This is a genomic window from Candidatus Amarolinea dominans, from assembly GCA_016719785.1.
Lineage (GTDB): Bacteria > Chloroflexota > Anaerolineae > SSC4 > Amarolineaceae > Amarolinea > Amarolinea dominans.
This window is the reverse complement of record JADJYJ010000011.1, coordinates 113796-170508: the sequence shown is the minus strand read 5'-3', so window position 1 is coordinate 170508 and position 56713 is coordinate 113796. Positions and strand designations below refer to the sequence as shown.

Annotated in this window: 61 protein-coding genes and 1 pseudogene (2 of these 62 only partly in view); 20 read left to right on the top strand and 42 right to left on the bottom strand. The window is 61.1% G+C overall.

Annotation, left to right across the window (positions count from 1 at the left end; all coding sequences use genetic code 11):
* Window positions 1-204: the 3' end of a WYL domain-containing protein gene (locus IPM84_14880; GenBank protein MBK9094024.1), read on the top strand. 2043 nt of this gene lie to the left of the window's left edge; the window shows 204 of its 2247 coding nt (coding positions 2044-2247); its start codon lies beyond the left edge, outside the window; its stop codon occupies window positions 202-204.
* 148 nt (window positions 205-352) lie between these two features.
* Here the strand turns inward: IPM84_14880 and cas2 are convergent, their stop codons facing one another.
* The 37 genes from cas2 to IPM84_14695 all read right to left on the bottom strand — a co-directional run bounded on the left by cas2 (window position 353) and on the right by IPM84_14695 (window position 37790).
* Window positions 353-889 carry a CRISPR-associated endonuclease Cas2 gene (gene cas2 / locus IPM84_14875; GenBank protein MBK9094023.1) on the bottom strand — a complete coding sequence of 179 codons (537 nt, stop codon included), beginning with the start codon at window positions 887-889 and terminating at the stop codon, window positions 353-355.
* Window positions 890-917: 28 nt separating this feature from the next.
* Window positions 918-1928: a CRISPR-associated endonuclease Cas1 gene (cas1, locus tag IPM84_14870; GenBank protein ID MBK9094022.1), complete on the bottom strand. Its 1011-nt coding sequence runs from the start codon at window positions 1926-1928 to the stop codon at window positions 918-920.
* Between the two features lie 14 nt (window positions 1929-1942).
* Window positions 1943-2944, bottom strand: coding sequence for an RNA-directed DNA polymerase (locus IPM84_14865; protein ID MBK9094021.1), 1002 nt, complete (start codon window positions 2942-2944; stop codon window positions 1943-1945).
* Window positions 2926-3237 carry a hypothetical protein gene (locus IPM84_14860; protein MBK9094020.1) on the bottom strand — a complete coding sequence of 104 codons (312 nt, stop codon included), beginning with the start codon at window positions 3235-3237 and terminating at the stop codon, window positions 2926-2928. The genes IPM84_14865 and IPM84_14860 overlap by 19 nt, the downstream gene beginning before the upstream one ends.
* 2 nt (window positions 3238-3239) lie before the next feature.
* On the bottom strand, window positions 3240-5594 hold the full coding sequence (locus IPM84_14855) for a zinc-ribbon domain-containing protein (protein MBK9094019.1): 2355 nt from the start codon (window positions 5592-5594) through the stop codon (window positions 3240-3242).
* Between the two features lie 681 nt (window positions 5595-6275).
* Complete coding sequence (locus IPM84_14850) at window positions 6276-7571, bottom strand: hypothetical protein (GenBank protein ID MBK9094018.1); 1296 nt, start codon at window positions 7569-7571, stop codon at window positions 6276-6278.
* A 121-nt stretch (window positions 7572-7692) separates the two neighbouring features.
* On the bottom strand, window positions 7693-10095 hold the full coding sequence (locus tag IPM84_14845; GenBank protein MBK9094017.1) for a zinc ribbon domain-containing protein: 2403 nt from the start codon (window positions 10093-10095) through the stop codon (window positions 7693-7695).
* A gap of 276 nt (window positions 10096-10371) precedes the next feature.
* A complete protein-coding gene (cas6, locus tag IPM84_14840; GenBank protein MBK9094016.1) occupies window positions 10372-11193 on the bottom strand; it encodes a CRISPR system precrRNA processing endoribonuclease RAMP protein Cas6 in 822 nt (273 codons plus the stop codon).
* A 169-nt stretch (window positions 11194-11362) separates the two neighbouring features.
* The gene (locus IPM84_14835) at window positions 11363-12256 is read right to left on the bottom strand and encodes a hypothetical protein (GenBank protein ID MBK9094015.1); all 894 of its coding nucleotides are present in this window, start codon (window positions 12254-12256) and stop codon (window positions 11363-11365) included.
* 438 nt (window positions 12257-12694) lie between these two features.
* Window positions 12695-13114: a putative toxin-antitoxin system toxin component, PIN family gene (locus tag IPM84_14830; GenBank protein MBK9094014.1), complete on the bottom strand. Its 420-nt coding sequence runs from the start codon at window positions 13112-13114 to the stop codon at window positions 12695-12697.
* A complete protein-coding gene (locus tag IPM84_14825; GenBank protein ID MBK9094013.1) occupies window positions 13111-13407 on the bottom strand; it encodes a type II toxin-antitoxin system Phd/YefM family antitoxin in 297 nt (98 codons plus the stop codon). Before IPM84_14825 ends, IPM84_14830 begins: the two co-directional genes overlap by 4 nt.
* A gap of 175 nt (window positions 13408-13582) precedes the next feature.
* Window positions 13583-13966, bottom strand: a complete 384-nt coding sequence (locus IPM84_14820; protein ID MBK9094012.1) for a hypothetical protein — start codon at window positions 13964-13966, stop codon at window positions 13583-13585.
* A 211-nt stretch (window positions 13967-14177) separates the two neighbouring features.
* Entirely contained in the window at window positions 14178-14540 is a 363-nt protein-coding gene (locus IPM84_14815) for a DUF5615 family PIN-like protein (protein ID MBK9094011.1), read from the bottom strand.
* Entirely contained in the window at window positions 14533-14874 is a 342-nt protein-coding gene (locus tag IPM84_14810; protein MBK9094010.1) for a DUF433 domain-containing protein, read from the bottom strand. The genes IPM84_14815 and IPM84_14810 overlap by 8 nt, the downstream gene beginning before the upstream one ends.
* Before the next feature lie 354 nt (window positions 14875-15228).
* Window positions 15229-15792 (bottom strand): hypothetical protein, encoded by a 564-nt coding sequence (locus tag IPM84_14805; protein MBK9094009.1) that lies wholly within the window; start codon window positions 15790-15792, stop codon window positions 15229-15231.
* Between the two features lie 18 nt (window positions 15793-15810).
* A complete protein-coding gene (locus IPM84_14800) occupies window positions 15811-16242 on the bottom strand; it encodes a DUF433 domain-containing protein (GenBank protein ID MBK9094008.1) in 432 nt (143 codons plus the stop codon).
* Between the two features lie 257 nt (window positions 16243-16499).
* Window positions 16500-16934: a hypothetical protein gene (locus IPM84_14795; GenBank protein ID MBK9094007.1), complete on the bottom strand. Its 435-nt coding sequence runs from the start codon at window positions 16932-16934 to the stop codon at window positions 16500-16502.
* Between the two features lie 142 nt (window positions 16935-17076).
* Window positions 17077-17529, bottom strand: a complete 453-nt coding sequence (locus IPM84_14790) for a hypothetical protein (protein MBK9094006.1) — start codon at window positions 17527-17529, stop codon at window positions 17077-17079.
* A gap of 9 nt (window positions 17530-17538) precedes the next feature.
* Window positions 17539-19110 (bottom strand): AAA family ATPase, encoded by a 1572-nt coding sequence (locus IPM84_14785; protein MBK9094005.1) that lies wholly within the window; start codon window positions 19108-19110, stop codon window positions 17539-17541.
* Between the two features lie 62 nt (window positions 19111-19172).
* The gene (locus IPM84_14780; GenBank protein MBK9094004.1) at window positions 19173-21056 is read right to left on the bottom strand and encodes a TIGR03986 family CRISPR-associated RAMP protein; all 1884 of its coding nucleotides are present in this window, start codon (window positions 21054-21056) and stop codon (window positions 19173-19175) included.
* A 10-nt stretch (window positions 21057-21066) separates the two neighbouring features.
* The gene (locus tag IPM84_14775; GenBank protein ID MBK9094003.1) at window positions 21067-21525 is read right to left on the bottom strand and encodes a hypothetical protein; all 459 of its coding nucleotides are present in this window, start codon (window positions 21523-21525) and stop codon (window positions 21067-21069) included.
* Between the two features lie 2 nt (window positions 21526-21527).
* Complete coding sequence (locus IPM84_14770; protein ID MBK9094002.1) at window positions 21528-23555, bottom strand: TIGR03984 family CRISPR-associated protein; 2028 nt, start codon at window positions 23553-23555, stop codon at window positions 21528-21530.
* Entirely contained in the window at window positions 23552-25129 is a 1578-nt protein-coding gene (locus IPM84_14765; GenBank protein ID MBK9094001.1) for a hypothetical protein, read from the bottom strand. The genes IPM84_14770 and IPM84_14765 overlap by 4 nt, the downstream gene beginning before the upstream one ends.
* Window positions 25126-25794, bottom strand: a complete 669-nt coding sequence (locus IPM84_14760) for a hypothetical protein (GenBank protein MBK9094000.1) — start codon at window positions 25792-25794, stop codon at window positions 25126-25128. Before IPM84_14760 ends, IPM84_14765 begins: the two co-directional genes overlap by 4 nt.
* Before the next feature lie 4 nt (window positions 25795-25798).
* Entirely contained in the window at window positions 25799-27451 is a 1653-nt protein-coding gene (locus tag IPM84_14755) for a hypothetical protein (protein ID MBK9093999.1), read from the bottom strand.
* Complete coding sequence (locus IPM84_14750; protein ID MBK9093998.1) at window positions 27448-28644, bottom strand: hypothetical protein; 1197 nt, start codon at window positions 28642-28644, stop codon at window positions 27448-27450. The genes IPM84_14755 and IPM84_14750 overlap by 4 nt, the downstream gene beginning before the upstream one ends.
* 512 nt (window positions 28645-29156) lie before the next feature.
* Window positions 29157-29420, bottom strand: a complete 264-nt coding sequence (locus tag IPM84_14745) for a hypothetical protein (GenBank protein ID MBK9093997.1) — start codon at window positions 29418-29420, stop codon at window positions 29157-29159.
* The gene (locus tag IPM84_14740) at window positions 29384-29893 is read right to left on the bottom strand and encodes a flavodoxin domain-containing protein (GenBank protein MBK9093996.1); all 510 of its coding nucleotides are present in this window, start codon (window positions 29891-29893) and stop codon (window positions 29384-29386) included. Before IPM84_14740 ends, IPM84_14745 begins: the two co-directional genes overlap by 37 nt.
* Before the next feature lie 156 nt (window positions 29894-30049).
* Window positions 30050-30688 (bottom strand): sigma-70 family RNA polymerase sigma factor, encoded by a 639-nt coding sequence (locus IPM84_14735; GenBank protein ID MBK9093995.1) that lies wholly within the window; start codon window positions 30686-30688, stop codon window positions 30050-30052.
* A complete protein-coding gene (locus tag IPM84_14730; GenBank protein ID MBK9093994.1) occupies window positions 30642-30839 on the bottom strand; it encodes a hypothetical protein in 198 nt (65 codons plus the stop codon). Before IPM84_14730 ends, IPM84_14735 begins: the two co-directional genes overlap by 47 nt.
* Before the next feature lie 345 nt (window positions 30840-31184).
* A complete protein-coding gene (locus tag IPM84_14725) occupies window positions 31185-31472 on the bottom strand; it encodes a hypothetical protein (GenBank protein ID MBK9093993.1) in 288 nt (95 codons plus the stop codon).
* Window positions 31473-31756: 284 nt separating this feature from the next.
* The gene (locus tag IPM84_14720; protein MBK9093992.1) at window positions 31757-34003 is read right to left on the bottom strand and encodes a hypothetical protein; all 2247 of its coding nucleotides are present in this window, start codon (window positions 34001-34003) and stop codon (window positions 31757-31759) included.
* Window positions 34004-34135: 132 nt separating this feature from the next.
* A complete protein-coding gene (locus IPM84_14715) occupies window positions 34136-34828 on the bottom strand; it encodes a DUF1361 domain-containing protein (protein ID MBK9093991.1) in 693 nt (230 codons plus the stop codon).
* A gap of 161 nt (window positions 34829-34989) precedes the next feature.
* The gene (locus IPM84_14710; protein ID MBK9093990.1) at window positions 34990-35688 is read right to left on the bottom strand and encodes an isoprenylcysteine carboxylmethyltransferase family protein; all 699 of its coding nucleotides are present in this window, start codon (window positions 35686-35688) and stop codon (window positions 34990-34992) included.
* Entirely contained in the window at window positions 35685-36215 is a 531-nt protein-coding gene (locus IPM84_14705; protein ID MBK9093989.1) for an isoprenylcysteine carboxylmethyltransferase family protein, read from the bottom strand. Before IPM84_14705 ends, IPM84_14710 begins: the two co-directional genes overlap by 4 nt.
* A gap of 172 nt (window positions 36216-36387) precedes the next feature.
* Window positions 36388-37233 (bottom strand): EamA family transporter, encoded by an 846-nt coding sequence (locus IPM84_14700; GenBank protein MBK9093988.1) that lies wholly within the window; start codon window positions 37231-37233, stop codon window positions 36388-36390.
* A gap of 143 nt (window positions 37234-37376) precedes the next feature.
* Complete coding sequence (locus IPM84_14695) at window positions 37377-37790, bottom strand: restriction endonuclease (protein MBK9093987.1); 414 nt, start codon at window positions 37788-37790, stop codon at window positions 37377-37379.
* Window positions 37791-38246: 456 nt separating this feature from the next.
* Here IPM84_14695 and glk point away from each other — a divergent pair, with 456 nt between their 5' ends.
* From glk to IPM84_14680, 3 genes and pseudogenes are all read left to right on the top strand, one after another.
* Entirely contained in the window at window positions 38247-39236 is a 990-nt protein-coding gene (gene glk, locus IPM84_14690) for a glucokinase (GenBank protein ID MBK9093986.1), read from the top strand.
* A pseudogene (gene pgl, locus IPM84_14685) lies at window positions 39229-40268 on the top strand (6-phosphogluconolactonase). The gene glk and the pseudogene pgl overlap by 8 nt, the downstream one beginning before the upstream one ends.
* An 874-nt stretch (window positions 40269-41142) precedes the next feature.
* Window positions 41143-41526, top strand: a complete 384-nt coding sequence (locus IPM84_14680) for a hypothetical protein (protein ID MBK9093985.1) — start codon at window positions 41143-41145, stop codon at window positions 41524-41526.
* A 382-nt stretch (window positions 41527-41908) separates the two neighbouring features.
* Here the strand turns inward: IPM84_14680 and IPM84_14675 are convergent, their stop codons facing one another.
* Window positions 41909-42124, bottom strand: coding sequence for a hypothetical protein (locus tag IPM84_14675; protein ID MBK9093984.1), 216 nt, complete (start codon window positions 42122-42124; stop codon window positions 41909-41911).
* Here IPM84_14675 and IPM84_14670 point away from each other — a divergent pair.
* From IPM84_14670 to IPM84_14630, 9 genes are all read left to right on the top strand, one after another.
* A complete protein-coding gene (locus IPM84_14670) occupies window positions 42117-42557 on the top strand; it encodes a hypothetical protein (protein MBK9093983.1) in 441 nt (146 codons plus the stop codon). The two genes, IPM84_14675 and IPM84_14670, sit on opposite strands and share 8 nt — an antisense overlap.
* Window positions 42558-43195: 638 nt before the next feature.
* Window positions 43196-43765 (top strand): hypothetical protein, encoded by a 570-nt coding sequence (locus IPM84_14665; GenBank protein MBK9093982.1) that lies wholly within the window; start codon window positions 43196-43198, stop codon window positions 43763-43765.
* A gap of 171 nt (window positions 43766-43936) precedes the next feature.
* Window positions 43937-45436, top strand: coding sequence for a hypothetical protein (locus IPM84_14660; protein ID MBK9093981.1), 1500 nt, complete (start codon window positions 43937-43939; stop codon window positions 45434-45436).
* 439 nt (window positions 45437-45875) lie between these two features.
* The gene (locus IPM84_14655) at window positions 45876-46703 is read left to right on the top strand and encodes a hypothetical protein (protein MBK9093980.1); all 828 of its coding nucleotides are present in this window, start codon (window positions 45876-45878) and stop codon (window positions 46701-46703) included.
* Window positions 46704-46751: 48 nt separating this feature from the next.
* The gene (gene tcmP / locus IPM84_14650) at window positions 46752-47837 is read left to right on the top strand and encodes a three-Cys-motif partner protein TcmP (GenBank protein ID MBK9093979.1); all 1086 of its coding nucleotides are present in this window, start codon (window positions 46752-46754) and stop codon (window positions 47835-47837) included.
* Between the two features lie 68 nt (window positions 47838-47905).
* Window positions 47906-48625 (top strand): phage Gp37/Gp68 family protein, encoded by a 720-nt coding sequence (locus IPM84_14645; GenBank protein ID MBK9093978.1) that lies wholly within the window; start codon window positions 47906-47908, stop codon window positions 48623-48625.
* A 52-nt stretch (window positions 48626-48677) separates the two neighbouring features.
* Window positions 48678-48947 carry a hypothetical protein gene (locus IPM84_14640; protein MBK9093977.1) on the top strand — a complete coding sequence of 90 codons (270 nt, stop codon included), beginning with the start codon at window positions 48678-48680 and terminating at the stop codon, window positions 48945-48947.
* Complete coding sequence (locus IPM84_14635) at window positions 48937-49086, top strand: hypothetical protein (GenBank protein ID MBK9093976.1); 150 nt, start codon at window positions 48937-48939, stop codon at window positions 49084-49086. Before IPM84_14640 ends, IPM84_14635 begins: the two co-directional genes overlap by 11 nt.
* Window positions 49087-49641, top strand: a complete 555-nt coding sequence (locus IPM84_14630) for a hypothetical protein (GenBank protein ID MBK9093975.1) — start codon at window positions 49087-49089, stop codon at window positions 49639-49641.
* Window positions 49642-49729: 88 nt separating this feature from the next.
* Here IPM84_14630 and IPM84_14625 read toward each other — a convergent pair whose 3' ends face one another.
* Complete coding sequence (locus IPM84_14625; protein MBK9093974.1) at window positions 49730-50509, bottom strand: hypothetical protein; 780 nt, start codon at window positions 50507-50509, stop codon at window positions 49730-49732.
* Between the two features lie 16 nt (window positions 50510-50525).
* Here IPM84_14625 and IPM84_14620 point away from each other — a divergent pair, with 16 nt between their 5' ends.
* The 4 genes from IPM84_14620 (at window position 50526) to IPM84_14605 (ending at window position 51787) form a co-directional block, all read left to right on the top strand.
* Complete coding sequence (locus IPM84_14620; GenBank protein ID MBK9093973.1) at window positions 50526-50714, top strand: type II toxin-antitoxin system RelE/ParE family toxin; 189 nt, start codon at window positions 50526-50528, stop codon at window positions 50712-50714.
* A gap of 12 nt (window positions 50715-50726) precedes the next feature.
* A complete protein-coding gene (locus tag IPM84_14615) occupies window positions 50727-51023 on the top strand; it encodes a HigA family addiction module antidote protein (GenBank protein ID MBK9093972.1) in 297 nt (98 codons plus the stop codon).
* 208 nt (window positions 51024-51231) lie between these two features.
* Window positions 51232-51549: a hypothetical protein gene (locus IPM84_14610; protein ID MBK9093971.1), complete on the top strand. Its 318-nt coding sequence runs from the start codon at window positions 51232-51234 to the stop codon at window positions 51547-51549.
* Window positions 51550-51562: 13 nt separating this feature from the next.
* Complete coding sequence (locus tag IPM84_14605; GenBank protein ID MBK9093970.1) at window positions 51563-51787, top strand: hypothetical protein; 225 nt, start codon at window positions 51563-51565, stop codon at window positions 51785-51787.
* 7 nt (window positions 51788-51794) lie between these two features.
* Here IPM84_14605 and IPM84_14600 read toward each other — a convergent pair whose 3' ends face one another.
* Entirely contained in the window at window positions 51795-52181 is a 387-nt protein-coding gene (locus IPM84_14600; GenBank protein ID MBK9093969.1) for a response regulator transcription factor, read from the bottom strand.
* Window positions 52182-52505: 324 nt separating this feature from the next.
* Between IPM84_14600 and IPM84_14595 the strand changes: the two genes are divergently transcribed.
* Entirely contained in the window at window positions 52506-53747 is a 1242-nt protein-coding gene (locus IPM84_14595; protein ID MBK9093968.1) for an FAD-dependent oxidoreductase, read from the top strand.
* Window positions 53748-53874: 127 nt separating this feature from the next.
* On the opposite strand, the gene IPM84_14590 is transcribed toward IPM84_14595, so the two are convergent.
* Window positions 53875-54219: a redoxin domain-containing protein gene (locus IPM84_14590; protein MBK9093967.1), complete on the bottom strand. Its 345-nt coding sequence runs from the start codon at window positions 54217-54219 to the stop codon at window positions 53875-53877.
* Window positions 54220-54237: 18 nt separating this feature from the next.
* Entirely contained in the window at window positions 54238-54369 is a 132-nt protein-coding gene (locus IPM84_14585) for a redoxin domain-containing protein (GenBank protein MBK9093966.1), read from the bottom strand.
* Window positions 54370-54906: 537 nt separating this feature from the next.
* On the opposite strand from IPM84_14585, the gene IPM84_14580 reads away from it, so the two are divergent.
* On the top strand, window positions 54907-55890 hold the full coding sequence (locus tag IPM84_14580; protein MBK9093965.1) for a flippase-like domain-containing protein: 984 nt from the start codon (window positions 54907-54909) through the stop codon (window positions 55888-55890).
* 34 nt (window positions 55891-55924) lie between these two features.
* Window positions 55925-56713, top strand: partial view of a B12-binding domain-containing radical SAM protein gene (locus tag IPM84_14575; GenBank protein MBK9093964.1) — the 5' portion only. The gene runs 687 nt beyond the window's last position; 789 of the gene's 1476 nt are visible here — the first part of the coding sequence; the start codon lies at window positions 55925-55927; the stop codon falls past the right edge of the window.

Genomic DNA, 56713 nt, shown 5'->3' with positions numbered 1-56713 from the left:
TACCTCATCGCCTACTGCCACCTGCGTCGCGCCGAACGCGTCTTCCGCCTTGACCGCATCCTCGCCGTCGCCGAAAGCGAACCGCCCACCCCCGCGCCGCCGCCCGCCGTCGCCGACAGCCAGTCATCAGCCACGATCAGTCAACCGCCGCCCCAAATCGCAGCAACCACAGCAAACGACGACGACCTCATTGTACCCTTTTGACCAATGCTGAATGCTGACCTGAAAATGCTTCGACGCCAAGAGAAGACAGTTCTTTGCGCTCTTGGCGTCTTCGCGCTTCGCGTCTTCGCTCCCCTTCGTACCTTCGCGCTCCAAACACTCTGTACTCTGCACTCTGCGTTCAGCGTTGTCACAAAATCCTCGCCACCACCCGCGCATCCCCCATCTCCGCCTCCGCGCCCATCGCCAGTGCCTTCGGCAGGCATGACTCGCACAAAAAGTAGAAACGAACACTATCCTCCGTCTTGTCAACCAGCCGCCCCAACTTCTTCAGCAGCCGATCCAGATCCTTCGCCTTCAGATCGCACTCGAACACACTATACTGCACCCGCCGCCCAAAATCCAACAGCGTCTGCATCACCTTCGTCCGCCGCCGATCATCCGGAATGTCATAACACACCAACACAAACTGCGTCGTCTTCGCCATGATAAACCCCCGGACAGAAGTGCAAAATACAAAATACAAAGTACAAAGCGCTCTACCCTCTACATTCTGCCCTCTGCCCTCTGCCCTCTGCATTTTGCACTTTGCACTTTGCACTCTGCGCTCTGCACTCTGCGCTCTGCGCTCTGCACTCTGCGCTCTGCGCTCTGCACTCTGCGCTCTGCACTTTGCACTTTGCACTCTGCGCTCTGCACTTTGCACTCTGCGCTCTGCACTTTGCACTCTGCGCTCTGCACTTTGCACTTTGCACTTACGCTTCGTACCCCTGATAACTCCCCGCCTCCCCCAGCACCACATTCGCCAGGTGGCGCGCCTGCTCCTCGATGACGCGGCGCAGCGCGGTGGTCTCCTTCTTGCGTGGATAGGGAACCGGCGTCGCCATCTGCTTCTCGTGCGCCTCGATCAAACGCCGGCGGCCGTCCTCCACCAGGTACACCCCTGGCTTCGCGCCCGGCTCGCGGCGAAAATCCTGCGCCGTGAACTGATTCCGCAGGAACAGCGGCGCCACAATCGCATCCACCACCACCGGCCGGAACTCCTCCATCAGATCGAGCGCCAGCGACGGGCGGTTATAATCAATCGTATGGAAAAAGCCCAGGTACGGATCGAACCCCACCAGGTTGACCATGCCCAGCACCGCGCTCTGCAGCAGCGCATAGCCGAAGCTCAGCGCCGCGTTCACCGCATCGGGCGGCGGCCGGTACTGCCGGCCGTTGAACCCCCAGCCCGGCGGCAACAGATCCTTCAAACCGCCAAAGTAAGCCGCCGCGCCGCTCCCCTCATAACCGCGCAGACTGTCCAGGTCACGCGCCGCGCTCACCTGCCCCTCGATCCCCTGCATCGTCTGCGTGGCCCTGATCACCGTCGCCTGCACCTGGCTACCGGCCGTCGCGGCCAGGCGTCCCAGCGTCCGCCGCTGATTCGCCAGCTTGGCCTGAATCGCCTGCTTCGCAATCGGCAGCGCGGTCTGCGGATTCCCCAGCACCTGATACTGCCGATGGCGCAACTGCGCAAAACCGAGCGCCGGCGGCGTCAAGCGCCCGCGATACTTGCCATACGACGAGAAAAAGGCCACATCCACCTCCTGCAGCAGCAACTGCGTAATCAACGCGGCCGACAGTTGTACATTGCCCATCACCACCAACTGCTCCACATGGATCAGCGGCATGTCCAGAATCACATCCGACTTCTTCTCCACAATCAGGCGCTCGCCCTTCTTGTGCGCCATCGCGCCCTGATCGGTCAAATAGATAACCGGCATCGCTCCTCCTAAACTCAAAATCCCAGGTAATGATGCTTATTGCCGATGAAGAACACGCCCAAAAATTGGAACCCCTCGTCGAAGCTCACCAACCGCGTCTTCTTAGGATTCAACTCCAGGCGCAGCTCGCGCAGCCCATCTTCCACCTGCGCCAGCGCCGCCTCGGCATCCTGACGCCGCGGGCACAGCACCACCAGGTCATCGGCATAACGCACCAGGTTCAGCTTCGCCTGCGTCAGCTTCACATCCAGCGGGTGCAGATAGATATTCGCCAGCAGCGGCGAGATCGGCCCCCCCTGCGACGTGCCGGCCGTGGGACGCTGCCCCACCAGCGCGTTCATGATGCGCACCTGAATCCACCCCTCCAGCAGCCACAGCAGGCCGGGATCGTTCAACTCACTGCGCAAGCGCTGCTGCAGCAGGCCCGGGTCAATGTGCTCGAAGCACTTCTTGATATCCGCATCCACCACCCAGCGCAGCCCCTGATCGCGCAGCGTCAGAATACGCGCCGTGGCGTCTTGCACCCCGCGGCCGGGGCGAAAGCCAAAACTGCAATCGAGAAAGCGCTTCTCGAAGGTCGGTTCCAGGTACTCCACCAGCGCCCGCTGCGCCACACGGTCGCGAATCGTCCATTTCGCCAGCGGACGCTGCCCCTCCCCGCTGCGCTTCGGCACCCACACCGTCCGGATCGGCGTGGCGCGGTAGACGCCGCCGAGCACATCGCGGCGCAGCGCGGCCAGTTCCGCCTCGGCATGGGCCGTGAAATCATCCAGCGAAACCCCGTCCACGCCAGGGCCGCCGCCATTGGCCTTGATGTGCAGCCAGGCCCGACCCAGGCTCTCCGGCGTAAAGGCCGCCTCCAGCCCCGGCGTCTTGACCGCCGCGGGCGCAACCGCTCTTTCCCGGCCCGGCCTGCCAGCCCCCGTTGTGACCACGCCCGCCGGTTTTTGCGCCCGCGCCCCAGCCTGCCGCCCTTCCGCCTGCCGCCGTCGCGCGGTCACCAGGTCATCGAACACCGCGCCGGCGCTGCGCCCGCCCCGCCGCGGATGCGTAGGATGCGCCGCCGGCCTGGCCGCGCCCCCCAGCGGGCGTCGCGGCTGTGGTTGCGGCGGCCTGGCCGGCGGCGACGTTGGGCCGCCTGGTGGTCGTGAATCGGCCGGCGCCGCGCGCGCTGCAGCCGCCGGCTGGCGCCTGTCAGTGGCTCACTGGGCGCCGGCGCGGCCGGGTCAGCCTCCTCGCGCGCCTGCCGACGAGCATCGCGTGCGGCCAAGCGTCTGAAAACTCGTCTCATCCCGCGTGTCGCATCCATGGTTACAGATCCTCCCCGCAGTGCATGCAAAACCTGCGCCCGGTCGGCGTTTGCTGCTGACAGCGCGGGCAGGTCACCCGACCTTCAGCGCCGGCCGCATCATCCGCTGCGTCCTCATGATCAGCGCCATCCGCGGCTTCATCACCATTATCATCATCACCCGCCAGCGCCTCATCGTCAGCCTGCACGCGCGCGGCCGCCGGCCGACGGCGTCCGCGCCGCGCGGTCGCCGGCGGGATGGGCGCGGGCGGCAGAATCACCGGCGGCGCGGGCGGCTCCACGCGCCCGGCATTGGCCTGCGCCGTGCCCAGCGTCGTGTCCATGCCCTTGTCGTACATCCCCTGCATGCGCTCCGCGTAGCGTTCCTGCAGCGCGGCCTGCTCGGCGCCCATCGCCTTCATCTCGGTCAACAGGCGTTCGTACACCGGCTGCGCCTGGCCTGCCTGCGTGCTGACGGCCGCCTGCGCCTTGAACTTCTCAGCCAGCGCGCGCGCCAGGTCAGGCGAGAGCGCGGCCATCACCATTTCCAACTGCGCTGGCGACAGATCGCGCGCCTGCGCCAGCAAGGCCACATCCTTCAACAGCCGCGCCTGCTCCGGCGTCGTCGCCAGCGTCATCAGACCGGCCACCCCCTGCTCGGCCAGCGTGCGCGTGCGCGTCAGCTCGAACTCCTGGCGCTGGCGTTCCTGCTCCAGCTCATGCCGCTTGCGTTCCATTTCCAGGCGATGGCGCTCTGCTTCCTCACGCAGCCGCCGCTCCATCTCCGCCGCGGCGCGGCCCATCTCCTGTTGAATTTCGGCCGCCTTGCGCTCCAACTCCATGCGCATCCGCTCGGCATCCTCCTTGCGCCGCACCGCGTGCATGCGCTCCAGGCTCAGCGCGCCCAGTTCCATGTCCAGGCGGTCCTCCTCGCGTTCGATGCGATCAATCTCCGCCTGAGTCTTGGCCTTGGCCTTGGCCACCTCCAGTTCGTTCAAGGCATCCTGCAACGTGCGCTGGCGCTGCGCCATATCCGCCGCGGCCTGCTGTGCGCGCTGCGCCGCGGTCTCCTGCGTGCGGCGTTCCAGTTCAGCCTGCCAGCGCCGCGTCTCCAGCGCCATCATCCCTTCCAGGCGCCGGCTTTCGATCTCCTGATTGCGCGCCAGTTCCTCTTGCTCGACATCCTTACGCAGCGCCAATTCACCCAGGCGCACCTCGCGCTGGCGTTCCAGTTCCACCCGCGCCAGCAGATGCGCGCGCGTCGCCTGGCGGTCCGCACCCTGCTCGGCCAGCAACTGCTTCAGCGTGTCAACCTCGTGCTGGCGCAGCGCGTGCGTGCGATCCACCTCAGCCACCACCGCGGCCAGCGCCTCGGCGTTGTGAATCTCATCCATGCGGTCCGAAAGCAGCACCTCGCGCAACTGCGCCCACACCCGCACGCGCTCACGGTGCAGGGCCACCTTGCGCACCTCCTCGGCCACATCCTGCACCTCATGCGCCGAAAGCACATCGGCCAGGCGCTGGCGGCCGTGCAGCTTCGCCTCGGCCTCGCTGACCAGCAACCAGTATTCCCCCTGCAGTTGGCGCACCCCTTCCAACCGCTCACTGTGATAATCGGCCGTGCGCAGACTCACGAACGACAGTCCCCAGCGTGCCAGCGGCAGCGCCAACCGCGTGCCGATCTCACTCTCCAGGCGGTTGCGCGGATCATGCGCGCCGGTCAGATCGGCCGCGGCGCACGTCGCCAGCACCGCGCGGCCGGCCTCCGCCACCTCGCCCGTCAACAGATCACGCAGGCTGGCCGTCCCCATCTGCACCTGTCCCTTGAGAACATTGATCAGAAAAGCCTGGGCATCGGTCAACCGCAGCAGCACCGTCGCGGTCAACGCCACCGGGATTGGATCGCGAGTGTACAGACCGCTCAACTCGAAGGTCAGCGACACATCGCCGGCGTCCACCAAAATGGCCGTGAAACGGTTGGGCGCGCCCGGCCAATGCAGCGTGCCCAGGAACGTGTGCAGGGTATAGCGCCCGGCGCTCAGTTCCCCGCGCGCGGCCACGCCATCCTCCAGGATCAACGCACGCACCCCTGGCTCCACCACCAGCGACTTGCTGAAAAAGCCGGGCACGTCCTGCACATCCACCCGCGTCGCAAAATCATCCGCACCGCGTGCCCAGCGGTGTTCCTGGATCGGCGGTCGCCGGCCGGCCACCGGCGTACGGCAAAACGGGCAAAAATTCGCATCGGCCGGAATCGCCTTCTGGCACGACGCACACATCAACGACGCCGTCGCCAGGCTGGCGCGGCAATAGGGACAAAACTTCGCGTCGGCCGGAATGTTTCGCCGGCATGACGGACACACAATCGTAGTAGCCATAGTCAGATCCTTTCTTTCTCACATCAACAATTCGAGAGCGACCGAGGTCGCACCTCACGGGCGTTCCGCCGGGCGTCCACCTACGTGGACGCAATCCGGGTCGCGGCGCCGGTCGGCGATTGAAATCGCACCTCACGGGCGTTCCGCCGGGCGTCCACCTGCGTGGACGCAATCCAGGTCGGCGCAGGCCGACCTTGCGGCGGCACGCCCCTTCGCCCCGAATTCATTCGGCGGGCGGCCCCCCCGCGGCGGCACGCCCCTTCGCCCCGAATTCATTCGACCCCATTCATTCCCCCCACCCCGGGTCGGCGCCGGTCGGCGATTGAAATCGCACCTCACGGGCGGTCCGCCGGGCGTCCACCTGCGTGGACGCAATCCAGGTCGGCGCAGGCCGACCTTGCGGCGGCACGCCCCTTCGCCCCGAATTCATTCGGCGGGCGTCCCCCCGCGGCGGCACGCCCCTTCGCCCCGAATTCATTCGGCGGGCGTCCCCCCGCGGCGGCACGCCCCTTCGCCCCGAATTCATTCGGCGGGCGTCCCCCCGCGGCGGCACGCCCCTTCGCCCCGAATTCATTCGGCGGGCGGCCCGGCGGCACGCCCCTTCGCCCCGAATTCATTCGGCGGGCGTCCCCCCGCGGCGGCACGCCCCTTCGCCCCGAATTCATTCGGCGGGCGTCGAATTCATTCGGCCGGCGCCTCTGCGACGGCCCACTTCCCCTCGAGCACCTCCTCTCCCTGCATATGCTCTTCCTTCACCACGGCCGCCGGCCTCGGCCTCGGCTGCGACGCAACCGGCGCCTCCAACAGCCGACGACTACCCGCTCCGGGGTCTGGCCGCCCCTTGTCCAGCATTTCCACCAGGCGTTCCAGTTCATCCTGTTCGAGAATATCGCCCTTCTTCTTGAGATACTCCTGAATCAACTGCAGCCGCGCCTCGGCGTAGCGCAGTTCGATCTGCTTATCCTGATCCATCTGCTGCACCTGCACATCGGCCATGCGTCGAATCTTCTCCATCTCCTGGGTATGCACCATCTGCAAGTAGCTGCGGCGAAATTCCGCATCCTGCACCAGCAGCGAGGCCGGATTGTGGGGGTCCATGTGCTCCATCTGCATCGCCAGCAAGCGCAGCTCGTGCTCTTTGCGTCGCGTTTCTGCCTCCATGCGCCGGCTTTCGCGTGCCTTCTCCGCCTCAGCCTCCATCGCTTCACGCTCGATCTGGCTCTGCAGCTTCTTGCGGCCGGCATCCAGCGTGGCCTGCGCAATCTCGACGGCAATCTCCTCCTTGCGAATATCCTGACTCTTCTGCCGCTCCAGTTGCTCCAGATTATCCTGCAGGTCGCGCTGCTTTTGTCCCTCCAGATCGCGCTTGATCTGGATCGCCACAATCTCCTCCAACGATTTGCGCACGGTTTCCGGTAGCTCGAAATCAACGGACACCTTCTCCACCCCCAGCCCCAGGTGATGGCGGTCGCCCAGGGCTGTCGCCATCGCTTCGCCCTTGGCCAGGTTGGTATCAATGTCCTGGTAGCGCAGCAGCGTGCTGAAGAGCTTCTGCAGCTCGGCGCAAATCTCCTCACACAGACGCTTGAGCGGGTCCTGGTTGATGTTGCGCACGATCTTTTCAGGGTCCAGGATGTGAAAATAGAGCTTGATCGTCGCGTTCAACTCCGAAACGCGGTCGCCCAGGCGAAAATTGGCTTTGGCCTCGAACGGTCGCGCCTCCTCCAGGTTGACCAGGTAGCCGATGATGCGCTCGTCGTCGTTGCGCAGTTGCATCTGCAGCCGGCCACGGTCCACCAGTGTCAGCTTGTCGTTGGCGCGCAGGACCCGCTGCAGCACCGGCTGTTGGCCGATGCGCTTGCAGATAAACAGCATCATCCCGCTCAAATCCATCTGGCTGCGCACAAACTCGCGCAGTTCGCCCACCGCCAGCGCCTGCACGGCCTGGCTTTCCAACAGATAGTTTTCAGTTACCATCGTCATCTGCTCCTTTGCCTTCGTACAAATTCGTGCCATTCGTGGCGAAAGAATACTTGGTCTCTGTGCAAGAAATCGCCAGTCTTATTCGCGGACTTCGCGGACTTCGCGTCTTAGCGGTTCAGTCCTTGCTCACCTCACGCGCCAACAATGCAACCGCCAGCGCGGCCGCGCCAGGGTGACGGCGGCGATCGGCGCGCCAGCGCCTCAGGCCAGCCTCGAAAAAACGCGGCGCGTCGTGGATTGACCCCTGCGCCAGGCGTCGCCAGACCTGCGCGATCAACTGCTGGACGGCCGCACGCGCCGGTGTACTGCCGGCCGCATCCTCCGCCCACATCTGCAGGATGTCGAGCACCACGCGGTATTGCCGTTGATCCTGCTGCCAGATGTCGCACCAGCCCAAAAACGCCTGCGTCACGCTGTCCACCAACAGACTCGTTTCCTCGCCCGCCAGCGCCAGGCGCACCATCTCATGATACGGGCCGCCCGTGGCACGCTGGCGTTCGGCTTGCGCCAGGTCATTGTAAACGTCCATCACCTGCGCCCAGACCAGCGCCGCGGTCAGGCGCAGCGTGTGGCTGGGCAGTTGCGGCTCATGCATCCACGCGGTCAGTACACGCAACACCGGCCGCACATGCCCCTGCAGGCTGAGCACCACCAGCGTAAAGCTGAAGGCTGGCAGCACCTGGCCCACCGCCTGGCGGTCGTTGACCAGGTGAAAGGCCAGGCCCAGGCGCTTCATCTCCGCCAGCGCCAGGTCAATGCGCTGCTGGCCGATAATTTTGAGCGCAGCCGCCACAGTCCATTGCCGCTTCCAACGATCGCCGCCCGCGGGCCGCGTCTCCACCCAGGTGTGCAGCAATTGCAGCGCCTCAGCGCTCGCGCCCCCTTCCGCCAGCACGGCATCCAGGGTATAGCCCACCGTCGCGCGCACGAACGCGGCATCGCTGTCACGCCAGCGTTCGAGCAGCGGCTGCAGCAGGCGGCCAAAGTCCAGCGTGCCGATCGCACCAAGCGCACGCGCCGCCGCGATGCGCACCTCCAGATTGCCCTCCTTGACCAACGTCTCCAGCAGCGGCGCCAGGCCCAGCAGCAGGGCGTGATGGTTTTCCTGCAAAAAGCCCAGCATGGCGCTCTGCAGCTCGGCGTCCTCGAAACGCACGCGGCGCACCTGCGCCACGCCCGTTTCCAGGCGCTCCTCCACCGTCACCACCTCGCCATGCACGGCCAGCAGCAGGTCCGCGTCGTTGTCGGCAAACAGGCTGGGCAGAGGCGCCGGCGCGGCGCCGGCGGTTGCGGCCGGCTGTTCGGCCGCCGGCAGCGGTCGGCGGTTTTCCTGCAGCGCCCGGCCATGCGCGCTGAGCAGCTCGTACAGCCGCCAGAAATCGGTCAAGCGGGCGTCGTGAAACAGGCAGAGGGTGACGGCCAGCCAACGCAGGCGATCATCGGTCAGCCCTTTGAACAGGCTGCGCGCCTCAGCGCGCACATCGAGCGCGGTCGCGGCCAGGCGCTCGGCCAGGCGCCAGTTCGCCTCCACATCGTCCGGCCGGCACTGCTCGGCCAGGCTGCGCGCATAGAACTGGGCGAACTTGGCAATGCGCCGCGGCAGGCGCAAGCGCTGCGCCAGCCATTCCACCCGCTCCCGCAGGCCCGCGGTCAACTGCTGCCAGGTCTCATCGCCGGCCGCCCAGGTGACATGGCGCTCCAGCACCTGGCCCGGCGGCGGCATGCCGATTTCCACCAGGGCGCCGGCCTCCTGCAGCGCACGGCGCACACTCGCATTGGCGATCAGGGGCGAGGTCTGGCTGCACACCAGGATCAGCGTGCTTTTCACCTGGGTCAGCGTGGCGCGAATGCGCGTCACCGACGGCTGCTGGCGCTCCTCGCTCAGTTCACGCACCACCGCGTTGGCCGGCTCGCCCTGGTCATAAACCACCAGGATCGTATTGGCCGCCTGTTCGCCGTTCAACAGGCTGCGTGTGGAAACGACCAGGCGTTGGGGCAGCGCGTAGATGCGCGGCGCGGGGCCATGCCGGGCCTGTTGATCGCGCAACTGCAGGGCCAGCGCCAGCGCGGCGGTGTAACAGCCGCTGCCCGGCGCGGCTGTCAGCACCAGCAGGCGCCGGCTCAGCGCCGCGCGGGCTGCGTCCAGGCCGGGCGGCGCCGCGAACACCCGCAGCACCATCTCCTGCTCATCCGCGCCCACCTCGAACTCGCTCAGAGCAAGCCTGGTTTCGGCCGCCAGTGCGCCGCCGCTCAGCGCCAGGCGTTCAGTCTCATCGGCTGCGCCCGCCTCCTGCCCGCTGACGCGCATCAGATCGGCCAGCTTTTGCGGCGCAATGCTGATCGTGATGTTGTTCACGGTCTGCGATTCGTCATGCACGCGCACCACGCCCGCGTCGCCGCCCACGTGAACGCCGCCCCCTGACGGCGCGGGCGGCGACGCGTTCAGCGCGGTCTGGCATTTGGCGCAAAAGAGGGCATCATCCGGATTTTCATACTGACAGGCAGAGCAAGAGCGCATCAGGAACTCCTTTCAGAGACAAAGGATGAAAGAAAAAACCAGGTTCTTTGATCCCCTGGTTTCCCCCGTCTGACGATTTGGTTGTGCGTTGGCACGGGGGAATGATTAGCGCGGGGGTGTGGCTGCTCAGGCTGCCAGGGAGTCGGACAGGATTTACAGGATTGACAGGAGATTTGGCTCTCTGTGCCGATTATTATGCCCACCACAGGGCAAAAATCCTGTTCATCCTGTCAATCCTGTCCAAGCTGGCGCGCGCAGTGAGCAGGAATGCGGTGGTTACGATTCAGGCCAGCGGCGCCGCGCCTGACCCATGCCGATGGTGGTTTGCGTGCCCACGCCGCTGAAGAGGGCAAAATCGGCCAGCACATTGAGCGCCACCAGCCAGTAGCGATCCCTGCGCACGGCCGTGTACTGGGCCATGCCTTCCGCGCCGATGTAAAGACCGCTGTTCTTGGTCTGCACCGGCCGTGTGTGCAGATCGAAGCGGCTGAGCGCGACGTTTTCTTCCACGAACTGGCGCGTGTCGGACGCCAGCGGAACCGGGCTGAACGCGTTCCAACGGTCCGCCAGGCTGCCAAAGACCAGGTAGGGCAGCGGCGCCGGCATGGTCAGCCCCTTGGACGAAAAGGCCGTCGGGCTGCCGAACTCCAACTGCACCTGGGCCGACGCCTCGTCCGCCCTATGCACATAGGTGCTGAGCAGTTCCTGGTAAGTGGCTTGCCCGGTCCAGCTGTGCTGGCGTTCGTCGCACACCACCCCCGTCACCTGGAAGACCTCGCCGTCCAGTTCCCAGGTTGCGGGCGGCTGCTCCAGCAGACCGCGGGCCAGCGCCTGGCTGATACGCGCCTCCAGCCCGGTGATGCGCACCTGCACCTCTTCGCCGGCGCGGATCAGCGACTGTCCTCCGCGCGGCAGATGATTCAGCAGTGACGAACAGGTCAACGGCTTCGGCCCCTCGCCCGCGTGCGCCACATCACCCAGCCCCGGCTCCACCTGCTCCAGCCGGCGCAGCGTCGCCGCATAATTCGCCCGCCCCAAGTGCGGCGGCAGCGCCAGGTTGCGATCAGCGGTGAGTTTGAGTACAATGGCAATGAGCATGATTGACAATCCTTCTCGATAAGCCAAAAAGGGCCTTACGACTAGCTTTGCGGTTTTTCAGAGTCCAGGAGGTGCTGGCTGCAACGACGTTGGATTGGCGAAAACAGAAACCCATCACGCGCTTGGCGCCTTGCAAAGCGCCAGGCGTGTTGGCCTCAGTGCCATCTTACTAGATCAGGTAGGGCGTGATATCCACCAGGACAGGCTCCATTTTTCCCTTGTCGATCGGTTCACCCTTCCAGTCGCGGTCACTGGCCATGTATTGCATCGTACGACCAGGAACGAGACAAGCCAAAGCTGCGCCGACGCTCATCAACTTAAGCCCGCCAGTGATGTCGCATATGATGTTTTCTGGCCGATAGGGGCTACGGGTGAAAATCTCATCCACTTTCTGCCAAAGCTGAAAATAGGACCGCGACGGTACCGGCGCCACCAGGTTGAAGTTTACTTTCAGTCCCGGGTGCAGCAGTTCAAACCAGCGTTGCAAAACAGGGGCCAGCCAGGCTGAGCCATGCTGCAATGTGCCATTCGCACGGCTCTCATCCGGAGTGCCCAACAGCCAGCACTCGCGCAGAGCGCCGACCTGGGCATGCCATTCCAGGGCGCGCAGGGCGGGTGTCAGATTCGTGTTGTTCAGCAGTGCGAAGTCCGCAGACGTCAGATTCTCTGACGCGCTTTCGCGGATATGTGTGATCGTAGTTTCCACCTCAGCTCGGCGTTGCTGATTCTCTGCGGCTGTTCCTCCTGTCGGCGGATTCAGTGTGCTCAACAATAAAATCACCCCTGCTTTGCCCGTGGGTTGGTTGTCTTGCATCTCGATAACCACAGTCCGCTTACGTCGAACATACTGGAAGTACAGGCCCACAACAGCCAAAGCCAGTCCGATTATAATGATCCAGTGCCCTGGGATCAACCACAGATACCAGTCTCCCAACGCGCTAGCCAGCACGTTACCGAGCAGGCCGATCAGGAAGGCGCCGAGCGCCAGTGATAGATTGGGTTGAGCGATCAGTTCTGCGACAAAGTCAGTAAAAGAATCTTGACGAGTTAATTTCTGAATCATGCTTTCACCACCTGTTGGTATCGCCGTGTCCTCTCTCGCACCGCCTGCGATTGATGATCTCCGCCGCCTCGAAGCGTTGTGGCAGGCCGCCGGCGCACGATGACAGTGCGGGTTGCCAACTTTTCCGAAAATTGGCAACTCTCATGAACGGCGCTCCTCAAGCCCATCGCCGCGTGCGCGCCTCCTCACGCACCTCCTGCAAATTGATGATCTCCGCCACCTCGAAGCACATGTCAGGCTGCCCGCCGCCGATCGCAGCCGCACGATGGCGGGGAAATCGTGGCCGTGAGAGTTGCCAACTTTCGGAAAAGGGTAACTCTCACAGGCTCAGTGCCAGCCGCCGACAGTTGTTTTTCGACGACCCAATGGCGCCGCGACCTGGCCTAGTTGGGGCAACGGGATGAGAGAAATCAATGAATCAATCAACAGCAACGTCTCTTACTTCCGAAAGCGGGCCAGGAACTGATAGGGCGTCAACAGGCGCGCTCCGCCCACCTCGGCGAGAATCAGCAGATCCTCATCCACCGTAATCACATCGGGGACCCCCGCCGCCAATGCACAGGCGATGAACTTATCATCTTTCGGATCCCGGCTGTAAACAGGGACTTCTCCCAGCGCCGGCAGCAGTTCCACTTTGCGATAGATGATTTCCAGAAGCGCTTCGGTATTCTCTGGCTGAATGAGCTTGCGGATATAGTCCCGTTTCAGCACACCGGTTAGCTCGGCCATCAACTCCGGCGCAGAGACCAACGCGATCTCGTCGTTCAGCCAGCGGACTTCGATCAATTCCTTGATCGCCGCGCTCGGCTTGATAAGATAGCGGATGAAGACACCGGTATCAATGACGACGCGGATCATGTAGCCCCGCCCTCGTCAGCGGCGACTTCCGTGCGGGCGCGTTCGATCAAGGCGGAGATCTCCGCCTCGCTTAAGCTGGCGGCGCGTGCCGCGGCCGCGGCCGACGCCAGCTGCAAGCGCGTGCGCAGGAGTTCTCGTTCCGCCCCCACCAAGCGCTGATAGCGCCCATACTCGATGATCGCCACACGCGGCGTACCGTAGCGTTCCACCACGACATCGGCATCGTGCAACGCCCGCTCCACCGCCGCACCGAAATTTTGTTGCACCTGGCTGGACTGCAATTGGATCACCACAAGCCCCATCTCCTTTTTGGATGTTTTATCTATGTTGCATGACATAGATAAGTATAAAACAAGGTGGGAAGTGCGTCAAGTCACCGTAAGTTGGCAACTCCATAAACGACGCTCCTCATGAGGGTTGCCAACTTTTCCGTAAGTTGGCAACTCTCATGAACGACGCTCCTCAAGCTCAGCGCCGCGTGCGCGCCTCTTCACGCACCGCCTGCAAATTGATGATCTCCGCCACCTCGAAGCGGGGCGGTGTGCTGCCGGCTACCGGCCGCAGGCGCACAATGGGCGGGAAATAACCCATGCGGCCGTGCAGCTCGGCCAGCAGCACCGCGGCGCTGAAGTTCAGCGCGGGCGGCACGATCAGCAGCCGCGTCGTTTGCCAGGCCTCGGATGAGAGCCCGGCCGCGTCGGCCAGCGCCGTCGCCTGCGGCGCCAGCGGCTGCTGCACATCCACCTGGCTGTTGAGCGCGATCACCTGCACGGCCTCCGCGCCGATCAGGCTGCGAATGGCCGCCAGGTGAGCCTCGGTCAGGGGGTGGGAGAAGTTGAGTAATAGTGTCATGGTCGGTGCGTCCTCGTCCAGGCGCCGAAGCTGGGCCTTGAGGCATGCCCAGGATGGCGTAGGCACGTGATTGTCGTCATTTTTCGTAACTGCTCAGCCAGGCAGTGAGAATGATCTCGATAGCGCCCGGAGTGCCCCCCTGCCCCCAATCCTGGGGGAGCCGAATGCTTTTCCCCCCAGGATTGGGGGGGCAGGGGGGCCGCCTGAGCAGTTACCCCGGTAGCCAGTAAACCTGGTTGCGCATTTCGTCCGCCGTCACGCGGTTCAGCAGGTGTAGCAGGCGGCGGATCGTCTCGCCCGGCAGTAACTGCTCGCAAACGATGATCCCCCAGTGGATGCGGCCGGTCGCCAGCCAGGCCCGGTGCAGCAGGAGAAAATCAACCGTGTTGAAGGTGAAAAGGGCGCGCTGTTGATCGGCCGCCAACGCCAGTTGTTCAGCATCGGTCAGACCCCACGCCCCGGTTTCATGCACGCTCACCGCATCGAAATACCGCAGCCGCAAAGCCGCAGCCACACCCTTGTGTACATCTTCATCAAGGTACAGGCGTGCAAACAGCGTTGGCTCCTCAGGCATCCTGCGCCTGCCCAACGCTCAGAACGCGACCGTCCGCCGCGACCTGCAGGCCATACTGCTGACTGAGAGGGACCAGTTGATCCTCTGCGATCTCCTGTTCGATCTCCGCCTGGTGGTCATGGTAATAGCTGAGCGCTTCGTACACCTGGGCCGGCGTCAGGTGCGGTAAGCCGGCCAGAATGTCATCCGCGCTGAGTCCCAGCTTGTGATAGCCAACGATCGCCTTGACCGGTGTGCGGGTACCTTGAATGATCGGCCGACCGCCGCAGACTCCCGGCACACGGGTGATATGCCGGTATTCAGCCAGGTCGGATGAATCTGCGGCTGCTTCCATCGCCGGGGTGGCCGGGGCGACCGGGGTGGCCGGGGTGGCCTGGTTGCGTGCGCGTTGGCGTTCAGCCTCGATCAACTTCTGATAGCGTGTGTACTCGACAATCGCCACGCGCGGAATGCCATAGCGTTCCACGATCACATCATCGGCCATCATGGCCCGATCCACGGCCTGACCGAAGTTCTGCTGCACCTGGCTGGAATTGAGGATGATGGTCATACGACTTCTCCTGAGGCGTATCTTATCTAAGTTATCTAACTTAGATAAGTATAGTCTCCGCGGACTGGGTTGTCAAGACGTATCTGCAAGGGGCGCATCTCAGAATGGGGGGACCGGGCGATTGCAGGTCGCCCGATTTTATATTAGCTCGTCGTCGTCTGGCGGCAGGTAGCTCAGGTAGATATTGATCAGCTCATCGTGCAGACCCCAACCGAGATCCGCCGCATCGCGAACAAGCTGCGCAAAGCGTGGGCGCAAACCTTCCGTCGTCGCCGGGTCACCGAGATTGGCAGTCCGCTCTGCTGCTCCCAGATAGACCGACGCCAGGCTCTGGTAGACCGCTGGATCGAGATTGCCGTAGGTTCGGGCGCAGGTCACACCTTCCTCGACATAGAAGAGCATCAGATCAATGACTGGCAGTGGGTCATGGCAGAGCTTCTTGAAATCGTTCACCGCCTTGCGCGCCACGCGCAGTTGCAGGCTGGGCAGGCCCCGGTCAGGATTGAACACCTGGGAAATGGCTTTGCGATACGGCGCCACCATCTCCGCCGGCGTCCCGGGCAGCAGGCGCGTGGTCAGAAAGAGCCGGTTATCCGCGTTCAACGCATACAGGTCATGCAGGAGAAGCAGGAAGTCACCCTTCTCCAAGTTCCTAAGCCGTGCGTTCACGTGCGTCCAGGTGTAGGTGGGTTGCTTGGGCATCGAATTCCCCGCTGTGGTTTACGGCTTCCTGATTTTTGTCAGCAATGGCAGGCCTCTCGACTCCTCACCTGGACGGTCCAACGTCAGGTTCGGCAGGCCGGTCAGGATGTCATCCGCGCTGAGTCCCAGCTTGTGATAGCCAATGATCGCCTTGACCGGTGTGCGAGTGCCTTGAATGATCGGTCGTCCGCCCCAAATCCCGGGCACGCAAGTAATGTACCGGTATGTCGCCCGATCGGCCTGGGCCGGAGTGGACTCTGCGACCGGGGCTGCTGGCTCAGGCCAGCGCCGGCGCTCCGCCTCCAGCAGGCGCTGGTAGCACTGGTAGGCGATTATCGCCACGCGCGGCATTCCGTAGCGTTCGATCACCACATCATCACCGAGGGTGGCGCGGCCCATCGTCGCGCCGAAATTCTGCTGCACGTGACTGGAATTGAGTACGATGGTCACAGAACCTCTCCCAGGGAGAATCTTATCTGTTAGATAACTTAGGTCAGTATAGTCACCGCGGACTGGGGTGTCAAGATGCAAGGGGCGGACCGGGCGCGTGGTCAGGAAGATCTGGTTGTCGAAATCGAACGCATGGAAATTGTCTACAATTTCCAAAACCTCATTTTGTTCCACATCTGGCCTGATGTTCGAAATGCAATCTTGGGCAGAGTGAAGAATAGCACACACCGCCAGAGCCAGATGGCAAATCACAAGAATTACGATAACTCGCAAAAGCGATCATCGCCCAGGCTCCACCCCGGTTTATCTTGCCATCTGCCGGGCATCATTACCCGAATGAACCGAATATTTGCGCCTGTCTGCTGTTCGATTTCACGGGCGTTCTGGCGAATGTCTTGATCGTAGTCCCCCTGTAGGTTACTGAATATGAAGCCTTCCACTTGAGCGTGATCTGAGTCAACTCTCTCGTTTGAGGCGCGACTATTTTCAACAGCCGCCTCAATTCTGCGCTTCAACTGAACGAGCGCCTTGCGCTGTGTCGCTGTGCTATCCGAGCCGGTATGGATCAACTTGCATTCACCAAGATAGACATGACTTAGCTTACCAGAGTTATATTTGAGACAAACTCCATCGACTTCATTTCCCCACATGTTATGACCGCTGGCGCCACCGACATCAAAGCGTCGAGTCAACCACAATGTACATTCCTTTTCAAAAAGTATATCGTGTTGCTTCCGATTGATTAGAGCATATGGATCTACATAGTGTTGATTGATGGGACTATTACTCTCTGCGCAATGTATTACAAGGCCACTTAGCGCCTGGCATAATTCATTACGAATTGACAACTGTTGTAAGCACTGTTCTGTAGATCTGGAATGAACAAGCTAGCAAAAGTACGATACTAGATCCAATATCGGAAGGGATTCTGTTATTACACTGTCTTAGGGCAACTTGTATTAGATGTCGGTCAATATCATCAAGTTTGCATTCGACAATCACTTCCTGAATATGTCGAGGTAACGAATCTTCGATGTCTGAGTCTATCGGCAATGCCTTAAACCTAGTACCACTAACAAGGTGGCGCGCCACTGCACGAGCGACTTGCTCACCATTACTTTTTAGCGATCCAGGGCTGCTGACGAACTCACCGTAAGCCTTTTTTAGTAGACGAGTCATAACAAAGCGATACCTGTCTTTGTTCTGATCGAGTCCCGCCAAAGTTCGAGTACAAGCCTCGTTTGTGCTGGCAACCTTAAAAGCCTCAGGATCAATAAGTAACTGCATGGCTTCCACCTATGGTAATGCACTCACCAAAGCAGCTAGCTCGATCAAGTCATCGGCAAAGAAGTCATCGAAAAGAGATGGTGCTTTGCTTGAATCAAGTTCTCCCTGTTCGTTGATGCCGATCTGAACGACCTTGCTGTCAATACTGTCCCGATAGATGAAATGAAAACATAGATCATCTGTGTTCAGTGGCCAGTCAAGCAACTCTTGTCCCGTCTGAGGATGCTCATTTGCCTTAATGCGTTTGAGCTCATAGGCGAAAGTCTCGGCGATTCGCCGGCGAAAGCGCAACAAGAGGTGTTCACTATGGGTTTCGATTAGCAGACGTGGCCCTGGTGGAGGCAGTTTATTGGTCGCTCTAGGAATTTCGGGAGGCTGGCGGTGCTCCCGCAACGCTTTCTCGACCTCCTGGCGCCACATAGGAAGTGCTTCGCCAAGAATCGAGTTGATAAACATATCTCCGAGTCTGGCTTGAGCAGATGGATGCAGATGCAACTCCGGTTGCTCAACAATCACTAGAGAACCGGGCTTCGCAGTCACACACTGCACAATCACAGGCAGCACCTGCGAAGTGCCGAACCCCATCGCGCTCAAGGGACGAGGCGGCGATTGATCATTCTCAATCACGCCGACCTCGAATTCCGCAACCAGCGCCCCGATTTCCGAGGCCAGATGCGAATCAGGGCGCTTTGCTAACTGCAGTCGCTCGAGCCAAAAACCGATTTCGTCGATTTGCTCCTGCCGCAGCTTGCCGCCAATGAAGTCAAGAAACGCCGTCCAGTCGCGTGATCTCCACTCGAAGGCAGTCGCGCGGTCGAAAGAATAGCGGCGTTGCGGTTCAGGACGAATTGGCCCCAAATGAACGATCCCGTCCAGAAAACCAGCAATCTCGCCTTTGAGCATGCGGAACAGTTCGCTCAGGAAGTTATAGTTGCCTCGATCATCGGTTTGAGGCTGGATGAACTTCAGGTCGAGAAACCCCCAACCGAGTTCGCAGCCAAAACCCTTCCAAGCGCCAGGTTCCCCACGGTGGGCGAGAAGACCCTCGACGTACCAACGTTCGCCGTCGAAGAGAGCGGCATCTTCTGGCTCAAGCAAGCCTGCTTGAAAGAGCAACTGCTGTTCATCTTGATCAGCAACCGTCAAGCGGAGTTGCAGGTCAGCCAGCTCGATACGAGTGGGGTCAATCTTCTCGCGTGTTTCGCGATATGCTGCATACCCCAATGCAACCTCGATCGCTGCTGTTTGGTTTGCCCCCACGCCTGCGAATCCAGGTTTGGCAAGCATGTCCTGAATTTCGGAACTGGAGCAGCGGAAATGAAACCAGATATGCTTCTCGGTTTGCCCGTTGTGCACTGCTTCCTTGAACCCACCCAGATCGACGCCGTACAGGTCTTCGAACAGAAATGGCGTTCCCTTCTCGCCAGGGCCAAGGCTCTGCCTGAGCAGCAGTAAAGCGCGGATGAGCGCACTTTTGCCAGACGAATTGCGCCCAAACAGCAGCGTGATCGGCCGCAGGTCGATCCAACCGGTGTTCGCGAAGGCCATGAAATTTTGGAGACGGATTGCTTCGACGGTCATGTGATTCTCCTACAAGTCAGGGAAGCCAGCGCAGGACGTTGACCTCCCTGACTTGCCCTTTGCTATGGTATCGGACGGACTTTCTGCGCCTGCATGCCCTTAGGCCCTTGTACGATCTCGAAACTAACGCGCTGCCCGACCTGCAAGGCTCGATTTCCCTCCACAGCCGAGATGTGCATGAAGACATCCCGCTCCTGGCTGCCATCAGGCTTGATGAAGCCGTAGGCCCGGTCATCCAGCCAACGCGTGACTGCACCAGTTCGGCGAGCATCGCCCTGCTGCGCAGGTAGGCTGCGGGTGACTTGGGCCGGCTTCGGGCGAGGCGCGGGCTCGTTCCTGACCGGGCGTTCCTCGCTCCGTAACGGGGCGTCGTTGCCCGCGACCACCGCCAATGGATCGGCCAGGACCGGACGTTCTTTGTACTCGTTCAGCTTGTCATTTTCAGTCTCGACCTCCATATAGCTGGTGGTCTTCAGCCATTGCTCTGTGCCCTCGCGCCACTCCAGCATGGTTAGCAACATGCGGATGCGTTCCACATCAGCCAGACGAGTCGCCCCGCGTAGCTCCACGGCGTCCAAAACATACCTCTCAAACAGCTTGGTGTATTGCGCAGCTTCGGCTGGTCGTTCGGCCAGATGCCAGCCGCTATCATCGAACAACCGGCCGTAACGATCAGCCTGGTTACAGCGATCGCTCAAGATGAGTCGAGGTGTGATCTTGACTGCTCCCATTCCCAGGGGTTTACCCATGCCCAATTTGTGACGGTAATCCTTACCCGACTCACCTGGCAAGGCCAATGCCCACCATAGCGCGCCTAATTCCTCTAGCCGCAGGTTCTCGAAACACACGCTGAACTTGAACCGCACACCAGCTTTCACTGGAATGATCCGCGTAAGCTGCTTCTCATGCTCACGTTCCTTGGCGCTGGCTTCAATGTCTGGGGATGCGCCGCGATGCCAGTACTGTTTGTGCCCACGTACCTGGGTGCTGTTGGGCGGAGAGCCATAATGGGCGAGCGTTTCCTTTTTGTCGGGATGGTGCCCTGTACGATGATCCTGCACCAGGTAGTGTTGGAAGGTGGTTACCTTTGGCCCGGAAAGGGTGTGCGGGATGATCGGCTCTGGATGCAGCCAGACGCCATCCTTCGCATCGACATAACGCGCATCCTCAAAGAAGACCCGACCCGCGCGTTGGCCCGCAGGAGAATCATTACTTTCCACCCAGCCAAAGATAGCATCAGCCAGATCTGGCCGTGGATCATTGCGCAAAGCATCGGGCACGAAATCTGTCGGCGTCGCTGCGCGGTTCGAACCAAATAGCCGCGCAGGGATGCGGAAGTTGGGTGAATGACCAAAGTAGGCTACTTCGTTGTCTTCGGTCACATAAAAGACCGGCTTACCGTGATAGAGACATCCGTGAGGGCTGTCTTTGCCTTCGCTCCAGGCAGTTAATTCTTCTTGCTGGTACGGAGTAAGCCCTGCAAGATAGTCCTTCACCGCCTGAGGCTTTACGCGAATCGCTTTTGCCCTTGTATTCTCTGATAGAACCAGCGTCTGGCTCTTGCGCGGCGATCGCTGGTCAGGCCGATCTTGAGAAGCTTCTTTCATGTTGCCTGAACACACCAGCCATCCTGTGTAGCCTTGAGACGCCGCCAGCCGAGTGACAGCCAGATAACTTCCACGTGGGCCGCGCCGAACCTCGACATCGAATTTGACTGCATGAATCTGTGGCCGGTACTTGGGATCATCGAGACGAACATATTTAGGCAAGTCGCTGCTGCTGATGTTGAGATCCTTGACTTTCAGGAACGCATCTTCGCTTGACCATCCCATGTCTCGGGGGGTGAGGGCAGGTTGCACGAACCACTCCTCGCCGCGCTTTACCAGGTATCCAGCGCGCACATTGCGACTTAAGGATCCAATCACCTGGCGATATGGTTCGCGCAAGGGATCGGTATTAGAGCGCCACGGCGCGGAAGGTGAAAGTCGGCTCCTTGCCTACCCAGCGCATGCGCCCGAAGCCAATGATCTCCACCAGGCTTCGCGTCATCCCGCGCAGGCTGCTGCCGGGGATGGCGGGACGACGATGGCCCTCCACAAGGGCTTCTTCGGTCGCAAAGAAGGGGGCGCGTCGTTTTTTCTCGGTTGGTGTGAGTTGATCCGGCCCCTTCTCACCAAACTCTCGATAATCAGAGGGTGTCAACATGCCGCGCACGTAGAGTGGTGAGCAGGTTTCCATCTCGCATTCGATACGCCCGGTCAGCAATTCCTGGTCGTAGCTGTCATGGTTGGGCAGGCTGGCTGCTGGCGCCATGTGTTCCGGCAACGGTATGAAGTTATACGGCGCGTGAGCCGAGAAGGTGTGTCCTGCGCGATCGCGGCGCGGTTGACTGGGATCGGTGTGCTGTAGTGCCATGATCAGCCTCCTTTCTGGGATTTGAGAAGTCCAAGATCGAACAGACGGCTCAATACGATAGCAGCCCGGCCCTGTTCATCAGACACGATATAATGACGCACCGTCAGAGCGGCGCGGCGACGTGCTGGCACGTCGAGTGGGACAGCATGCAGCAGCCCCTGTTGGCCCTCCTGAAGCAAAGTAAAGCCCTGCTCTTGTCTGCTCGTCGTCCCCCACAGAATCTGCTGCTCGTGCCATGCGGAATCGGGTACTGCCTCGCCGTCCATGATGCTACGACCTCGAAACGTCATCCCTTCCCGCCACAACAGTAGTTCGCCCTCCGGCCCAAAGATGCGAGCCTGCTGCACTGTTTGGGCACGTAATTCGACTGCAATAACAGGATATTGGCTTTTCATGTCGTCAAGATCACTGGATAGTACAATCGTCTGATTCTGCTCTCGTCGGCCCCAAATCACGCCATCATCGGCGTGGACGAGCAACCAGGGCATCTTTTCTGTCATCTTCTCGGTCAGCCAATCCCGTGGCGCACCCTGGAAGTCCGCCAGTTTTTCTTGTGCGATCGGCTGCCAGTATTGCTTGTTCATGCTTCCCTCCTGAGTTGCCACAATGCGGCCACGAAATCTTCGAGCGTCGAGCGAAGGCCGTTCCCGCCAAAGGTCAGACCGCCATCTTTGTCGACGCCCAATTCCCATGTGGTCTCCTGATCTGCTGTGCGGTTGACTACTCTGGCGTTTCGACCCGCCAGCCGGCCCCGAACCAACGCTGCTTTCTCCGCCCAGCGGCAAATCGCCGGTCCAGAGGTCCTTCAATACCAGCAACAGCAAGCCCATCTCGGTCTCCTTTGGGTTGCGCAGCGTTAGGGTCAACTTCACTTCGGCCTCCGCTCCGCCGAAGACAGGTTGTTCACTGAACAACGCCGTCGGGAACGCACCGCCGGTGAAGCGATCGATCTTGACCCGGCTTTCCACCATGTCACGACTGCCACTCACAAGGCTCTCCTCGGTGACGACGCGACTGCCGACTGGTTTAGGGCGATCTGCAGCGCTGAGCTTGGTGTGCGGCGAGGCGCCTTCTTCGTCCATGTGGCCAAACATGCTGTCGATCAGCTTTTGCGCCTCGTCCTGCCCCAGCACCGTCTTGGCGATGCGAAATGCCCGGCTACGTACAGCGCCTGCCAGGCTGGTGCCCGGAACAATGGGATGCAGCTCACCCCGACGCCGCGATTTCAGATGCAGCATATCGGGGCTGCCCGGCTCCCCGCTGCTGGAGCGGATGAGCAGTGAGTTTGGTAGACCGAATGTGGCTTCGATCCGAAACCAGTTGCGTTTGTCGGACGGGCCTTGGCTGACATCTAACAAAGCGAAGATGTCATCACCTCGCTTCTCGGCTTTTCCATCATCATCCAACCAGGTCAGCAAGCCTTCCGGTTTGGTCAAGTTATAACGACGAACCCGCCATTCTGTTATCCGGCAGCGCCCGTAGCCGCGACGTTTGCGCTGCCCTAGCCCAATCTGGCCGCGTGTAAGTCCATCCAGTGTGGTTGCCAGGCCGGGCAGCAAGTCTCGGTTGTCTTTCGTTTCCAGGAATTCGAGGCGGATATCGAAAGCCGTGCCGGCCGCCAGCAGCTCGATGTCGAACTTCTTCTTGTCCTCGGCCGTCCTGGTGGCTGTGTCAATGGCTACACCATCACGCAACTCGAAACCGGTCGAGACGCCCAGCGCGTCATCTACCAACAGCCAACTTTGCAGCGTGGATTTCTTGTCGAGCCGGCCAAAGAGTTGTTCAGCCAAGTCTTTTTCTTGCGCCTCTTCGCCATAGCCGCGTTCGATCTCGCGCAAGTGGCTGCGCAGCGCGCCGGCGATGGAAGCGCCGGTCAGCAACGGCGTCACCCCGTCGCGCGGGTCGCGCAACAGCGGCATATCGGTGACGCCCACCACGTCGCCGTTGCCGAAGTGCGCTGGGGTTTCCAGCACCAGCCGGCCGACAATGACGATTCGTCCGGTAATATTGCGTGCAGTGCGTCCGCTCATCGTTTGGCCTCCGTTTTCATTCTTGCCGCTGCCTGCATGACGCCGTCGATCAGCCGCGCGGTATACTCGACGCGCAGGTTTTGATCCAGGGCTGCTGTTTGCCCGGCCACAGTGGGGAGCGCCGTTGCCCCCAACAACTGCTCCTTGACGTCAAGCGTCTGCGCGCGATCGTGAAGCCACTTGAACAGCGTCACGTCGCCCATTCGGGCGTTCTCAAGTTGTGAGCGCCCTGCGCTCTTCAAGTTGTCGAGATGATTCAAGAGAGGGGTCATATCTGTTCTCTGCGCCATCCCTGCCAGGGCGGCTTGCCGGATAGCTGAGATCTGCGCCTTCTCCGGTGCCTTCCGCAACCTTTGCACATCATCGTTGACTTTCCGTGCAAGCTCCCGATCGAGCACCAGGCGTAAACGGCGCTGCGCCATCGCCTGTGCTTGTCGTTTACTCTCTGTTGAAAGCGTCGGCGCACTTGCTTCGGGACTCTGCGCCTTATCCTGATGAACAAGAGGTGCGACCTGCCAATTGACGGCGATACGACCAAAGCCTTCGGTCCGCCGCTCCCCTACGCCGCTCTCCATCGCTTCCTTGAACGTGTCTCGATTGACACCCTCAGCGTCGAACACGAAGACGCTTCCCTCTGTGAGAGCCCAGGTCTGCGGTAACGGCAAGCTCCACTTGCGGTTGTATCCTCCCACCAGTTGTGTATGACCAAAGGCAGCTGTGGCCTTGGTTTCTGCTGGCAGACCGAGGCTTCGCGCCAACGCCTTGCCATCATCCCACCCCACCTGACCATCGTCGCCGCGCACGATCGCAGGGCTGAGCAGCGTGACAATCAGGCGACTGTCTGACGCCGGGTCGCCGACTTGTTCATATTCAAGCCAGCCCGCTTTGTCTTCGATTACTTCGACTGCCACCCGTCCATACCCGGCAAGATGGGCGTTGCCCAAAGACAGATCGCCTGCTATGAGCAGGTCTTTGATCTCGGTCAAATCGTGGTCTTCGGACGCAACGATGACGCCGATGAAGCTCTGCCCAGGCGCTAGGGCATCATATCGAAACACCAAATTATCATCGCCGCGACGGTTCACGTTCATCAACGCGATATGAACCTGATCGTAACGCGCTGGCTTGACCAGAGTGGCGTGGTACTCTATCTCATCCCAAGGATTCTCAGGTTCGGAGTGCGACAGCTTGCAAAACGGGCCGCCTTTGGGCGGCTTCGGTTCTTTGAGGTCGGGAGATGGGCTGACCGCCAAGTCATGGATCATCGCCGATGAATCGTTTGCCTGATCTTTTTCGGTGAACCAGGAGGTAGGAGTCGGTAAGGTTCGCTTGCCGTCATACTCAGGGTAGGCATTCAAATAGCACACCGTGCCATCCAGAAACCCTGCACGACCAGCGGGATTAATCGCCAGGTCGAGGCCCTTGTGGACCGCCACCCAGCGCGCCGCCACTGCGCCGCGCAGGGTGCTGCCAGGGATGTAGTCAAAACCCACGGCGCTGTTTTCTTCACCGGCGCCGGCTTGAGCCACCAACATTGGCTCAAGAAGACGTAATCGGTAAACGATGGCTTTCATGGCATCACCGCCTTGCGGAATTCACGGAAAAGAAGATCGGTTACAGGTTGACCCTCAGCATCCAGCAGCTCGGCGCGCAGGCGTCCTCGCCCCCGGTTGCGACCCGTGCCTGCCCGCCGGAGGGCTTTGACACAGGCTGCCAGCAGCGCCAAATCCTCTGGCTTCGGTTCATCCAGAAAATCCAGCGCCGCCCAAAAAGCGGTATTGCGCAGCACCACCCGCATAGTGCGCAACGTGTTTTCTTGCGGCACACCCCATTCATCCATCGCAGTCTGGCGTCGTAGTGCAGTGGCCATTTCCAGCACATCGTTGGGGGTGAGGCGTCCTTTTTGCACATCTTCCATCAGCGCCAAACGGAGATCGTCAGGCAGACGAGCAGGTCCCACCCGCAGGATGGCTTCGCCCTTCAAATTGGCGCCGCTGCGACCAAACAACCTATCCCCTACTGTACGCCAGCGATCCTTCTGATCAGGCCGGGCCTTTTCCAGTGCAAACACGAGGTCGGCGCATTCGGCGCCCAGTAAACCCTTGAGGGTGCGTCCGCCAAGATACGGCAGTCCAACCTCGTCATGCTGCACCTCAGCATCCACCAGCCCAGCGACGCCGTCACCCCGACCGAAGGTGGCGTCACTCAGCAACGTCAAACGCAGTTGGTAGCTTTTCACAGGATTACACCTCCTCCAACGGTACATAGAAATCGAGCGCCTCGATAGCATCGAAATAAAGACACGTATTGCCCTGCCACCCTGTCTGAGCTGCGTCGCCGGCGCTGGCCAGAGCCAGTGGCTGTGGCAATGTTGGGCTGTCAGGCAGGTTACGCAGGAAAAGCCGCACCGCATTTGGCCCGGCACGCAGCGCCTCGCGCAACCCCTTGACCTTGTTGCGGCGGTTGAACCATTGACCATCCGGCGAAACAAATTCCTCCAAGATGTCACTGAATACATCCCAGGACCGCCACTCGTTTGCATCAACCGGCGCAAGACGGAGTGGGCGCAGGAGGAGCGACGGAGCATTCTCACCTTGACCAAGCATGTATTCTCTCTGCCGAAGTTGCTTGAGTGGCTGTACCAGTCCCGTCACTGCAAAGTGCCAGTCCATCGCTGCTATCCGGCGCTTGTCGGAATCTGCCTTCCGGATAAACTCCTTTGCTGAAGCACACAATTCCTCGGCCAGCCCGTATGCACGGGCGAAAGGATAGTGGTTCTTGACGATGGCGATGCCGGCGCGAGCATACAGCGGATCGCCGTCTGGCAATATCTCTCTAGCCAACCGTGATAGATAGTGCGCGGCCAACGGCAAGCCCAGTCGTCCATCGCAGACAAATGTGACGTCGTCGCCGCCAAAGACGATGGGTCGGAAGGGTAGGCGTTCTGTACCGTCATCGTCCCGCCGTATCGGTATCTTTCTGCCGATCTTATAAAGCCTCTCTTTCTTGTCCCACTCCCGGTTCGTCGGCGCCAGCAGCACGCCCACCGTTGAGACCAATGCAGTATGCGCGGCTTCCTGAACCTTGACCGAGAATGCGCGCTGGGCCCTGATATAGGCCTCGTCGCTGTCGCTATTTTGGTCGGCATACGCCTCGATGCGCTCGCCCATCCGATTGCCGTCGGTATGCACGACAGCCAGGTAGGAAGACTCGTCACGGTCTCCCAGCTTGTTGAAATCGTAGATGAATTCGTAATTGAGGCCGCGGATATCGCTAAGGTACTCCAGTAGACGTTCGTTTCCCAGCCCGTCGGGTCTTCCTGCTCCTTGTTTGGCTGCCACCTCGGCCGAAACGTAACGATTATCCGAGTCAATGCCTACTGCCGGCGCGCCCGTGAAGTTGCACGCTGCCGTCACACCTAATCCTAACAGAGGGGCTGAATGTTGCGGGGCGCGCTTTTTTACAGCGAGTTCATCACGAAGACCTTTAACCGTGGCCGCTAGCTGACCCACTGCGTAAGGCCGATGCGCCAAGATCAGGCGCAAGCCAGGCGCCTCCTGCAGAGCTTTCTTGGTCAACTTGAATGCTACGTCTTTCGCTTTAACATCCGAAGCGAATAGGATCAACGCGTTGCCGCCGCCCGCGTAGACCACCTCGGCGGCCAATCCGTCAGAAAGCCCCTTGTCGGTGAGCCGCCAGCGTGCAGACGCGCTACGTTCGGACCTCTCGGCGTTGTGGGGTCGCGGCAGCAAGCCGCTCTGTTCGGCAAAGAGCCAATCGGTGGTTGCCTGAGTCACCAACTCTGACGCCCCGATATTCTGCGTCAGTTCGTTGCTGCCAAAGACATAGTCCTGAATGCCGCTCGCGTCAATGAGCATAGCAGTGTGTTGAGTCATGAAACCTCCTGATTTGCTTCGCGGAACCACTTCAGCAAGTGGGAAGATAAGTCACGGATATGAGAGCGGCCAAACACCCTAATTTTGCCGGCCGCGTCCCATGTCTCTGATACTTCGAGTTCTAGTTCTTTCACTTTCTGGTCGTCACAAAAGGTGACTGCCGCAAATCGTGCTTCATCTCCGCCTAGTTGCCCGGCGCGAGTGACAGCCTCCAGCAGATGGTCTTTTGCCGGTTCTTTCTTCTCAGTCACGACACATGATATGGCGAACAACTGATACCCTATGATAGCCGCCACATCCAATTCGAAACCTGGCCGAGAGGGGGCCTTGATGACGATCCCTGCGGCAGAGTCGTCTGGCTGAGCTTGCCCAGCGACAGCGCGTACTGCATCAAACACATAGTTCTCCAGCCATTCGCCTACAAAGTACTTTCCGCACTGGTTCAAGCGATGAAAACCAATCGCTTGCGCCACACCGCTTTCGTTTGCGCTACCTCCACAAACGGCATCGAAGGCATCAACCGCCGGCCTCAATAGTGGAAACTCGCCCAGGTCAGGCAATTTGACACCATTCGCCCAACTCTCTAGCCACTTGCGCCACTGACCCATGCCGCCAAGCGCCAGATGCACCTCCGTGATCGCATGGTTGAGCAGTGAATTACCCCGTCGGTTCTCCAACCTCGAAATTTGGTAACCGTGCAAGTCAACAATGTCATCCAGCTTCAACCGGATCGAGCGCCCGACGGGAATCTGCTGCACTGTGCCGCCGCCCGGATCGATGACCATACTCAAGGTTCGTGCATCGAGATAGCTGAACATGCCTGCCGGAAACGACTGAGAGAGCGCCCGGTAACCATAGGCGGACATGGGCTTCGTGCCGCCCGTGAAGTTGAGGCCGACAGAAAGCCGCGGATAAGAACTTTCGAAAGGGTGGGCTACCTCACCCACCTTGCGAGCAATCGCCGGGCCATCTGCTTCCGAGACGCCGTACAACTGAATGGTCAGACCAGGCCGATCGCTCCTTAGCCGACGCGCCAATCGCTCTGCCACACGTGATGTCGCAACTGAGTGAAGCAAGATGATCGTGCCTTGCTCCCGCGCCAACAAGCGCGCTGCAATGTAATTGGGCAGTGGGTTGGCGCCGACGAGCAAGAAAAGGACGTCGGTTTGATATGGTCTAAAGTCGTTGTTCATTATTTTTTCTACCCTACTATTCGTATTCGATGCACTTAGTGTGACATCCCCCTCCTCCCCTCCATTCTACCACACAAATACTCTCACTGGTCTTCCAACTTTCTCTCATTTTCTTTCATCTTTTCCTCTGATGCCATCCCTGCCGGGGCGTGTTACGCTTTACGCGGAGGGGGGTGAATTTGTCGGTCCAGCCATGCGTCCGGGGACAAGTCCCAGGCTACCTGGCGCTCGGCCGGGAGGGTGGGCTTGGGGGTGGGGACCGCGGCTAATGTCGTGAAAAAACAAACAGCCGCCATCCCCGCGCTTGCGCGCGGCGATAACGGCTGTTGATGGACGAGCATCGGTTCGGAAGCAAGGCTCGATGCCATGATTGACCCCTGGCTGAGACAGAGGACCGGCAGACAAAGCCACATGGCGCTGTATGTCGGGTCCGGGTGGATGACGGAAACAGTGACCAGGTCGGTTGCGTGCAATTATTATAGCATGGTCGGGGATAAACTAAAAGCCGCCACTCAGAGGGTTGGGGACTTCAATGGCGGGCCGCTCTCCTCCTGTTGGAATTCGATGATGGCCACCCGCATGAAGTACATGGCGACCAGGCACAGGGCGCAGAGTGCGGAAAAGACAAACGCCGATGCGTTGGTCACCGGATGGCGGAAGTGGCTGGCGGTGTCGAACAGCAGACCGGCCGGATTGGCCAGCACATCCCAACTGTTCCAAGCTGCCGTCGTGACTGCGCTCAGCCGGCCAATGCCGCGGCGATGTCCGCGGCCCATGCACTGATCGCGGCCCAATCCCGGAAGTCGCCAACCGGCGCCTTGATGCCTTTGACGAGCAGTTTCTCGGCCAGGTTGAGTTTTTTCATGTCAATGGCGCCGTGGAAAAAGGCGACCGCGCGCGGCTTGATGCTGTCGGCCACAGGCTGCAACGCGTCTGGGAAGCGCCAACCCTTCATCAACACCAGTGGATCGCCCACGCCGGTCGGTCCACTGGAGAAAAGCCAAACCGGGAGCGCGGCCAACGCCAGCGCATGTGTCTCCAAAAATGTCGCCGCCTCCCGGCGCCACGCGCCGGCATAGACCGCGCTGCCCAGTACCACGGCGCTGTACGGCGCCAAATCACCGACCCGCGCCATGGGCGCCACGTCGGTCGAGAGGTCCGCGTCGCCTAACACTGCGCCGATCTTCTCGGCAATCCCCTGGGTTGCGCCATACTTGCTGGCGTACGCCACCAGAACTCTGTTCTTCATCAAACTCTCCCGAATTCCCCCGAATTCTCCCTTGTGTCTTTCGTTCAGCCGCAAACATGATGCGAGTCTCTCTACGCCACGAACAGGGCGCCGCTTGCGGGCCGAGATGACCAGGTGTTTTTGTCATCAAGAACAACCAGGCTCGTAACTCGTGACCTACGGGTTGAAATGATCGGGGTGCTCGGCGAGGAAGGCGCGCAGATGTTGCTCGGCGCGTAGGAGGGCACTAGAAATGGCGCGGTAGGTTGCATCATAGCTTGAGGCCACGTCGCTCAAACTTTCGTCCAACAGGCGACAGTGAACAAACGCATTGCGCTGCCACGCTGAGGTGATACAAGTCAGCGCCTCGATCAGCGCCTCATCGAACAGCAGCGAGGAGTGGTCATGACTGGCCGCGCGCAGCCGATCGCGCGCGCGAATTTCGTGCGACGTCTCATCATAACTTTCCTGCAACATGTCCAGGTCATATGACACCGCCGTATCCAGTGCCGCATGTTGCCGCATCACGTCAATCGTCAGGTGCTGCGTCACATTCGTCAGCCACGCCACAAAATTCACATCCCACGGATAGCGCGGCAGGATCAGGAGCAGCTTCAAGCACATGGTTTGGGTGATATCTTCGCTGTCCAAACGCGCCCGTTGTCGGCTCATACGGTAACGCGTCAGGTAGCGCAGGGTCAGCGTATGCACCTCTCGGCACAGGGCGTGCCAGGTCTCAGGGTTGTTGTCCACCAGCGCACATACCTGGTCATGGTGTGCTTCCACCATGTCGGCCATCACCGCAACGCTCACCATACAGATTGCGCATGGCCAACAACTGCAGCAATTCAGCGCCCTCGTCCACCGTCCAACAACGCCACGGGGTGCGTTGATCGGCACGGGCTTTCTCGACCAACTGAAAACAGTGTGCGTGCAGTTCACTGGCGGAAGGAATCGGTGTTGTCATGCGCAAGCCCTCCTGTTCGGGTCACGGGATCATAAGAGCATCAGTTCATTGATTGTGCGCGAAATTGGAATTGAGCAGGCTGACGACACACCATCATCCGAGAAATTATGGGCGTCCAGATAAGATGGGGTGAAGTTCTAACCTGTGGATGCTGTTATTATAGTCTATCCGGCGCAGATTAGGCAAATCTGGCAAATGGGTGAAACGTTGGTGCAGAGAGTCGGGGTAAAAGCTAGACATGTGGCCACGCTCCTTTATCACTCACATGAGTTATCACTCACATGAGTGAAGTAGACCAAAACCTGTCTGCCACTGTCAAGTCAGTTACCGAGAAAGCGATGAATCCTATCGCGAGTTCTGTGCGCTGGCCCAGGCGCGACCGGTGAGGGCCGACACCACCAGCGCAGCCCCGACCAGGGCGAGCTGCCCCGGCGCTTCGCCGATGACCAGGAAGACCCACAGCGCGGTGTATTGCAGGAAGATGGCGTTGGCGGCCGTGGTCAGCTTGGTGGCGGTGATGAACATGAGCTGCGTGCCGACGTAACTCAGCGCGCCCACCACTTGCCAGCGGGTGAAGTGGGTCACATGGACGTCGCGCCGACGCAGAGAAAGCCAGATCACGATGCCGGCCACGATGCTGCGCCCGCCCAGGATAGCCAGCGGCTCCCAAGTCAGCAGCTTGATGAGCAGGCCGCTGGTACTCCAAAGCGCCCGGAGTGCCCCCCGCCCCCCAATCCTGGGGGAGCCGAATGCTTTTCCCCCCAGGATTGGGGGGCAGGGGGGCCGCCTGAGCAGTTACGAATTCTCACACAGGGACGCCAAGCCACAAAGGAATATGCCAATGGCTTGGTGCAGGTGCGCTGCCGCCGCGCCTGATCGGGAAAAGGCGCGATTTCAATCGCTCGCCAGCGGCGGCGCTACGGGCTGGCGAACCCCGTCAGGTTCCATGCCGATGTCGTTGTGTCGGTCGTGCCATCACCGACCTCCGTGAAGCTGTCGCTGCCCTGCAGCCGGCCGTGCGGCGCAGAGGTCGGCCAGGGACGCGGAGCGGTATCGCGAATGTCTGTCACCAGCCAGGGGATGTGCGTCCAGGTCGTGAAGACCGAGCAGCGCTCCGGCGCCGGGATCAGCCCGCCCGCCTCGAACTGCCGCTGCATCGTCTCGCCGCTCAAATCCTCGGTGATGAACAAACCGCCAAGACCGGCGCTCAGAGCGCCGCCGCCCGTTTGCGTACAACTGGTCGTGTGTCCCGTCTGAAAATCGAGCGCGGTGAACGTGGTGAGCCAGGTGGCGTTGCCGGCGGTCGGTTGAAATTCCAGCCCCACCTGGTCGCCGGCCAGGATGCGTCGCGTCAGGGTGAATGTCGGCGTGGCGTCGCCCCGCAGCGTGTAGTCAACCTGCCCCTGTGCATTGACCGATTGGCCCACCATTTGCCAACTGCTGGTTCCGCGCCAGCCGGCGCAGGGTAGATCGCTGCTCACCACGCGCAAATCGCCGTTGGGCGCGATCCTGTCGGTGCGCCGCTGCCAGTTGCTGTTGCTGATGATCAAGAGCACGCGCTCCACGCGCTCCGCAGGGATGTCCTGGCAGAACAGGCTCCATTTGCGCTGCGACCAGTCCTCCGGCCCTTGCCAGCCCTGCCCATCGCGGTAGAGCAGCGCCTGCACGCGCATGTGAGGCATGTTGTTGAAGGTGTTGGCAAACGCCCACATGCGCACATCGTCAGCGATCGCAATCTCCTCATAAAAGATGCCAAGATCGGGCAGGGCGAGCGGATCGCCCGCGGGCTGGGCATTGAGATAGTGGACCCAGTAAGGGTCGTCGAGCAGCGCCACGCGTGCATCGGCCATGCGCCAGTCCACCAGCCAGCGTTTCTGGAAATTGTCCCACGCCTCGTAGCGGTTGTTGGGAGGCAGGTTCAGATTGAGCAGGGCAAATTCAGGCCAGCGCTGCTCCCACCCGCCTGTGATGCGATCGTTGATGACCTGGTACAGGTCGCCGTTGGCCGCGTTTTCGGTGGCAGCCAGGATCTGCGCGATCAGTTCAGGGTGATAGCTGCCGGTGTAATGGCTCAGGTAGAAGGGCCATAGATAGGCGCCGTACTCGCGGATGCCGGTGGTGTCATCCAGCCAAAGCAAGGCCGATTCCAGGTATGACTTGGCATACCGTTGTTCTGACTGCGCGTCGGGCTGACCGTCCATGGTCTCGAAATAGTCAATCGCCCAGTTGGCCGTTGATTCCATCCACCATGAATCGTAACAGCCGGCCGCCGGGTTGTAGGCGTACTGAAGCATGTGCATGAACTCGTGCGCGACGGTGTTGGTTTCGGACGAGCCTTGTTTGAGCACCTGCATGTAGGTGGGCGCCGCTTTGCAGCCCTTGCCAGGATAGGTGCTCACCATCGCCAGGGCGCTTTCGCGGCCGGGCAGGGGGTCGTAGACCATGTAGACATCCAAACGGTCATCGCTGGGGTTGCAGCCCAGGCCCGCGTCGCTCAACGGCACACGCAGCAGATCGGTCAGGATCGGGTAGATGCGCGTCTCCAGGTTGGTGCTGATCGCCAGGGCGCGCTGCCAAAAGCTGTTATCGTTGGGCGGAAACCACACCACGAAATGGTCGGTTTCCAGGGGAATGAGCAGGTTCTGCGCAACCTCGTTGCAGCGATCGCTGATATGATCGGCTGGTTGCGCGGTCGCCGTCGTTGCCGACGCGCCGTGGACGCGCTGGTCATACCAACTGCCGGCGTACACCGGTGGAATCAGGAAAGGGACCACGGTTTGGCGCGTTGCCGGCGTCAGAGTTTCGAAGCGCTGCGTCGCCTCGGCCACCGCGTTGGAGTCCAGCACGTCGCGGTCGTCCCCGCGCAGCCGCGGCGGCAGGCGCGCGTCGCCAAAGACAGCGAACACCTTGTAGATCAGGGCGGTTTCTGCGTTGATCTCCCCTCGCTCACGCGCCCGCTCGATCAGATCGGCGGTCGGCGGCAGGCGCTGGCGGCTGATCATCGGCAAGAACACGGTGGAGGGGCTGGAGACAGGCGCGCCAGGCCACGCGCTGGCGTCGCCGGTGTGCGCAGAGGCCGCTGCCGGCCAGAGCAGCAGCCCGAAGCCGATCGCCCACGCGACCCAGGCCAGGCGGAAACGAGGCGCAAAATGGGTGTGACTCATGTGAATTTGTCCTTCGATCTAAAACGTATGCGGCGTCAACGCTCTTTCGAGCTTTGCAGCCCTCGGAAGCCGCACGCCTTGAAGTATACGAAGGGGTCGTTTAGAGATCGTAAAATAGGTGCGTCGAAGCGCTCACGCCTCCTCCTGCCTGAACTCGATGATGCTGACGAGCATGAAGTACATGGCGGCCAGGCAGAGGGCGAAGAGGGCGGAGAAGACGAAGGCGGAAGCGTTGGCGACCGGATGGCGGAAATGGCCGGCGATGTCGAGCAGCAGGCCGCTGGGGTTGGTGATCACATCCCAACTGTTCCAGCGCGGGAAGCGCCCCAGGTAGACGCCAAAGCCGGTCAGGCCGAGTACGGCGAAGGTGAAGAGCCAACTGACCCAGGCGCCGGCCGCGCGGCGCACCAGCGATTGCATCAGGTAGAGCGAGATCAGGCCCAGGAAGGCGCCGGTCCAGGCAAAGGTGATGAGCAGGATCAGGTCATACCAGAGCGGAATGTTGCCCTGCGGTCGCAGGTGCAGCATGTCGGTGAGGATGTAGGGCGCGTTGGGGAAGAAGAGCAGCCAGAAGATCAGGCAGGGTAAGACGAGCAGCCAACTGCGCCAGCGGCCGCGCGTGGCCAGGTTGTAGGCGATCAGCGCGCTGAGCATGGGCAGCCAGGCCAGGAACAGGTTCCAGACCAGGTGGAAATGAACGGTGCTGCGTGCGTAGACGGCGCGCACGCCTAACTGCAGCAGGCAGACGGCCGTGGCAAAAAGCAGCGATGCCGCCACCGCGACCTGACGCCGGGGATGGGTACGCAGACGTGTGATAAGAGCCATGAATGATATCCTTTCGAACTGGTAGACCGCGCAACCCTGAGGCTCACAACGAACGAGTAGCGCGGCCATTGGATTTCAGCCGATGACGCCGCCGCTCGTATTCAGGTTCCAATCACGGGGTAAGGGACCGAAGATGGGGATTTCAGACAGCCTCTCTGGGTTCACCAGACGCCCGGCAGCAGCCGGTAACGCACTTGGCCGGCATATTCCCGGTAGCCTGCCAGTTCAGCCTGCAGGGTGCGGTCTTCCAGCGCGGTGCGAACGACCAGGACAGCCATGACGAACAGGGTGGGGAGGAATGCCCAGGCTGAATCGAGGAAGAACGGGGTTGCCAGGTAGGCCACGAGCGCGCCGGCGTAACCGGGATGGCGCAGCCAGCGGTAGGGGCCGCTCGACACGACGTGGTGGCCGCGCTCGGTCTGGATGCGCACCGTGCCGGAGAAGAAGCGGTTTGCGATCAAGGCGTAGGAGCCTAAGGCATAGCCGGCCAGGATGAGGGCCAGCGCCAGGAGCTTCAGCGGGCCGCTGAACGCGGGCGACCAGCCCCAAAGCCGGTCCAGCCCGGCAACCAGCAGAACAAGCGCGCCGCCCAGTCCGAGCAGCGGCGCCAGGCGCTTGTCCCAGGGCTTGGTGTCTTCCTGCTGCATGAAACGGGCGCGCTCGGCGAGCAGATCGGGATGACGCCGCGCCGCCAGCGCCCGGCTGATGGCAAAACCCAGGATGCTGATGGCGGCATAGGCCCAGGCTTCCCACCAATCCCAGCGCCAGGAGACCAGCAAGGGCAGGAAGGGGATGACCACGATGAAGAAGAGCATTAGGACAATGACACGCGGGGTGAACGTTCGCTGTGGGCGGTTCATGGCCCTCTCCTACGCAGCCTGGGGATGATGAACGGCACCCGATCTCGATAGGCCAGGTACTCGTCGCCGAAGCGGGCGATCATCTCCTGCTCTTCTGCGCGCCTGATGTAGGTGAGAAGTGCTGCGGCGCCCAGGATGATCACCAGTGCGGCGCCCGGCGATCCGAGGATGACGCCGATGCCCAGGTAGGCCACGATTGTGCCCAGGGTCATGGGGTTGCGGCAGAAGGAATACGGCGGCCGGACGATCAGCTTTTGGGTCGCCATGACGGGAATGGGGGTGCCCCGTCCCAGGGTGAATTGCACGTAGATCGTCCAGACGGCAAGCGCCAAGCCGGCCAGGACCATCAGCCCGCCGAGGACGACGTTGGCCGGCGGGTAGATCAGCGCCGGCCAGCCCAGCGCGCGATCCAGCCAGCCGCCCAGGCGGTAGATGAGCAGGGGCAGAATGATGAGAAAGAACGGGGCTGCAGCCGCCAGCGCGGCCAGCCGCTGACCGGGGGTGTACTCATGTTTTGCTCGTTTCAAGATCCGGTCTCGCATAGATTGCCTCCATGCTCTCACTCCAAGCCAGGCGCGAGCCGATTGCAGACGCGCCTGGCGCACTCTAAGAAACCTGATTTCATGTTATCACAAAAACAGGCCTCACACAAGGCCGCGAAGATGCGAGGACGCGAGGATGCGAAAAAGGCGGTTGGCGTCACGAATTGCGGGCGCTGACCCAGGCGCGGCCGGTGAGGGCCAACACCACCAGCGCAGCCCCGGCCAGGGCGAGCTGCCCCGGCGCTTCGCCGATGACCAGGAAGACCCACAGCGGGTTGAGGACCGGCTCCAGGGTCAGGATCAGACTGGCCTCCAGCGCGCGCACATGCCGGATCGCGGCCGAGTAGAGGATCAAGGGCAGGCCCATCTGGACAGCGCCCAGGAAGACGATCATCCCCAGGTTCAACGGCGAGAAGGTGGCCTGCAGCAGGGCGGGCAGCCCGATCACCGCGCCGATGAGACAGCCCAGGAGAAAAGTCGCGGCCGGCGTCCCGCGCGTTTCGCCCCGCGTGACCAGGGTGGTGACGGCCAGGAGCACGCCGCTGAGGATAGCCAGCACATTGCCGTGCAGGCCCTGCAATGTCAGGTCATCGCCCAGGAAGAGCAGCAGCCCGCTGAAGATCACAGCCATGGCGATCCAGTCGCCGCGGCGGGGACGCTCCTTGAGCAGCCACCATCCCAACAGCAGGACATAGATCGGCGCAGTGTATTGCAGGAAGATGGCGTTGGCCGCCGTCGTCAGCTTGGTGGCGGTGATGAACATGAGCTGCGTGCCGACGTAACTCAGCGCGCCCACTACTTGCCAGCGGGTGAAGCGGGTCACATGGACGTCGCGCCGACGCAGAGAAAACCAGATCACGATGCCGGCCACGATGCTGCGCCCGCCCAGGATAGCCAGCGGCTCCCAGGTCAGCAGCTTGATGAGCAGGCCGCTGGTGCTCCACAGCGCAGCGGTGAGAAAAAGGAAAAGAACAGCGCGCGACCGTGCATGGGTTTCCATCATGCCACGGAGTATAGCACCAGCGCGGCGCGGAACAAAGTCTGGCGCGCCTTTTGGTCTGTATCCCTCGTTCGCTGCTCTGGGTAAAGTCAGGTGGTGTTTGGGAGCGCTCAATCGAAGTGCGGGTCTTGCTTGACTGTTTCAGATCAACGCGCCAGCTTCGCCAGCGCGGCCAGATCTGCGGCGTTACTCAGCAAGATGGCATTGTTGGCGGCAAAGGTCAGGGCGTCGGGTGTGAAGCCAGCCTGCGAGACGCACCAGGCACGCGCGTTCAGGCCGGCGGCGGCCGCCAGGAGCTGCTCCAACTCACTGCGGCCGACTCGCTTCTGCCGCCACTTGACCTCAACCGCCCACCGTTCGCTGTTCTCGGCAAGTGCATCTATCTCGGTCTGACCGTCTGGTGAGCGATATGGCTCGATGCGCGTGAAGGCCGGCAATCGAGTCTTCAGCCATGTTGATCGCTCCGTTTGATCACTTCCCACGATCTTGACGCCCACCGAAGCCGTCCGCCACGCCTGGTAGCCGAAGGTGGAGCCGAGCCAGACACAAAGCGGCGGCAATCCTGAGGCGTCTCGGTCCCACAACAGGCTATTTGGCGGATCGGGCGACCAGTAGAGATGCCCCCCGCCGCATCGTCCGTTTGGCGCTACCGCATTACTCCGAAATCAAGTAGAATAACAATCAAGCATTTCGCTTCGTCAGTCAGAAAGGAGATTTCCGATGGCGAAAGATCCCGTGTGCGGTGGGTCATTGAGGATAGGGAGGGTATGGTAATGTTGAAGCAGAACACAGACTATGCATTGCGTGCCAGGCTCGCTGAACCGTATGAGGCAGCGGTCGAAAAGGTCACAGCAGCTTTGAAAGAGGCAGGCGGCCCCCCTGCCCCCCAATCCTGGGGGAGCCGAATGCTTTCCCCCCCAAAATTGGGGGGCAGGGGGGCCGCCTGAGCAGTTACTGCAAAAGAGGAAAAAGAAGGCATGATCCATCAACAGAACCTGGCCCAGGCGGACGGGGCTTTGTGGCTCGCCGGTGACATCGGCGGCGCCAAAACTACCCTGGCGCTCTACTCAGCGGAGGCTGGACCGCACGCACCCGTTGCGAAGGCGACGTTTCCCAGCGCGGACTACGTTTCGTTAGAGGCCATCGTCGCCGCGTTCCTGCAGGGCAAGGACGTAGCGATCCGCCGCGCCAGCTTCGGGATCGCCGGGCCGGTCGTCGCCGGCCGCGTCCAGGCTACGAACCTGCCGTGGGTGATCGAGGAGCAGGCCTTCAGCGCATGGCTGGGCGCGCCGGCGCGCCTGCTCAACGACCTGGCTGCCATCGCCCACGCCGTGCCCAACCTGCGCGCTGAGGATCTGGAAACGCTCAACGAGGGCAGGCCGGCGTCCCAGGCGCCGTTGGGCGTTATCGCCCCCGGCACCGGCCTGGGGGAGGCGTTCCTGCTGTGGACTGGCAACGCCTACCGCCCCTTCGCCTCGGAAGGCGGCCATGCCGACTTTGCGCCCAACACACCGCTGGGCGCCGAACTCCTGGCGTATCTGCGACCCCGCCCCGGTCACGTCAGTTACGAGCAGGTGTGTTCGGGCCGCGGGCTGCCTACCCTGTACGGTTTTCTGCGCGACAGCGGCCGTTACGAAGAGCCGAACTGGCTGGCCGCCGAGCTGGCCAGCGCGCCGGATCCGACCCGGGTGATTGTCCGTGCGGGCGTCGAGGGGCAGGCCGCAATCTGCGGCGCGACCTTGGAGCTCTTCCGGGACATCCTGGCAGCCGAGGCTGGCAATCTGGCCTTGCGGGTGCTGGCGACCGGCGGCATCTGCCTGGGCGGCGGATTGCCGCCGCGCCTGCTGCGCTTCTTGAAGACAGCGGCCTTTAATCGGGCGTTCACCGACAAAGGGCATTTCGCCGACTTTCTCAAGCAGGTGCCGGTGCATGTGATCCGCAATCCCGAGGCGGCCTTATTCGGCGCCGCGTGCCATGGGCTAGAGCTGGAGGGCTATCATGCTTGAGCCGATCATCAGGATTTTCGAGGACAACTCCGCGCTCATCCGGGACGTCGCCGCGCAGTTCGTGCGGGCGGTTAGTCAGGCGGTCAACACCCGCGGCTGCTTCACCGTGGCGTTGGCGGGTGGCGGCACGCCACAGGCGTTGTACGAGTTGCTGGCGCGGCCGCCGTACCGGGAAAAATTGCCGTGGCCGCAGATGCGCTTCTTCTGGGGTGACGAGCGCTGCGTGCCGCCGGATCACCCGCAAAGCAACTACGGCCAGGCGCGGCGAGCCTTGCTCGATCAGGTTCCGGCGCCGGCAGAAAACATCCATCGCGTGCGCGGCGAATGGGAACCAAGCGCGGCCGCGGAAGATTACGTCCGCCAACTGCGTGAGTCCGCCAACCCGGGCGAGGCCTGGCCCCGCTTCGATTGGGTCTTCCTGGGGCTGGGCGCCGACGGCCATACAGCATCGCTCTTTCCCGGCTCGCCCTTGCCCACGGCATCAGACGCGCCCGCCCTTGCCGTGACGGCCGATTACGAGGACGACCTGCGCAACGGGTGACGCTGACGCCGCAGGTCTTGAACGCGGCGCGCGTCGTGGCCTTCCTGGTCACAGGTAGGAATAAGGCCGATGCAGTTGCCGCGACGCTGACCGGCCCACGCGACCCGCGCCGCTGGCCCGCCCAACGCATCAACCCAGGAGTGGGGGAACTGCTGTGGTGGCTCGATCAGGCCGCGGCTGCTGCACTCCCGGCCAACCCGCGCAAGGCCTGGGATGGCATAGGCGGCTTCAATAGCCTGCTCATGATGGCAGATTCCAATGATCTCTTACCCCAGATTCAGACGAATTTCGCTCAAGAAGCGCACGGCCTGAGATGGCAAAGGGAATCCGGGCCTTCCGGCGTGATTTCGGCGACCGCGCCGCGCGTGGCTTTGTCATCTACCCCGGCCCATCCACGCTGCCCCTGGGGGATGGCGTCCTCGCCTTGCCACTCGCAGCGCTCTAGCGTGTTCTGCTGTGGGCCGGTCGAATGGCAGCAGTTCCAAATGTAGCACACATTCAACCGCAAAGAACGCAGAGAACACAAAGAAACGGCAGATCAGACGCAAATCGGCAACTTCTCTGCGTTCTTTGTGATCTCTGTGGTAAAAAACCAGGCTACATTTGGAACTGCTGGTCGAATGGCCTGCAGTGCTGTTTTGGGGTAAAATGACTGCCAACTGGTATTTTGTGCCATCTCGCCTACCGAATCGAGCTACGCAATGTCCAACGACCTGACTTTCTTCACCAATGAACCGGGCGCCAGCCTGCTGGATCGGTTCAAGAGCACACTAGCCCGTCCAGTACTCGATGTGCTGGTGGGCCACTTCCACTGTGTTTCCTGCCACTAGAAGTGGGCATTCGCAATGAAGGGTCGGCTGAACGCAACTGACCAATCGTGAGGGTCCACAGAATTCAACCTCTCAGAAAACCAGCGCTTCGCCGAAACCTGTGAGGAAGAGGCTGCCGATGAGCCTATGAGACCGAGCAGGGTATCCGCAAGTTCATCGTTCTGCAAGTGGCAAGCTGGAGATCCAGGGCGCACCCCAGCCAGCAGGTCACGCCCAAGGTTTGCATCCCAGCGCTTCCCGAATGGGTTCATGGACTACGGCGGTGATCCACCAGGTCCCAAATATCGGCTTCAGCAATCCAGGCGACTTCAGATTCGGCTCGAACTCAAGAAGAACCGGGCGGACGTTGAGTTGGCCTGGCCCATGGAGCAATTTAGGCGGAATCCATCGAGTTGTCGGAGGTGTACGTTGAGCCGTGCCGGCACCTGGCTGAACGAAAGGACATCACACCCTTTGAGTTGTATCTGAAAATCCCTGGTGTTTCAAGGGGAGTCCACGCTGACCAGGATTTGGTGACTCCTACCTGCCCGAAGGCTTGCGCGATCTGGCTTACCAGCGACAGGCCGTGATCTCCACCGGCGCGTTTCTCGACGCCTACAACGGTGTCTTTCTGGCCGACATGGTGGGGCTGGGCGAGACCTTTATCTCGGCCCTGTTGGCCCAGCAATTGACGGATGATGGCCCGCATTCTGGTGATCTGCCGCCCGTGCTCAAAGAGTATTGGGAGGAGACATTCCAGGATTTTCAGGTGCCGGCGACGGTGGAATCGTTGGGCAAACTCGAGCGGATTGTGGATCGACTGTCACTGACAAGTGCGTTTTCATTGATGAGGCCACCGTTTCCGCAACGAAAACGCAACAATACGAGAGCTGCACGATCTGTTGGGGCCAAAGGTGATCCTGGTCTCGGCCACGCCTGAACAATGAATCCCATGACATCTTCTCCCAACTCAAGCTGTTTCAAGCCCCGCAGCGCAGCGTGATCCCTGGCGTGCAGGATTTGCAGACCTTTTACCGGCGACCTGCAGAAGCGGCTGCGGCGGTACGACAACAGGACGTCCCATCGATGAGGCCGAGAGGTAAAAGCCGGGCAACGAGGTCAGACCGGGTGCTGAGCCGTGTGATGGTTACGCCGCACCCGCCAGGAGATCATGCGCTACTACAGCCAGGAACATCAGCGACAGGGGACTGTTCTTCCTGAGAATCAACCGACCCGCAGCGGTTGGTCTACGAATTCGACGAGCAAACCGGCGCGGTCTTCGATCAGACCATCGAATTGCTCAGAACATTCCACTATTCACGCTACATGCCCGCCTGTTCTTGAAGGCAGGCATTTCCCAGTTCGAGGCGCAATCCCGGCACCCAGCGTCGGCGGACTTTATGAAGGGACTGCTGGTCAAACGCCTGGAAAGCAGCCACCATGCCTTCAGAATGACGCTGAAACCGCTTCTCGCTTACAATCGCTTTCCATCCAGATGTTCGACAACGGCCGATGTTGATCAGCCGTTCAATGGACATCTATGACCTGCTGGATCAGGATGACGACCATTCAACGGCTGTGGTGGAGGAGGGGGAGGTTGATCAGTTCAAGATCAGGCGATTTCAGCCCCGATTTCCGCCTGGCGGTGACCGGGACGTGTTGTTTGGTTACCAGCTTTGGGTCGATAACGGCGGTGATCCAAAACAAGAAGAGTTCCTGCGCCACGGCGAGAACGCTGCTCAGGCGAGAACTGCTCTCTTCTCGGAATCGGCGAGCAATCGGCTATCTGTACGATGCCCTGCAACAGGATTATTCGGGCCGGGTGCTGGCGGCTTCACCGGTGGGAAGCGGGGTGCGCCGAATTTCATAACCGCCCGACCTGGTGGGCCGCTTCGGCCTGAAAAGATGATGTGCCTTCAGGTCACCGCCGATGTGCTGGCCGAGGCACACCGCGGGCCAGGTCTCACCTGACCTGCCTGGAACCGGGTGCTGCGCGGGTGGGGCCGTCAACCGGGTGGCGGTGCATCCGGGATACATCTCTTCGACTTCTTCCCACCAGCCGGTCGGATCAGGAACTGGGCTGGGCCAACATCGTCTCAAACTCCGGGCTTCCGACATGCTGGGCGGGGACCTCAAATATCTGTGGTGGGGGTGACGCAGCGATCTGCGTGGTGCTGTACCGCATCCTGGTGGCTGGGTGGACGCGTGGGTGGGTGCGGCATCCAAACCCTCAAGGCCGGGGGGGCGGGGCGGGGTTGTGAGGGGGATGGTTACCTTCTTCCGTAGCAAGCTGGAGCTTCGTGGCGGATGGCGAAACAACCGGGAGTTGGACTTCTTCGGCCGGTGGACCTGATGCGCGAGTGGGGCGCCGGCCCCCCCATCCCGCTATTTCGGCTGGCTCAACCGCAACAAAGCCCAGTTCGACGCTGCCCTGGAGGAGGAAGTAGCCCGCGGGTCGGGCGGCGTCACCAACGCCCAGCGGGTGCTCAAATATATCCGGGCGGCGCAAAAGACAACCAGAAGATGACCGACGAGGACGAAGACTATCTGCGCCTGGCCTGGCAGGCCTTCGAGGAGGGCCGCATCCCCGCAAGACCAGCCAGCGCATCATGCAGACCATCACCCGTACACAGCGCAGCAGTCTCTCCGGCCATCCTGCGGGCGGGGCTGGACGACGCCGTGCTGCACGCCACGCCCGCCCGCCGAGCGCGCCGGCGGCGCGTCTCCTGTCAGCCTACCTGAGAAACGAGCCAGAACCACGACGCCGCCGTGCAGCCATCAACCAGACCTTCGACCAACGTTCGACGAAAGCCGGTTCGAAGGGCTGGTCGCACCTGCTCAACCAGGTGGATCGGAGCCGGGCGTTCGCCTCGCGCCACGGCGCCTACATCCCCCACGCTTTTCCGGGCCACATCCGCCAGTACAAGCGCCCCTTCGTCTACTACGACCCGAACGGCGAGCGGCTGGATGTGCTGGTCGTGCGCCTGCACCGGGAGAGCAGCCTGGAACGGGCGCGCACTATGCAGCGCAACTTCATCGCCCACTATCTCAGGCAGGATCACAACGAGCCAGTGGAGGCGGTGCTGGCGGCCTTCTATCACGACGACGTGGCCGGCTGGCGTTTTCGTTGGTGCGGCTGGAGTATGCCTTTGGCGACGAGGGGCTGGAGGAGCGGCTGACCCCGGCCCGGCGCTATTCCTTCCTGGTGGGGAGCGACCGAACCCACCCACACCGGTGCAGCAACTGCTGCCCTTCCTGCTCAACGACGCCGTCAACCCTACCCTGGCGCACTGGCCCAGGCCTTCAAGGTCGAGGCGGTCAGCAAACAGTTCTTCGAGGGCTACAGGAGCTTGTTCCTGGAAGCTGAGGGCGGCGCTGGAAGAGGCCCTGGCGCGGACAGACAGGCGGCCGGACTCCGGCGGGCCGGCGTTGACTTGCCCGGCTTCGCCAAGAAGCTGCTGGGCCAGATCGTCTTCCTCTACTTCGTGCAGAAGAAGGGCTGGCTGGGCGTGGCGGCCGACCAACTCTGGGGCAGCGGCCCGCGCGACTTTGTACGCCGTCTGTACGACCGCGCAAATGGCTTCGTCTACGACAGCTTCTTCAACGATGTGCTGGAACCGCTTTTCTACGATGCCCTGGCCCTGCAGCGCGCCGAGGACGGCTTCCGCTTCGGCGACCGCACGGTCAAGATCCCCTTCCTCAACGGCGGCCTGTTCGAGCCGATGGGCGGCTACGACTGGCGACACACCCATCTGGCTCTGCCCAACGCGCTCTTCTCCAACCGCCGCGATCCCCAGGACGACCAGGGCACGGGCATCCTCGATGTCTTCGACCGCTACAACTTCACCGTGTGGGAGGAGGAGCCGCTGGAAAAAGAAGTGGCGGTGGACCCGGGAGATGCTGGGCAAGGTCTTCAAAACATGCTGGAGGTGCGGGACCGCAAATCGCGGGGGCCTTCTACACCCTGCGAGATCGTGCATTACATGTGCCAGGAGAGCCTGATCCACTACCTGGACACGGCGCTGAACCGGGTCGAGACCAGCCTGGTTCCTGAGCAACCCACCCAGGACCCGTTCTTTGGCGAGCCCCCGCCCAAACAGCAGGCGTTGACCGTGCCGCAGCGGCGGGAGAGCGTGCCGCGTGAGGAGATCGCCGCGCTGGTGCGGCGGGGTGCGCTGGCGCTGCAACAGGATGCGGCCAAGGAGGCGGGGCTGCAAAGCGGCGACTACGTGCTGCCCGAAAGCGTGCGCCGCCACGCCGCCAAGCTGGACGCCGCTCTGGCCGGGATCAAGCTGTGCGATCCGGCCATCGGCTCCGGCGCCTTCCCCGTGGGCATGTTGCACGAGATCGTGCAGGCGCGGCTGGCGCTGGACACGCAGCTCAAGAGCGGACGCACACCCTATGCGCTCAAGCGCCACGCCATCCAGCAGAGCATCTACGGCGTGGATATTGACGGCGGCGCGGTGGAGATCGCCAAGCTGCGGCTGTGGCTGTCGCTGGTGGTGGACGAGGAGAGCTACGCCGACATCCAGCCGTTGCCCAATTTGGACTACAAGATCGTGCAGGGGAATTCGCTGGGCCAGGTGAAGAAAAATCTGTTCAATATGGCGCTCTTTACCGATCTCGATGCGCTCAAACGGCGTTATTTTGACGAGACGCATCCTACGGAAAAAACCAAGCTACGCGCGCAGATCGAGCAGTTGATCGGCCTGCTCACCAACGGAATGCAGGATTTCGACTTCGATGTCTATTTTCACGAGGTTTTCGAGGGGCGGGGCGGGTTCGATGTAGTGATCGGCAACCCGCCCTACATCAAAGAATACACTGCCGATCCGCGTTTGATGGCCTGAGGAGTTCACCCTATTATCAAGGGAAGATGGACATCTGGTACTTTTTTGCCTGCACAAGTCTAGACATTTTGAGAAATCAAACGGGTGTGTTGTCGTTCATTGCTACTAACAACTGGCTCACGAATCAGGGTGCATCTATCTTGCGCAACAAGATCGTATCAGACGCGACAATATTGCAGTTGATCGACTTCGGCGACTTCAAAATTTTCGAGAGTGCTGGTATTCAAACAATGATCTTGATCTGCTCAAGGAGAGCCTCTTCACGCTCATATCGCTTCGACTTGAGGAGAATTGTATCCCCACAGGCCGCTGCGGCAGACGTTGCAAAGGTGTTAACGAAGTTGCCATGCAACGCAGCCGTTTATATGTCCCCAGAGTTTGAAAGGGATCGCTTCGTGGACAGAATGTTCGTTTTTTCCGAGAGTTCGGCCAGAGGGTCTTGAGCAAACTATCTGCGAAGGGGAACTTTACGCTCGATGGCCCGCAAAGAGGTCGCACAAGGTATGGTGCGCCCCAAGACTCCGTAAACAAACGATCGCAAGTGATTTTGGGCAATGATTATGAAGTGGGGCAGGGCGTATTTGTTCTGTCTGACGCTGAAAGAGCATCCATGCAGTTCACACGGGAAGAGCTTGAGCTAATCAAGCCTTACTACACTACTGCTGAGTTAAGTAGGTATTTTGGAACCAGTCGAAACTCCTATTGGATCATCTATACCGACTCGTCGATTGTGAAGCAGGACAAGATCAGGGATTATCCTAACATAAAGAAACACTTAGACCAGTATCGATCAATAATTACATCGGACAACTGGCCTTATGGTTTACACCGAAGTAGGAATGAGTTTTTCTTTCAAGGTGTGAAAATAATCTCGTTACGGAAGTGTTCTCAGCCCACGTTCACATACACTGATTTTGACTGTTATGTAGCGCAAACTTTCTATATTATTAAGTCCAATCGGATCAACCTGAAGTTCTTGACGGGCCTACTTAATTCGAGAGTGATTGAGTTCTGGCTTAGACACAAGGGAAAGATGCAGGGATACCAATTCCAGATTGACAAAGCTCCGTTGCTGGATATTCCCATCCGGCAACCAACAACTGAACAGGAGTTCGCCATTGAGACCCTGGTTTCACGCATTCTTCAAGCAAAGAGGATCGATTTTGCTGTAGATACTTCTGACCTTGAAACTGAGATTGATTATCTCGTCTATGAGTTGTACGGTCTGACGGAGGATGAGATTGCGATTGTGGAAGGTCGCGCTTGAGGCTGTCACCAAACTTGCTGGAAATATTCCAGGGCAAAGGAGACCGAAATGGACAAACAGCAGACACTGTGGAGGATCGAACCTCATACTCTAGCGAAGCATGAGATCCTTGATCGATACCTTGGAGCTTGGTTCGCGATTCTGGGTTCAACGAATCGTCGAATTGTGTATCTAGACGGCTTCTGCGGACCAGGAAAGTACTTGAACGGCGAGCCAGGGTCTCCAATCATTGCGCTCAAGAAAGCAATGAATCACCAAGCCCCGCTATCGAACACAGAATGTGTGTTCCTCTTTATTGACGAACGATCGGATCGAGTGGACCATCTTTGTCACGAGATCGATTTGCTTGCCCCACCATCCAATTTCACGATCGATGCGAGAGTAGGCGAATTTCGTGCGGTCATTTCCGAGTTGCTGGCATACCTGGAGCAAAACACCTTTCGGCTTGCACCAACGTTTGCATTCATTGACCCCTTTGGCTGGAAAGGTCTACCGTTTGATCTCGTGCGTCGCCTGCTGAGAAACCAGCATACCGAGGTACTCATCAACTTCATGGCGGATTCCATCAATCGATTTGTTGAGCATCCAGACACAGCAATTCAAGAACATTTCGTCGAGTTATTCGGCACCAAGGAAGTATTTGATGTGGCAAGTAAGGCGACCGACAGATTGTCAGCGCTGAGAAATCTCTATCAGAAACAATTGCTCACTCAAGCAAAATACGTCCGCTACTTCGAGATGAGAGATCAACATGGCCGCCCCATTTACTACCTGTTCTTTGCCAGCAATCATCCGTTGGGGCACTCAAAAATGAAGGAGGCATTCTGGAAGGTTGATCCAACAAGTGGATTCACTTTCTCAGATGGAACTAACCCGGATCAATTGGTCTTGTTCAGCCTAGATCCGACCGAGGACTTGGCTGCACTTCTCAAGAGGCACTTTGCTGGCACGACTGTTACATCTGATCTTATTGTCGAGTTTGTCTTGGACGAGACTGCGTTTATTGAGACGCATGCCAAGAAGGCATTGCGGATTCTGGAAGAGCGAGGGAGTATCCAGGTGAATCCCTTCAAGGTGGATGGCACAAAGCGAACAAGAGGGTTTCCGAAAGGTGTAAAGATTAGATTTCTGTGACAAGTATGAACATTTGTGCTATAATTGGTCTGGTAGATTGCTATACCGATTCCTGAGGATGTCTTCACGTGGCCACGAAATCGTCGATCGAATGGACCGAATCCACCTGGAACCCGCTGACCGGCTGCACCAAGATCAGCCCTGGGTGCCAGCATTGCTATGCCGAACGCATGGCGAGGCGGCTCCAGGCCATGGGCCAGCCCAACTACGCCAACGGCTTCCGCCTGACGCTGCACGAGCACGCGCTGGCCGCGCCGCTGGGGTGGAAGAAGCCGCAGATAATCTTCGTCAATTCTATGAGCGATCTGTTCCACAAGGACGTGCCTGAAGTTTTCATCCAGCGTGTGTTCGGCGTCATGCGCGAGGCGCATTGGCACACGTTTCAAGTGCTGACCAAACGCTCTGAACGTCTGCTGGAACTGGACCGAACCATCAACTGGCCCGATAACGTGTGGATGGGCGTCAGCGTTGAAACTCAGGACTACACCTTTCGAATTGAGCACTTGCGCTCAACCCATGCCAAAACCCACTTTCTCTCTTTGGAACCGCTGCTAGGGCCGCTCACCCTGGATTTGAGCGGCATCCATTGGGTGATCGTCGGCGGAGAGTCAGGACCAAAGGCCAGGCCCGTGAAAGAGGAGTGGGTGCAGAGCATTCGCCGCCAGTGCCAAAGCCAGCGCGTGCCCTTCTTCTTCAAACAGTGGGGCGGCGTGCGCAAAAAACAGACCGGGCGGCTGCTCGACGGCCGCACCTGGGATGAGATGCCGGCCCTGGCGTTCACCACCTGAGGCAGTCTCGATCCTGGTCCGCAACTACAACCATCAAAGGACAAACCGCACCATGCCTCCCACCAACATCCCCAACCGCTACGACGCCGCCCGCGTCGCCCATCTCAAGCCGATCCGCGCTGCCATCGAGCAGTTGGGCCTGCCGCCGATCCGGCTGCGCAAGCTGAACGGCATCCTCAACGCCCTGGAAATGCAGATCGAAGACGGCGGCGACAGCCCTGAAGTCAATGCCCATCTCCTGGTCGCCCTGCGCGCCGGCGTCATCCATCAGGTGGGCGTCGAAAAAGCGCAGCCGGTGCTGACCCGCATCGATGCATTCTGAAGGCCCCGACGCAAGTAGCGCGCTGCGCCGCTTTGTCGAAGCCCTCGGCGCCAGTCTGGACGTGGTCGTGGTGCCACGCGAGACATCGGACGCCTACGCCTCTCAGCGGGGCGCCAAACCGTTGCTGGCGACGGGTTGAGTGCAGGCATGCCGAGTCTGCGCAGGAAACCTGAACGACCTGAAATCCCCAATCGCCCGCGGCGAGGACAACCGCCGCCAATTCAAGCAGGACGTGACCAACGCCGATGCCCTGGCGGCAGAGATGGCGGCGTTTGCCAACTCCATCATCCGCGATCCGATCCTGGTGTCGTATATCGCCAAGGGCCTGCTGCCCTATCGCGGCCTCGGCTCCGGCATCAAGCGGGCACTGGAAGACTGGCCGGAGATCGAATTCAGCGATGATTACGACGGGTGCTTGTTTACCGCTACGGTTCACCGAAAAGCATTGATTAGTTCGGTGGAACCCGAAATTGATGAGGAAACGACAGAAAGTTCACCGAAAAGTTCACAGAAAAGTTCACAGAAAATCACGGAACTCATGCAGATTGATCCGGCGATCACCATTGCGGACCTTGTGCGCAGCGTAGGCATTACAGACCGAGCTATCAAGAAACAGATCGAGAAGCTCAAGGCACAAGGGCGCATCCGGCGCATCGGCCCGGACAAAGGCGGCCACTGGGAGGTCGTCGAGTGACCATCTTCGTGGTGTTCGAGTAGTTCGTGGCAAATACGTCAGTCCTCTGACTGACACCAAGCTGGCCCGGCGCATGCGCCGGGCCAGCTTATTTGCCGGTTTCACGCGCGTTCCTGCGGTCGGGTCCGCGTCGCCAGGCGCGCGCGCGGGTGCGCCGCTGACGGTTCAGCGCGGGCACGGAGTAGCGCGCCTGCTCGCGCACGGCCTTCACGGCCAGATTGGCCAGGGAGGCGTCACCGAACAGGCGCGCCGCGTTGGTCTCGTTTTCGGTGAACCGCAGGGGCCCGTCACCGTCGACGTACCACCAGCGTTCCCCCAAGTGGGGATCCACCGCCAGGACTGCATTTTCGGCGATGGCGCGCAGCTCAGGCCGCGCCTTATCTGGCCGCCATGACCAGGTGTTGCGGAACCACAGGTGGGGCAGGATGTGGATGGGCGCCGGGTCTGGCCCGCGGTTGACCGCGGTGATGCGGCACAGGATATCCTCTTCGCCCGCCTTGGCGTACTCGATGAAGACATCGAAGTAACGCCCCTGCTCGAAGGTCTCGCGCAGCGCATCTATCAGCTCGAACTCCGGGTCGCGCTCGTTCCAGAGGCCCACGGCCAGTGCCAGGTTCTGGAAGCGGTTGCTGAAGCCGCCCAGGCCGTCCTCGTTCCAGCGATACGCCCGGCTGCGGGCGTGATCGTGCGGGAAGTACTCCCACGCCGCGCCGCCCGCGCTGTAATCCTTGCGCACCGTGCCCCAGGCGCGGTCGCTGACGTAGGGGCCCCAGTGCTTCCAGTCGGCCTGCCGCGCTTCGGAATCGGCCAGGCGCCGGCCTTCGGTTGTCTCGAATACCGGCAAGTCGCGCCGTCTGCCTGCCGACATCCAGCGGCGCGCCGCGATGCGACTGACGCAGTTGGATGCGGCCACAACCATCGAGGATCTGCGCTTACCGCCGTCAAACCGGCTGGAGGCGTTGCGACATGATTGCAGCGGGCAATGGAGTATCCGTATCAATCAGCAGTGGCGGATTTGCTTCCGCTTCGAGCGCCGCGACGCCCTGGACGTCGAGATTGTTGATTATCACTGAGACGAGGTTACCATGATCCAGAGTCGTTTACCAGCCATCCATCCGGGCGAGTTCCTCCTCGAGACGCTGAGCGAGCTAGGCATTTCCCAGGCGCAATTCGCCCGCGCCATTGGGGTGTCGCCCATGCGCATTTCGCACGTAGTCAAGGGCACGCGCCCGGTCACGGCAGACCTGGCCCTGTTGTTCGGACGCGCCTTGCGCCAGTCGCCCCAATACTGGCTCAACCTTCAGGCGGCCTACGACCTGAAAAAGGCTGAGACAGCCATCGGCGCGCAGTTGGATGCCGTCGGCGCGCTGGCGCCGGCCTGAAGCGCCGGTCAGATAATTCGGTCACTGCTCAGGCGGCGTACCGCCGTAGGCGAGCGATTGAAATCGCGCCTGATGGGCGCATCTCATTCGGCGCGGAGCACTGGGCGCGCGCCTGGTTGCAGGAGACCGGCTCGCCCTTCCCGCTGCTGCTCGACCCGGAGCGCGCCACCTACCAGGCCTACGAGCTGGGCAGCTCGTTCATCCGGGTATGGCGGGACGTGTCGTGGTGCTGGCCGGCGCGGGCGGCAACGGCGGCGGCGGGATCGCCTGCGCGCGGCACCTGCACAATCGCGGCTTCGATGTCGCCATCGTGCTCGACCGGGCGGCGGCGGCCTTGACCGGCGCACCGGCAGCCCAACTCGCCATCCTGGCTGCGGCGGGGCTGGCGCCTGCCGACCCTGGCGAAGCGCCCGGCCTGGTGGTGGACGCGCTGATCGGCTACAGCCTGGCTGGCGCGCCGCGCGGCCGCACCGCCGAGCTGATCGAACTGTGCAACACATCGGCCCGCCGCGTGCTTTCACTATGATGTGCCGTCGGGGTTGAACGCGACCACCGGCGAGGCGCCGGGGGCGGTGATCCGGCCGGATCGGACGCTCACGCTGGCGCTGCCCAAGACCGGGCTGGCGCGCGTGCCCGGCGACCTCTATCTGGCCGACATCGGCATTCCACCGGAGGTCTACGTCCAGTTGGGGATCGCGCTGGCGCCGTTCTTCGGCCGCGCATACTGGGTGCGACTGGGGTGCCAGGCCGGGGCAGGCGTCTGAACCGTGCTTATCCGAACGCGGCGCGAAAGTCGTAGGCGGCCAATTGGACGACTTTGGCCTGTAGACCGGCGTGAGCCAGCGCCAGCCCAAGCATCTTCGCCAGGTCATGCACGGCCCGGGCTGCCTGCACGCCGTTTCTCAGATCCTCAAGCGATTTGCTGTACGACCGGAGACGCAATTCTTTGGCCTTGAGCGCGGCCTGGGTGCGATCGCGCACGCCCAACTTGCTCAGAATACTGGTGAGGTGGTTCTTGACCGTGCCCGGGGTGATGAATAGGCGGGCCGCGATCTCTACGTTCGTGGCGCCGGCCGCCGCCAGGCGCAAGACCTGGAGCTCGCGGTCGGACAGAGGCTCGGCGGATGAACGCGCCTTGACGATGCGTGCGCGGCGCATTCCACCCCGGCGGATACTGCGTGGGGCGAACGGGTCGCGGTTGCAGTCGTGGGGTAAGACAGGGCACGCGCAAGGCGTCTATGGTATTGTGTCCGAGGACGACATCGCGATGCGAATCGAGGCCCATGAGGTCCCCGATTCACAGGAATGGTTTGTAGCAAACCCGGGTTTGTGCTATAGTCGTGCTGCCCAAGATGATCCATCAAGACAGAAAGGCAGCCGAAGCCATGCCGCTGGTGCAGGATCACTTGGAGCGCTGCGGGGATTGCCGGGAGGAGTTCGAGACGCTTCTGGCTGCCCTGAGGGCTGAAGAGAGGTAAAAAAATGACCGAACCAACCATCACCGTCTACGGCGCCTACTGGTGTCCGGATTGTCGCCGCAGCAAACAGTTCCTGGGCGAGCACCAAATCCCCTACCGCTGGGTGGATATCGAGCAGGACAAGGCCGGCGAAGCCTACGTGTTGGCGAAAAACGCTGGCAAGCGCATCATCCCAACCATCGAGTTCGCCGATGGTACGCTCCTGGTGGAGCCATCCAACGCGGCGTTGGCGGCGAAACTGGGCATGAAAATGAAGGCCGAACGCAGCCATTACGACCTGATCGTGGTCGGCGGTGGGCCGGCCGGGCTGACCGCGGCGCTGTACGCAGCACGCGAGGGCATTTCAACACTGGTGATCGAGCGCGCCGCGCTGGGCGGCCAGGCCGCGGCCACCGAGCGCCTGGACAACATGCCGGGGTTCGCCGAAGGGATCGAGGGCGCCAAGTTCGCCGACCAGTTGCGCCAGCAAGCGGCACGCTTTGGCGTCGAGATGTTGCAAGCGCAAGACGTGGCGGGCGTCCGCAGTCATCACAACTACCACTGCGTGGCTACCGCTGACGGCAGCGAGTACAGCGCGCGTGCGCTCCTGTTGACCACGGGCAGCCGCTACCGTCGCCTGGGCGCGCCGGGCGAGAACGACTTCATCGGCGCGGGCATCCACTTCTGCGCCACCTGCGACGGGCCGTTCTACAAGGGTCTGCCGGTCGCGGTCATCGGCGGCGGCAACAGTGCGGCCGAGGAGAGCATCTTCCTGGCCAGCCTGACCGAGAAGGTGACGCTGCTCGTGCGCGGGGATCAACTCAAGGCCAGCCAGGTCATCCAGGAGAAAACGCTGCGCCATCCCAAGATCGAGGTACGCTTCCACACCGAGGTTGTGCGCTTCGACGGCGCGGGCGGCAAGCTCAAGGCGGTCACAATCCGGGACCTTCAGTCTGCCAGCACCGAGGTCATCCACCCCGCTGGCGTGTTCGTCTTCATCGGCCTGACGCCAAACACCGGCTTCCTGAACCCTGATCGAATTCGCCTCGACCGCTGGGGCTTCGTCGTCACCGGGCACGACCTGGTGCATGGCGGCGAGCGACCGACCGGCTTCGAGACGCGTGAGCCGGGCATTCTGGAGACCAGCGCGCCCGGCATCTTCGCGGCGGGAGATGTACGCGCCGGCAGCACCAAGCAGGTCGCCTCCGCGGCCGGCGAAGGGGCCACGGCTGCGCTGTTGATTCGCGAGCATCTCAAGAGCGCGTAATCGCGCTCACACACCTCGTTCGGCCGCTGAGCGCGGACATCCCGCCCGCGCCGCTCCTATTCCCGATGTATACTGATAAATGACGCTGCGGCTCGCCGTGGAGCGCTCCACGGCGAGCCGCAGGCGCTCAAGGCGCAGGTAGAACAGGCGCCTCCGCGGCGTTGATCTCATCTCCCAGGGCCAGCAGCTCCTCGTTGGCGGGAATGTCGCTCATGTTGTGGCCGTAGTGAACGTAGCGCGCCACACCGGCCTTGTCAATCAACACCTGGGCCGGCATCCGGCCCAACTTGAACAGGTTCACTTCCTGCCCGTAAAGCTTCAGCACACTCGCATTCGGGTCGGGCAGGCCGATGAACGGCAGCGAATGTTCGGCGAAGTAGGCCGCAAACGTCCTGGCGTCTTCGGGGCCAACCACGACGACTTCGATGTCGCGCGCGACAAACTGGCTGTAATCCTGGCGCAACTGCGCCATGTGCGCGCGGCAGAACGGTCAAGTGAAGGTGCGATTGAAGACCAGCAAGACGTTCTTGTAACCGCGGAAATCGGCCAGACGGACGGTGTTGCCGCGAAAGTCGGCCAGGCTGAAGTCGGGCGCGACTTGGTTGAGGGAGACACGTGACATTTTCATACTCCTGAATTGAAGGTTGTCTTATCTACGCTCGTTGGACGGCGCGCGGGCGTGGCCGGTCACCCCAGGCAATGGAGGAGAGCACTGCTCCAGTATCTGCGCCGGCAGACAGAAAGCCCGTCGTCGGGCATTGCCCCGGATCAAGAAGAACGGATTTGTTTGATTTCGTACACGGCCGAGCAATTCGGCGGACTGCGTTTCGAGACCAGAAATTGATACCCCGGTTCAGCCAGCCGAATTGTCTCGATGGCGCAAGGCATGGTACAATGCCGGAACAGCTATTATTCAAGAGACGCGTGATGGTGTGCTCGCGCTATTGGCAGTGTTGGAAGCGTGGTCGCGTCTCTTGGGCTGGTACGATTACGCTATCAGGCACGATCGCCACGCAGTGTGGGACATGGCTTGGTCGCAGAAGCGCGCCGTGTCAATCGCGCGCCGGCACGTGTTTGACACCGATGGGCGCTGGCTGTAGACAGCCGGTCGAAGTGAGGGCGTCAGTAGAGATCCCCCGATTCTTCATGGATGTGAGAGATGAGAACCACGGCCATCACCGTACTGAAAATCGTGATCAGCGTTGGATTGATCGCGTGGACATTCAGCCGCGTGCCGCTCGCTGAGGTGGGCAGCCAGCTTGCTTCGGCGCGCCCCGGGTACCTCCTGGCCGCGCTGCTGGTCTTCGTGTTAGCCATGATCGTCAACGGCGCGAAATGGCACGTGCTGTTGCGAGCCCAGGGGGTCGTCATCCCCTTTGCGAGGCTGCTCGAGTTCCAATTCATCGGTTTCTTCTTCAACAACTTCCTGCCCTCAGCCAACCTCGGCGGTGACGTCATGCGCGGGTATGGGTTAGCCCGTCTCACTGACCGCCCGGCTGACGCGGCGATCTCCGTGCTGGTGGACCGCATCGTGGGTTTCCTGGCCTATATGAGTTCAGCTGCCATCGCCGGCATCATTGCCGTGAACCTGGTCGGGCGCCAGGATCTGCGCCAGATGGAAGGGGTAGCCCTCCTGGCGGCGTTAGCGTCCGCGCTGGTGCTGGCGATGCTGCTCAGCCGGCGGCTGCGCGCACTCATCACGCGGCTTTTCGGCTGGCGCCCTCTCGCGCCATTGGCGCGGACATGGGGCCACGTTTCGCAGGCCCTGGACGCTTACCGCTTCCGCTTGCGGGCCGTGGGGATCGCGTTTGGGATTGCCGTCCTCGGCCTCCTGTGCACGGCGCTGGTCAACTGGCTCGTCTCGCAGGCCATGGGTGGCCAGATGCCGCTGCTTGCCATCTTCTTGTTCAACCCGTTGATCGCGCTGGTCATGACGCTCCCGATCTCCATCGGCGGCCTCGGCGTCAGCCAGGCGGCCTATCCCTTCTTCTATGTCCCGATAGGGGTGAGCGCCGACCACGCGCTGGCTGTCTCGCTGCTCATGCAATTGACGCAGCTGCTCGCCAGCCTGCCCGGTGGTCTCTTCTGGTTACGCACCCGGCGCGCCACAAGAGCCTCTGGCCCTTCTGTATCGGGAATTTAGCGACGTGTGTATGGAAGAAAGAGGATTACAGAGAATGACTTCACGGATTCTATTTGTCTCCCAGGAACTGAGTTACGAACCCCAGGGCATCATGTCGCTCTCGGCGGTGCTGAAGCAGGCCGGGCATGAGGTGGCGCTCACCGTGGCGACCGAGGAAGACCCGGTGGCGCGGGCCGTCAGCTACCAGCCCGATATCCTGGCCTACAGCGTGATGACCGGCTCGCAGGCGGGGTATCTGGCGTTGAACCAGCAGTTGCGCGCCGCGCTCGCCCCGATCCGCAGCGCCGCGGGCAAGCAGCCGATCTTCTCGGCTTTCGGCGGCCCGCACCCCACCTTCTTCTCCCAGATGATCGAAGAGCCGGGGGTGGATGGCGTCTGCCGCGGCGAGGGTGAGGGCGCGCTGCTCGATCTGGCCGACTGCCTGGCCCAGGGCGCGCTCGGCCCCGAGATGTCGAACTGGTGGTTCAAGCTGGACGGGCATATCGTCAAATCGCCGGTGCGGCCGCTGGTGCGCGAGCTTTCGACCCTGCCCACCCCCGATCGCGCCCTGGTCTATGATCGCCATCCCCAGCTCGCGCAGAGCGCCATCAAGCACTTCATCACCTCGCGCGGCTGCCCGTTCAACTGTAGCTATTGTTTCAACCACGCGCTCCACGAACTGTATCCGCGTGAGCGCCGGCACTACCGCCGCACGGTAGACGATGTGATCGGTGAGGTGCAGACGGTGCGTGCCCGGTGGCCGCTGGAACATGTGGTGTTCGTGGATGATCTCTTCATCGTGGACAAAGTCTGGCTCAAGGAGTTGGCTGAAAAATGGCCGGCT

Bases quoted from the DNA above. Each gene is read 5' to 3' on its own strand.
- IPM84_14590 (MBK9093967.1), bottom strand. From the start codon at position 54,219: ATGGCGCAGTTGCGCCAGGATTACAGCCAGTTTGTCGCGCGCGACATC.
- IPM84_14640 (MBK9093977.1), top strand. From the start codon at position 48,678: ATGCCTCCCACCAACATCCCCAACCGCTACGACGCCGCCCGCGTCGCC.
- IPM84_14835 (MBK9094015.1), bottom strand. From the start codon at position 12,256: ATGATTCAGAAATTAACTCGTCAAGATTCTTTTACTGACTTTGTCGCA.
- IPM84_14710 (MBK9093990.1), bottom strand. From the start codon at position 35,688: ATGAACCGCCCACAGCGAACGTTCACCCCGCGTGTCATTGTCCTAATG.
- IPM84_14820 (MBK9094012.1), bottom strand. From the start codon at position 13,966: ATGACACTATTACTCAACTTCTCCCACCCCCTGACCGAGGCTCACCTG.
- IPM84_14830 (MBK9094014.1), bottom strand. From the start codon at position 13,114: ATGATCCGCGTCGTCATTGATACCGGTGTCTTCATCCGCTATCTTATC.
- IPM84_14580 (MBK9093965.1), top strand. From the start codon at position 54,907: ATGAGAACCACGGCCATCACCGTACTGAAAATCGTGATCAGCGTTGGA.
- IPM84_14805 (MBK9094009.1), bottom strand. From the start codon at position 15,792: ATGCCCAAGCAACCCACCTACACCTGGACGCACGTGAACGCACGGCTT.
- IPM84_14855 (MBK9094019.1), bottom strand. From the start codon at position 5,594: ATGGCTACTACGATTGTGTGTCCGTCATGCCGGCGAAACATTCCGGCC.
- IPM84_14790 (MBK9094006.1), bottom strand. From the start codon at position 17,529: ATGCAGTTACTTATTGATCCTGAGGCTTTTAAGGTTGCCAGCACAAAC.
- IPM84_14775 (MBK9094003.1), bottom strand. From the start codon at position 21,525: ATGGCACTACAGCACACCGATCCCAGTCAACCGCGCCGCGATCGCGCA.
- IPM84_14785 (MBK9094005.1), bottom strand. From the start codon at position 19,110: ATGACCGTCGAAGCAATCCGTCTCCAAAATTTCATGGCCTTCGCGAAC.
- cas6 (MBK9094016.1), bottom strand. From the start codon at position 11,193: ATGCTCATTGCCATTGTACTCAAACTCACCGCTGATCGCAACCTGGCG.
- IPM84_14810 (MBK9094010.1), bottom strand. From the start codon at position 14,874: ATGGAAGCAGCCGCAGATTCATCCGACCTGGCTGAATACCGGCATATC.
- IPM84_14745 (MBK9093997.1), bottom strand. From the start codon at position 29,420: ATGGGCCGCGGACATCGCCGCGGCATTGGCCGGCTGAGCGCAGTCACG.
- IPM84_14770 (MBK9094002.1), bottom strand. From the start codon at position 23,555: ATGAGCGGACGCACTGCACGCAATATTACCGGACGAATCGTCATTGTC.
- IPM84_14620 (MBK9093973.1), top strand. From the start codon at position 50,526: ATGCGACTGACGCAGTTGGATGCGGCCACAACCATCGAGGATCTGCGC.
- IPM84_14585 (MBK9093966.1), bottom strand. From the start codon at position 54,369: ATGTCACGTGTCTCCCTCAACCAAGTCGCGCCCGACTTCAGCCTGGCC.
- IPM84_14615 (MBK9093972.1), top strand. From the start codon at position 50,727: ATGATCCAGAGTCGTTTACCAGCCATCCATCCGGGCGAGTTCCTCCTC.
- IPM84_14675 (MBK9093984.1), bottom strand. From the start codon at position 42,124: ATGTCCATTGAACGGCTGATCAACATCGGCCGTTGTCGAACATCTGGA.
- IPM84_14735 (MBK9093995.1), bottom strand. From the start codon at position 30,688: ATGGTGAGCGTTGCGGTGATGGCCGACATGGTGGAAGCACACCATGAC.
- IPM84_14595 (MBK9093968.1), top strand. From the start codon at position 52,506: ATGACCGAACCAACCATCACCGTCTACGGCGCCTACTGGTGTCCGGAT.
- IPM84_14730 (MBK9093994.1), bottom strand. From the start codon at position 30,839: ATGACAACACCGATTCCTTCCGCCAGTGAACTGCACGCACACTGTTTT.
- IPM84_14850 (MBK9094018.1), bottom strand. From the start codon at position 7,571: ATGGTAACTGAAAACTATCTGTTGGAAAGCCAGGCCGTGCAGGCGCTG.
- IPM84_14600 (MBK9093969.1), bottom strand. From the start codon at position 52,181: ATGCGCCGCGCACGCATCGTCAAGGCGCGTTCATCCGCCGAGCCTCTG.
- IPM84_14750 (MBK9093998.1), bottom strand. From the start codon at position 28,644: ATGAACAACGACTTTAGACCATATCAAACCGACGTCCTTTTCTTGCTC.
- tcmP (MBK9093979.1), top strand. From the start codon at position 46,752: ATGGACAAACAGCAGACACTGTGGAGGATCGAACCTCATACTCTAGCG.
- IPM84_14635 (MBK9093976.1), top strand. From the start codon at position 48,937: ATGCATTCTGAAGGCCCCGACGCAAGTAGCGCGCTGCGCCGCTTTGTC.
- IPM84_14610 (MBK9093971.1), top strand. From the start codon at position 51,232: ATGGCGGGACGTGTCGTGGTGCTGGCCGGCGCGGGCGGCAACGGCGGC.
- IPM84_14740 (MBK9093996.1), bottom strand. From the start codon at position 29,893: ATGAAGAACAGAGTTCTGGTGGCGTACGCCAGCAAGTATGGCGCAACC.
- IPM84_14670 (MBK9093983.1), top strand. From the start codon at position 42,117: ATGGACATCTATGACCTGCTGGATCAGGATGACGACCATTCAACGGCT.
- IPM84_14845 (MBK9094017.1), bottom strand. From the start codon at position 10,095: ATGCGCTCTTGCTCTGCCTGTCAGTATGAAAATCCGGATGATGCCCTC.
- IPM84_14720 (MBK9093992.1), bottom strand. From the start codon at position 34,003: ATGAGTCACACCCATTTTGCGCCTCGTTTCCGCCTGGCCTGGGTCGCG.
- IPM84_14665 (MBK9093982.1), top strand. From the start codon at position 43,196: ATGCAGACCATCACCCGTACACAGCGCAGCAGTCTCTCCGGCCATCCT.
- IPM84_14625 (MBK9093974.1), bottom strand. From the start codon at position 50,509: ATGTCGGCAGGCAGACGGCGCGACTTGCCGGTATTCGAGACAACCGAA.
- IPM84_14860 (MBK9094020.1), bottom strand. From the start codon at position 3,237: ATGGATGCGACACGCGGGATGAGACGAGTTTTCAGACGCTTGGCCGCA.
- IPM84_14755 (MBK9093999.1), bottom strand. From the start codon at position 27,451: ATGACTCAACACACTGCTATGCTCATTGACGCGAGCGGCATTCAGGAC.
- IPM84_14715 (MBK9093991.1), bottom strand. From the start codon at position 34,828: ATGGCTCTTATCACACGTCTGCGTACCCATCCCCGGCGTCAGGTCGCG.
- IPM84_14765 (MBK9094001.1), bottom strand. From the start codon at position 25,129: ATGAAAGCCATCGTTTACCGATTACGTCTTCTTGAGCCAATGTTGGTG.
- IPM84_14700 (MBK9093988.1), bottom strand. From the start codon at position 37,233: ATGATGGAAACCCATGCACGGTCGCGCGCTGTTCTTTTCCTTTTTCTC.
- cas1 (MBK9094022.1), bottom strand. From the start codon at position 1,928: ATGCCGGTTATCTATTTGACCGATCAGGGCGCGATGGCGCACAAGAAG.
- IPM84_14815 (MBK9094011.1), bottom strand. From the start codon at position 14,540: ATGCCTGAGGAGCCAACGCTGTTTGCACGCCTGTACCTTGATGAAGAT.